Here is a 57,671-nt window from a genome sequence, read left to right on the forward strand (position 1 = left end):
GCTGCGACCGACTTGGTGAAATCGACTATTCGCCCGAGATCAGCCCCGAAGCCTTCCTGCAAAATCAGCCTTGGATGAACGTGCGTTTAGGAAATTTCAACTTCATTTGGAGTCAACCGAGTTCTAGTTTGATTGTCTTCTTTGTCGCCCTTTACACCATTTTCAGAGGCTACAAATTCCTTTCCAACACCCAAGACCAACGTTCCAAATTCTGGTGGGGCATCGGTCTGCTCCTTACGGGAATTGGGGCAGTCTTTGCAGGCATCAGTTACCAAGCGTTTGGATACGAAATCAAATGCCATGGCCGAGAATTCTGCACGTTCACAAGCGAATGGGAAGTTGCCTATATGTTGCTTTCCGCACTGGGAATGGGGGCATTTGTACTCGCGGCTGCTTACACCAATGCAAAAGGGAACTTCAGAAAGGCAATGATCGCCTCTGCGCTGCTTGGCATGATCACCTATTTGTGCTTCCTCTTCTATGGCATATCCGGAGCCATCCAGTGGCTTGTAGCATTTGAATTCATGGCAGCATTTTCTGCAGTTGCGGTTGTTTTCTTCATTGTCCTGCATGGCCTTGCATGGTTCCTAAAAAGGGATTCGATGAACCGCTCTCTTTTGATTGTCTGGCTGGTTTTTGTCGCTGTTTTCGTTGCATACAGCCTCTATCCAAGCTTGGGAATTACAAATGCATTGTGGTCCAAGGGAATTTGGTTCAACGAAAATGACCTCCTGCACGTGGGTATGATCCTCTGGATCTATGTTGTAGGCAAACATTTGCCTACACGGCTTGTCGACCAGCCAGGATAAATGACTTTTCCCGACAGTTCAATCCTCCCCCACCCTGCCAAAATGTCAGAAACATTCTCTACCTTTGCCGTCCCAATGCGTCTTTACAACGCGGCGGTTGAATTGTGAAAAAAGGAAAAGTTACACCAAGAGTTTTTGGGCCAAGCACGGCCACACTCGAAGCCCCGCATGATGAGGCACGCCAAGGCGAGGCCTTCAAGTTGTCCCTCGACAAGGAATTTACGAAACACGCCTTCATCGAAACCTACGGTTGCGCGATGAATTTCAGCGACACCGAGATCATCGCCTCCGTGCTCAACGAAATGGGCTACGGCTTTACCCAAGACGAACGCAAGGCTGACCTCGTACTGCTCAATACCTGCTCGATTCGCGACAACGCCGAGACGAGAGTCTGGAACCGCCTCGAAAGCCTGCGGTATGCCAAAAAGCTCCGCCCCGGCCTCATGGTCGGCGTCATGGGTTGCATGGCCGAACGCCTCAAAAAGACCCTGCTCGAACGCGAGCAGTTGGTGGACATCGTCGTCGGCCCCGATGCCTACCGCGACATTCCCCGCTTGATCGAAGAAGTTGAAACGGGCCAAAAAGCCGTCAACGTCCTGCTCAGCCGCGAGGAAACCTATGCCGACATCGCCCCTATTCGCCTGAACAGCAACGGAATTACGAGTTTCCTCAGCATCATGCGCGGCTGCGACAACATGTGCAGCTTCTGCGTGGTGCCATTCACACGCGGACGCGAGCGCAGCCGCGACCCCGAAAGCATTCTCTCCGAAGCCAAGGAACTCCTCGCGCAAGGCTACAAGGAGGTCACGCTCCTCGGCCAAAACGTGGACTCCTATAAATATGAGGACACCAACTTCGCGCAACTCCTTGAAAAGGTCGCCTTGCTGAGTCCCGACCTCCGTATTCGGTTCAGTACGAGCCACCCCAAGGACATCACGGACGACGTGCTCTACACGATCGCCAAGTACGAAAACATCTGCAACTACATCCACCTGCCGGCGCAGAGTGGCAACAGCGAGGTCCTCGACCGCATGAAACGGGGTTATACCCGCGAATGGTACATGAACAAGGTGCGCCGCATCCGCGAGATTTTGCCCGATTGTGCCATCAGCACCGACATCATCACCGGATTTTGTGGGGAAACCGAAGAGCAGCACCAGGATACCGTGAGCCTGATCGACTGGGGAAAATTCAACTTCGCCTACATGTTCTTCTACAGCGAGCGCCCCGGCACCCTCGCCGAACGGAAGTTTGAGGATGATGTTCCGGAGGAAGTCAAAAAACGGCGCCTTGCGGAGGTCATTGCCTTGCAGCAAAAAAATCAGCTCGAGATGTCGCCCAACCATGTCGGCAAACTGTACAAAGTGCTCGTGGAAGGCGACAGCAAGCGCAGCAAAAAGGACTTCTGCGGCAGAAACAGCGGCAACGATGTGGTGATTTTCCCGAAAGTCGAAGGCATCAAACCCGGAGACTATGTCCACGTGCGGATCAAGGAGGCGACTTCTGCGACGCTTATCGGGGAAATTGAGAGTGGAGAGTTGAGAGTTGAGAGTTGAGAGTTGAAAGTTGAGTTGATTATCAGTTCATTGCGAACGTTGAGATTCTGCGTTTTTAATTGGTATGAGTTCACTTTTTTTGGTTGAGGATGGCAAGTAACATCGACAGTATCAAGATGCGTTTTGGGATTGTAGGTCACAATCCCAAGTTAAAAACCGCCCTCGAAATCGCGATTCAGGTCGCGCCGACGGATGTATCTGTGCTGATTGTCGGCGAAAACGGTACGGGCAAGGATGTCTTCAGCCGCATCATTCACCAATTCAGCAAACGCAAGCACCAAAATTTCATTGCCATCAACACGGGCGCCATTCCGGAGGGGACGATGGACTCCGAATTGTTTGGCCACGAAAAAGGTTCGTTTACAGGTGCCATTGAAACGCGGAAAGGCTATTTCGAAGAAGTGGATGCCGGAACGATCTTCCTCGACGAAATCGGGGAAATGCCGATGGCCACACAAGCCCGCCTTCTGCGATTGCTGGAAAACCAGGAATACCTTCGCGTCGGTAGCTCCAAGATCAAAAAGGCAGACGTGCGCGTGATCACGGCCACCAACAAGAACCTGATCGAACAGATTCGCAAGGGCAAATTCCGTGAAGACCTTTACTTCCGCCTCAACACGATCACGATCAACGTACCCGCGTTGCGGGACCGCGGGAGCGATATCGAAATGCTGTTTCAGTACTTCGCCGACGAATTCGCCAACGAATACAAACGGATGCCGTTGTCGCTGACGCCCGATGCGATTGACTTGATCTATCAGTACCGATGGCCGGGCAATGTGCGGGAATTGAAAAATTTCGTGCATCGCTTGACCGTACTTGTGCGTGAAGATGAAATCACGGCCGACATCATCCGGCAGCACCTCAACATGCGGGAGAGCTATTTGCCGGTTTTCATGGGCAATGAGCCGGTTTTGTCAGAGGATGGCCAAGGAAACCAACGCCGCGAAATGGAAATCCTCTACAAACTCGTCGTGGACATGCGTCGGGACGTAGATGACCTCAAACGCGTCTTGTCCATGGGGATGCCGGGCGTGAATGAGTATGCCGAATCCCACGAACCGATTGAGGACGATGGCGAGACCTATATCATCGAGCCAAGCGGCCGTACCCATTCGGAGCCATTCCGGGGCAACCGGGAACAACCGGTCTCTGTAGAAGGCATTAAACCCGGAAATAACAGCAAACCAAGACTGCTGGAGCAACCGTTGAATTTGGAACACAACGAAAAGGACCTGATTGCCAGGTCATTGGGAAAACACAGCGACAACCGCAAAAAAGCGGCACAGGAATTGGGGATTTCCGAGCGCACCTTGTACCGGAAAATCAAACAGTATGGTTTGGGGTGATTTGTTCGCGCGAAAAGGCATTTGACAATGAAAAAACAATATTTCCTCGCTCTCACGCTGTTGCTCACACTGATTTCAAGTTGTGGGATTTATTCGTTTAAAAGCGGAAAAATCAAGGACGGAATCAAAACGGTCAGCGTCGAATTGTTTGAAAACCAAGCAGCCTTGGTCAATCCGATCTTGGCGGTGGACATGACCGAAAAGATCAAGGATAAGTTCATCTCGCAAAGCAGCCTTCGCTTGGCAAATTTTGACGGCGACATGGCCTTTGAAGGACAAATTGTCCAATATGATGTGCGCCCCGTGGCCATTCAGGGAAATGAAACTGCGGCAAGCAACCGTCTCACGATCGGCATCAAAGTCAAATATACCTGCGAAAAGTATCCCGAAGACAGTTGGGACAAGTCCTTTTCACAGTTCAGTGACTTTGGCAGCAGCCTCAGCCTCAACGACGTGGAAGGTGACCTCGTCAAAGACATCGTGGACCGTCTTTCGCAGGACGTTTTTAACAAAGCACTTTCCAATTGGTGATTTCGAGCATTTAGCAGTTTTGGAAGTCGCCTTCGGCGCCATTCCCACTGCTAACTGCTACTTTCTAACTGCTAACTACGATTGGGGAAATGTGGAAAAATTTCAACGGAATTGTCCATTCTTTCCGAATTGGCTGGAAAAGTCGTAATTTGCGTTCGTGATTCAGGATGTACTGACCCTTTACAAGAAGGCGCAAAACGGAGGTCTCAACGCGCAGGAGGTATTTTGGCTGGAGGGCCAAGCTGCCACGCATCCGTGTTTTGGGATGGCCTACATGATTCTGGCGCGGCACCATTTTCGCAATCAAAGTACGATTAAGAATAAATCGTTGCTCAAGGCAGCTGCCTATGCCAACAACCGCAGCCTTTTGCGGCATTATTTGGAAGACACCTTGATTCAACCCAAGGTCAGGCCGATTCCGGTGGCAGAAATGCGGCCGATTCTGGAGAAAAAGACTGCTGAAGTCATCTCTCCAACTGTCGCGGAGGCTTCATCAAAGCCTTCTGAACCGGTCGAAAACAAAGTACAAAACCCAGCCCAAACCGAGGATTCGATTGTTCCGGTGGCGGAAATCGAGGAATCGATCGTTCCAGTGGCGGAAATCGAGGAATCGATTGTTCCTGTGGCGGAAATCGAGGATTCGATTGTTCCTGTGGCGGAAATCGAGGAATCGATTGTTCCGGTTGCGGAAATCGAGGATTCGATTGTTCCGGTGGCGGAGGTCGAGGAATCGATTGTTCCGGTTGCGGAAATCGAGGATTCGATTGTTCCGGTTGCGGAGGTCGAGGATTCGATTGTTCCGGTGGCGGAAATCGAGGATTCGATTGTTCCGGTCGCGGAGGTCGAGAATTCGATTGTTCCGGTGGCGGAAGTCGAGGATTCGATTGTTCGGTTGCGGAAATCGAGGATTCGATTGTTCCGGTCGCGGAGGTCGAGGATTCGATTGTTTCTGTGGCGGTGGCGGCAACATTTGTCAACCCGACGCCTCCGCTTGTCAATTGGTTCCTTCACATGCGAATCAAACTGCGTGTGGACAAGTTCAAAAATCTTGGCAATCGCATCCGAAAGGGAGTCTCCAATTTTGCACAAACCCTCGAGGAAAAGGCATTGGAATCCCATCCGAATTCAATTCAATCGCAAGAATCAACTACTGACAGCAACCAAGAAGACATCGTACTAACGGAGCCGATCGTATCCACACTTTCTGCGGATGCATCCGGATCACCGACGACAATTCTGGACATAAATATTCAGCCATTAGCTGAAAAATCGTCTTCGGAAGCTCCTTCCCTTGAGCCGATTGAATCGATTTCTGCTATCGGTTTGAAGGACGCCCCTTCAGATGCCAACGAAATCGAAGTGGCGCATTCTGTGGTCAATTCAGAGCCAGAATTGACATCAGAAACGCCAGAAAAGAAACCCAAAACACCCGAAAAGGAATACGAAATCGGTGCATTTTCCAGCTTCACATTCCTATCGGACGGAGGCGCGACCGATGGCGAGGAGGAAATCGAGGCGGAGCTTGCAACCTTGGATGCCGTCGAATTCCAACGCTCCGATGCTCATGGTGGCAGCGGAGAAATCATCTTCGAAGAAAACGACCGCATCATTGAAATTACGGTAAGTCCGGAGGCCCTTGACAAGTACTTCAAGGGGCGCCTTCCGAGTGAGCAGCCGGTTGCATTTGGTGAGTTCACCATCGAATTTGACGTTTTTGAATTGCGCTCCAACGAGACGATTCTCGCGCAAGTGCCTGAATCCATCGAGGTCGCGACCAAACCCTCTGCGCTTGTTGCATCACCGTCGACAGAAGAGCAGCCCAAAAAGAAGGTGGATGAAATCTTGGAGAAATTCATTGAGAATGAACCGAGTATCACCCGTGGGAAGGCTGCAACGAGTCCGACGGGAGATCTTGCCAAAAATTCCTGCCATGTAGATGAGGAGTGGGTGACGGAAACTTTGGGCCGGATTTATGAAAAACAGGGCAATCGCAACAAGGCGATCAAAATTTATGAGAAGTTGCGCTTGCGATTTCCTGAGAAAAGCGATTACTTTGCCGACCTGATTGTAAAATTGAAGCAATAGCTGAATCCATGAATATCATTTTCGGAATCCTTGCCATTATCGCCGCGATCCTGTTGATCTTGATCGTTGTTGTGCAAAACAGCAAAGGCGGTGGCCTTTCCGGTGCCTTGGGCGCCAGCAATATCACCAACATGATTGGTACCCGTCGCGCAACGCAAGACATTGAAAAATATACTTGGTACTTGTTGGGAGGTTTGATCTTCTTGACATTCCTTGCCAACGTCACCAACTCCGCCAAGACGGTGCAGGCATCACAAAGCTTTGAGTCCTTGCTGAATGCCCCGAGCGCACCTGCTCCGCAAGCGCCTCCCGGCAATGCTGACAAGGGTGCTGCTGAAAATCCAGACGGTGCAGACCAATAATCATTGGTCTTGTAACATATAACGTGAAAGCCCTTTTGAAAAGGGCTTTTTTGTTTTCGATTCGCGGCGCATCAGGCTATCCATTGCTTGTTAAAATTCACAATATTCCCTACCTTGTTGACCATTCAGAATCGGCCTTCGTTCCCGAGTTTACGCATCCTTTCTCCCCTATTGACCTTCGGTACCTATGAAAATCCTCCTCAAAGTCGTCATCACCTTCCTTTTGTTCTTTTCCATGTTGTTTGGCATGCTGTTTAGCTATACCAACACAGAAAATGCAAAGGATTTGAAAAACAGTGAAGCAGCAATCGAGGCATTGGGCACTTTGGCCAATATGTTCGGTGCCGGAAGTCAAATGGACGGCATTCCAACTGCGGCCGACTATCAAACAGCCGTTTACATCGATGTGGTGTTCTTCCTGATGTGCATCGTGGGGATCGTATTTACCTTTCTCAAAGCCAAAAAGGCCGGTCTTATCGTCGCCGGAATCCTGGGCGTGATGGCGATTCTGTTTTTTGCCATGCAGCCGATGTTGAAAGGAGCAGCTTTTGAGGGCGAAAATGACGACAAAACACTGGCTTTGGTGTTTGCCATCACCGCATTCATTGGCGCTGCCTTGTTGGGATTGCTCAAGTATAAATTTTCCAGCACGGCAGCCGTCTCCGATGCCTCGAATACCTCAAACACAGAGGATTCATTTCGTCAAGCGTAAGTTTCGCTGAATAGGGCCCAGTCTTGGGAAAATACCGAAGAAGGCGCTTGAAACCCACAACGATTCGCCCCAAGCGGATACGGCGGTGGCTCATTTCGTGGACAAACTCCTTTTTGTCCGATTTGCCATTGCCGTTTATTCCATAACTTCGCGCCATATTTTGAAATATGGCAAAGACAGCGACTTCAATCGAAAAATTGCACAACATCAGCTACGACCGCAGCGGCTATTCCGACGCGCAATTGCTGGAACTTTACCGTGGAATCCTGCTTCCACGCATGATTGAAGACAAAATGTTGATCCTCTTGCGTCAAGGCAAGATCAGCAAATGGTTTTCCGGAATCGGTCAGGAAGCGATCTCCGTTGGCGGCACGATGGCCCTCAACAAAACGGACTACATCCTGCCGTTGCACCGGAATTTGGGCGTTTTCACCAACCGTGGCATGAAGTTGGGCCAATTGTTTGCCCAGTGGCAAGGCAGCCGCGAAGGCTTCACCAAGGGCCGCGACCGCTCGTTCCACTTTGGTTCGCCCGAGCACCGCGTCATCGGCATGATCAGCCACCTCGGCGCCATGCTGCCAGTCGCCAACGGCATCTCGCTTGCCAGCAACCTCGACAACGACGACGTCATTTCGATGGTGTTTTCCGGTGATGGCGGCGCAAGCGAAGGCGATTTCCACGAAGCCATCAACGTCGCCACCGTTTGGGATTTGCCGGTCATCTTCCTCATCGAAAACAATGGCTACGGCCTCAGCACCCCCAGCAACGAACAATTCCGCCACAAATACTTCATTGACAAGGCGATCGGCTATGGCATCGAAGGCATTCAGGTGGATGGCAACAACATCCTCGCAGTGCATCGCGCCGTGACCAAAATCGCTGCCGAAATGCGTGAAAACCGCCGTCCGGTTTTGTTGGAAGCCATGACCTTCCGCATGCGCGGCCACGAGGAGGCGAGCGGAACGAAATACGTGCCCCAAGAACTGTTTGACATGTGGGCGCAAAAGGATCCCGTAGCCAATTACGAGAGCTTTTTGCTGGATGCCGGCGTGTTGACCGAGGAATTGATTGCTGAAATCCGGGCCGAATTCAAAGCACAAATCCAGGAAGGACTCGACGAGGCTTGGGCCCTCCCGCCGGTCGTGGCCAATACGGCCTACGAATTGGCGGACGTTTTCGCACCCGACGAAGTCGCGCTTGTGCCGCCGCCCGCAGACGCAGGCACACGCGAACTGCGTGTCGTAGATGCCTTGAAAGAAGGCTTGGAACAGGCTTTGGAACGCGATCCGAAGCTGCTGCTCATGGGTCAGGATGTCGCTGAATATGGCGGCGTTTTCAAAGTGAGTGAAGGTTTTGTTGAAAAATTCGGGAAGGATCGCATCCGCAACACGCCGCTCTGCGAGTCGGCGATCATCGGTTCAGGCTTGGGCTTGGCCTTGCGCGGCCGTTCCTCCGTCGTCGAAATGCAATTTGCCGACTTCGTTTCCTGCGGGTTCAACCAAATCGTGAACAACCTCGCAAAAACGCATTACCGCTGGGATCTTCCCGTGCGTGTGACCGTGCGCATGCCTACGGGCGCGGGTTCGGCTGCGGGACCTTTCCATTCGCAGAGCAATGAAGCTTGGTTCGCCAAAACCGCCGGCCTCAAAGTTGTCTTTCCAAGCACGCCTTACGATGCCAAAGGCTTGCTCACCACCTCGTTGATCGATCCGAATCCGGTCATTTTCTTCGAACACAAATACCTCTACCGCAGCACCAACGGCATGGTGCCCGAGGCGTATTACAATCTTCCTTTTGGCAAGGCAAGGATCGTGCAACCTGGCACGGACTTGACGATTGTCGCCTATGGCTGGGCTGTGCAATGGGCGGAAGCCGCTGCGGCAGCCTATCCGGATGCGAGCATCGAGATCATCGACTTGCGTACCTTGATCCCTTGGGACAAGGAAGCGGTGCTCGAATCAGTCAAGAAAACGGGCAAATGTCTGATTGTCCACGAAGATACTTTGACCCTAGGATTTGGGGCAGAAGTGGCTTCCGTGGTGGCAGATGAGGCATTTCAGTGGCTGGACGGTCCGGTCAAACGCGTCGCTTCGTTGGATTCGCCGGTTCCGTTTCACAAAGCCCTGGAGGATGATTTCCTCGCGAGCAGCCGCCTCAATGCTGCGATTGGTGAATTGCTGAAGTGGTGAACGAATCGGAAAAAAGCCTATCTTGAAGGCTATGAAAATTTTCCGAAGAAGATTGCCATTTGAATCCAAGTTGGGCAGCGCGCGGAGCTTGATCTTCGCTTGTGGATTGCTTTTTCTGACGACATGGGGCTGTGTTGAACCGGAATGCCCACCAACCGAGACGATTACGGTCCATGATACCGTCACGGTATTCCCAAAACCCGCCCGTTACGAAGACATCGTGGGTTATTTTGACCCCGTGGATATGGTGGTGTATGCACGCCCGGGACATGAAAAGGCCGTCCTTGAGTTTTTTAACGCTCGAAATGTACGCGCGGATTCATACAAGATTGTCGCCACTGCTGCTGGTGGAGAGACGTTTTCGGCAATGGCGTTGCTCAAATTGGTGGACAATCCAGGAGATTTCAAGCGACCTCCACAAATCAAACCCAGTCGCGCCGTGGGAGGAACAATTTATTCTAATTCCCAATGTATCTCAGATCGGTCTCCGCATACAACACGATGCACATATAGTGTTCATGACAGCCTATATTTTCGTTCACAAGTTCTAAATACTGGCTTCTGTATGGCAGGAGAAGGTTATTGCTTCACGTTGGATTCGATGAAAACAGAGGTATGGCAATATTTTCAGGACAGCGAATGCAAGGTACTCGTCAAAGTACATGCTGTGGATAGTCGAGGCATAAGGTGTTTGCCAAAATGACACTTACCAATCCGCAATCCAGACCACCAATGGCAAAAGCTATCAACCCTGAATCAACCCGCGGAATTTGGGCTGTCATCTGGGCTTCCTCGGTGGGCACGCTCATCGAATGGTATGACTTCTACATTTTTGGAAGCCTAGCGCCTATCATTGCTACGCAGTTTTTTCCGAAAACCGATCCCACTGCGGCCCTGCTGAGCACGCTTGCCACGTTTGCAGCAGGGTTCATCGTGCGTCCGTTTGGGGCATTGGTTTTTGGGAGATTGGGCGACTTGGTGGGACGGAAATACACCTTTTTGCTCACGCTGCTCATCATGGGCGGATCGACCTTTTGCATCGGACTAATCCCGAGTTATGAAAAAATTGGATTCGCAGCGCCGATTATCGTCTTGGTTTTGAGGCTTTTGCAGGGGTTGGCTTTGGGTGGCGAATATGGCGGTGCTGCGACGTATGTAGCCGAACACGCACCTGCGCACCGCAGGGGATTTTTCACTTCGTGGATCCAAACGACAGCCACGTTGGGGCTGTTCCTTTCGCTGGGGATCATCCTGGCTACGCGCAACTTGCTGGACAGCGATTCGGCGACTTCCATTGCAAAATTCAACGACTGGGGCTGGCGGATTCCCTTTTTGGTGTCGATTCTGCTCGTTGCCGTTTCAATTGTCATTCGCCTGAAAATGAAGGAATCGCCTTTGTTTTCCAAGCTCAAAAGCGAAGGCAATGTTTCCAAAAATCCGCTAAAGGAGAGCTTTGGGCACAAGACGAATCTCAAAATGGTCCTGCTTGCCCTGTTTGGGGCGACGATGGGCCAAGGTGTGGTTTGGTACACCGGCCAATTTTATGCGCAATCCTATCTGGAAAACGTGCTGAAGGTCGATTTTGAGCAATCCCGCACGATTTTGATCTGGGCAATTGTCTTTGCGACGCCGTTTTTTGTGCTATTCGGGGCTTGGAGCGACAAGGTTGGACGGAAGTGGATCATGATGGCGGGAATGGCACTGGCGATTGTCTGCTATCGGCCATTGTTTGGAATGATGAAATTCTTTGTCGAAACCAACCACAAGATGTTGGTGGTGCTCGAAAATCCGACCGTCACATTTACTCCCATCGAAGGTTCCGAAAACCAGATTCGAAGAAGCGTCTACAAAAATGGAACTGCCGAATCCATTCTGATTACGACCTCGGTGACGGATACACTCTATGCCGACCCCGCCAAATCGACGGCAAAGCCGGAAACCAAAGTCTCCAAATTGCTAAACACCGCCGACTACTGGAAACTGGTTGGCATCGTTTTCCTGCTAATCCTCTTCGTCACGATGGTCTACGGCCCGATCGCCGCGTTCCTCGTCGAATTGTTCCCGACCAAGATTCGGTACACATCCATGTCCCTCCCCTATCACATCGGCAATGGCGTTTTTGGGGGATTGACGCCGTTTATTGCGACCATGTTTACCACGATTTATCCAGGCGATCCCCTCGTTGGTCTTTGGTACCCGATTGTGATTGCCGCTGTTTGCCTCGTGATTGGCACCGTTTACATTTCGAATCGCATTGACCCCAACGTCCAAGATTGACATGAATCAACTCAAAAAATACCTCGGTATCGTGTGGATGCTGCTCGGCCCGGCAGGAATCTACTTTCTGATTTCCACAGCCATGCAGGAGATTGCCAAAAAGCCAGTGATCGACACCAAAATCCAATGGGGTGTTTTTGTTGTCGTTTTCATCCCGATTGCGATTGGCATGATGATCTTCGGTTGGTTTGCGTTCAAGGGGGACTATGAAAATAGTTAGCAGTTGGCAGTTAGCAGTTAGCAGTTTTTTGGGGATGCCCAATTGGCATCATCACCACTGCTAACTGCTACTTTCTAACTGCTAACTAAAAAGATTATCTTCGCAACCGGATGTTCACCGAGTCGATTTTTATTCCGTTTGCTGAAGGCGAGTTGCTGCATGTGAAGCGGTTTTATGTGGATGCAAACGCTCCCGCGTTGTTGCTGATCCCCGGTTCCATTGAGAATGGGCATATTTTCTATTCGAAGTCAGGAAAGGGATTTGCGCCTTGGATGGCCGAGCGTGGGTTTGATGTATTTGTAGCCGACCTGCGCGGTCGCGGGCAAAGCACGCCCAAAATCAGCCGGGAATCCAAATTTGGGCAAGCGGAGGCATTGAGCGACGAATACCCCGCCTATTTCGCCAAAATCAAGGAGATCAAGGGGACCAATAAGGTTTTTGTGGCGACACATTCGTGGGCCGGAGTGAATGTACTTGCCTTTTTGGCGCGCCACGAAATGGATTTGGAAGTGCCCGCGGCCGTATTTTTCGGTGCGAAACGGCATATCTCCGTTCGGCCATTTCCACGTTACTGGCTGATGATCAGCTTGGCATGGAATCTTCTGGCAAAACGTTCGATCCGAAAACACGGCTTCCTACACGCGCTGCATTACCGCATGGGCAGTGACAGCATCAGCGCGCGCGACCACGCCGAGACGGATGCGTGGGTGCGTGCAGGGCAGGAATGGAAGCATTGGCATGACGGTTTTGATTACCGGGAGGCCTTTCGCAAAATGAAATTGCCGCCGATTCTCTACCTAGCCGGCAAAAAGGACCATGTTCTGGGGCATCCCAAGGATGTCGCCTTGCTCGCGGAAGAAACCGGCGCGCATCAAAACAAAAAGGTACTGGTACTGAGCAAAGCCAACGGATACCTTCACGATTACGGCCATATCGACATGCTCACCCATCCTGATGCGCCACGCGACCATTTTCCGGCTGTTCTCCAATGGTTCAAACAGCACGGAGCTCTCGAATAATTTCCGCATTTTTGTATGAAGTTAAGGTTAAGGCCAATTCCTCCGCTTTGAAGGAACGAACGGTCTGACCGATGAAAAATGCAGCGGATGGGATATCGACTTTTTTGTTTATTCGGCTTGCTGGCCCTTGGTTGCCTACCGGTGCAGGCGCAACAAATCACGCGCGGCCCCTATCTCCAAAACGCCACTGAAGACGCGATTTCGATACTTTGGCGAACCGATACGCTCTGTACAAGCCGCATTCGGTACGGTGCGAGTCCAGGCAATCTGAACCTAACCATCGTCGATACCACGCGCACCTACAACCATCGTGTGCGGATCACCGGACTCGATCCGTATTCCAGGTATTACTATGCGGCTGGCATCGACACTTTAGATTTGGAAGGCGATGACAGTTCGCACCATTTCCATACCAACCCCGTTCGCGGGACGGCGCAACCGATCAAAATTTGGGCTTTGGGCGACTTTGGCAGGGGAAATGCCCAAGAAAACTGGGTGCGAGATGGCTACGTTCGCCTCGCAAAGGCCGACCGTCCGGCAGACGTTTGGCTTTGGCTGGGTGACAATGCTTATGACACGGGTACCGATTCAGAATACACCCTCAAGGTTTTTGATGTATTCGACAGCCTGTTCGACAGTCAAATATTCTGGCCCACGCCCGGCAATCACGACTATGGTTCGGTGAATCAAAATGGCCTTCCTCCGACCCATACCGGCCCTTATTACAGCATTGTCGAGGTTCCGACCAATGGCGAGGCGGGCGGAATTGCCTCCGGCGGAGAGATGTATTATTCATTTGACTACGGCAACATTCATTTCGTTTCCCTCAACAGCGAATTGGGTCCTTGGATTCAAGGTGTGAATACGCCACTCACGCAATGGCTTGAGGCTGACTTGCAAGCGACAAATCAGCCGTGGAAAATCGTGTATTTCCATCAACCCCCGCATTCGAAAGGTTCACACAACTCCGACAATTTTTGGGAAACCACCATGTTTGGCATGCGCACCAACATCATGCCGATCGTCGAACGCCATGGGGTTGACCTCGTTCTGAGCGGCCATAGCCATGTGTATGAGCGCAGCAAGTTGATGAATGGATTTTACGACTGGTCATTTCTGTATGCGCCGATCTTTGAAGTTGATGGCGGAAGCGGCAACGAGACCTTGGGCGAGGAATACCACAAGGCACTCAGCGGTACAAACGCCAACAAAGGAACGGTCTATGTCGTTGCCGGCAATGGGGCAAGTTCGTATGCCTGGGGAGCTTTGAATCACCCGATGATGGTGGCCGGTTGGGGCTGCGACACCTGCGTCGGTTCGCTGATCATCGACGTCCACAACGATACCCTGCGTGGAAAATTCTACAGTTCGGCCGGAGTGGTCAAAGACCAATTCAGTATTTTCAAGGACTTGACCGTTGGATCCCTGCCTGCCGACGTACCTGAAAACGGACTCAAAATCTGGCCAAATCCATTTTCTGAACGCCTGGAGTTTGAAATTGAAACCAAACGCAGCGCACATCTCAGTGTGATGGTCAGCGATTTGGAGGGACGAGAAGTTTGGACGGACGAATTGGGCAAATTTGCGCCTGGCAGGCATTCCCTTGTATTGGCGAACCTGCCTGCGGACTTGCCATCCGGCAATTACATCCTGCAAATCAGCGACGGAATCGAGACTTGGTCCCATCGAATTGTGAAACAAAGCCATTAAATTCATGCAAAAACTGCGCATCAGCTGGCTATGGACCGCTTTGTTGCCTTTTCTGCTTTCCTGCGGCGGCGAACAGCGCCATGCACAGCAGGAATATGTTGCGGAAATGGCGAAAAGGAAACTCCCCATCCCGGCGGAAACCCTCAATAAGGAGGAAACCCTTCCTCAAAGGCTCATCGCAGCCTATCCTGACCATTTGGATCGCTTCGAAAACAACTTCATCGTTTGGAAAGACGGCACGAAAATGATCTGGGACGACGGAAAAGCAGGCAAGACCTTTCAGGAATTGGAGGAGAATGCAGATTTGGAGGACATGTTTGCCTTCGAATACCCCAAAGGAGCTGCCATTTTCAAGGAAAATTTCGATCCCGGCCGCATCCGAAACGAGGCGTTTTTCAGGAAAATGTATGGCGAGTCAGCCGCGATGGCCGGCAAGCAGCTGATCGGCGTCGATTGGTTTGGCTCGAAGATCAACGTCACGAAGGTCAACGGCGTCGACAAGGCTTTGGGGCGGGTTGCCGAGGAGCTGAAGGCTCTTCCCGACTTGCGGAAATACCTTGAAACGCCGGGTGGCGGGCATTATTGGCGGGTCATCGCGGGTACGACACGCCTGAGTGCGCATAGTTTTGGGATTGCCGTAGACATCAACACCGCCTACACGGACTATTGGCGATGGGGCAGCGAATTCAAAGCCGGCAAACCCTTGGTCTACCGCAACCGCATTCCGTTGCAGATCGTGGAAATTTTTGAAAGGGCGGGATTCATTTGGGGAGGCAAATGGTACCACTACGATACCATGCATTTCGAGTATCGGCCGGAGCTGCTATGACCTTTTTGCACCCGTCAGCAACCAATCTAGATGCCGAATTGCACGGAAACTTGCGTCCCGGCCGTCAAAAAATATCTCCTCTGTATTTCAACCGACGGATCGTCGACATTCCTTTGAGAAAACGTCCAATCTGAATGAAAATCTAGCTTCTTCATCTTACATTTACATTAGATCGCCTTATGGTAACAATTCGTTTACGCAATGAAGAAGATACTTTTTAGTCTGATTTTGCTGGCTTGCCTTGGTACGTTTGATGCCGCATTTGCGCAACAATGGCCGGGGTACATCCTCTACAGTGTGAGCAACAGCAACAGTGCCTATCTCTGCGACACCAACGGTACAACCTACCATACGTGGACCTTCACGAGCGCCGGCACAGGCTACGCGACGTACATGGAGCCCGGCGGCACGATCGTGCGTACGGTGAAAGTCAACAATTCGGCTTACCAAGGAGGTGGACTCACCGGTCGCTGCCAAAAGGTCGATTACAACGGGACGGTTACTTGGGACTGGACGCATTCGGCGAGTACCTACATGCTTCACCATGACCACCATGTGATGCCCAATGGCAATGTTTTGTTCATCGCCTATGAAAACAAAACCCCGCAAGAAGTCAGTGCCGCCGGTTGCAATTCAAGCATCACGGTCCAATCTGAGAAAATCATCGAGGTCCAACCCACCGGTGCCACCACCGGCACAATTGTCTGGGAATGGCATCTTTGGGATCACTTGGTACAAAATGTGGATCCCAACAAAGCCAATTACCAAACCTCGATCTCGGAGCATCCTGAGTTGATGAACATCAATTATAGCATCCAAAAGGACTGGATCCACATGAATGGCCTCGATTACAATGAGGCGACCGATCAGATTGTCTTCAGTTCCCACAACATGAGCGAGATTTACGTGATCGACCATAGCACGACGAGCGCCGAAGCGGCTACGCATGCAGGTGGCAATTCGGGTAAGGGCGGTGACTTCCTGTATCGCTGGGGAAATCCGCAAGTGTATCAAGCCGGCACGGCCAACGACAAAATCCTCAAAGTCTGCCACGACGCCCACTGGATTCCGGCCGGGACACCCAATGCTGGCAACCTCGTGGCATTCAACAACGACGGCATTTCGCAACAACAGAGCTGCATCGATCAAATCACCCCACCTGCCAACGGGTATCTGTTTGACCTCAATCCCGGGCCTGCCTACAGCCCGAGCACCTATACGGCGCGCCAAGCCTGCAATGGTCGCTCGAGCAACATGAGCAACTCCGTGCAATTCCCGAATGGGAACATGCAGATTTGCATGGCGACCTTGGGCACGATTTATGAAGTCAATTCGGCAGGGACGGTCCTTTGGACCAAACAAATCCAAGGCGGATTTGTGCCGCAGGCGCAGCGTTATTCGCTCTGTTACATCAACGGAAATGCCGAACCGACAGCAGTCGTGGCGGCTTCGCAAGACTCGGTTTGCCCCAATACCGCGGTGGATCTGCTCCTCACGCCTGGCGGGGGAAGCAATTATACTTACAACTGGGCGAGCAGTCCTGCAGGATTTAGCTCCACAAGCCAGAATCCGACGGTTACCCCAAGTGCCACGACCACCTATTTCGTAACCGTGACCAGCGGCGGATGTACGACGACGAATTCGATCCAAGTCGTCGTGACCTCGGCACCAACGCCGACCATCACCCAAAATGTCGACACGCTTTGCGCCTCTTCTGCAACTACCTACCAATGGTTTCTGAACGGAAGCCCAATTTCCGGAGCAACCGCACAATGTTATGTCCCCACCCAAAGTGGTGACTACACGGTCCAAACGACCGATGCCATCGGCTGTAGTTCAGCAGTTTCGGCCCTGGTCACCGTGAACCTGGTCGCGGTTTCCAATGCGTTTGCCCAAGGTTGGAGCTTCTACCCCAATCCAAGCAAAGGAACACTTTACATCGTCGCCCCGCAGGGAGCTGAATTTGTCGCCTCCGTGGCCGATGCCTGTGGCAAACGCGTGGCCTTCGCAGTCAATGCGCGGACGCTGGACCTCACGACCTTGAAGTCGGGCTTGTATTTCGTCTCGATTTACCAAGGTGAGCAGCTGCTTGTCACGCAAAAAATTGCATTAACCCATTGATTTTCACAATGTCATTCCCCAAGATGAAGCAACTTTCAAAATATACCGTACTTGTGCTGCTGAGCTTGTTGGTCACCGTGCCATCGATCCTGCAGGCCAAAAAGGTTAAATTCTCTGTGAACATGAAGGGTTGGATCATCAGCCCGATGGGGATGCATATTGTCGGTGATTTTCAGACGCTGGCAGGCTTTCCGGGAGGCGACTGGAATTCGGCGACAACCTCGATGTTTCAGGAACCAAGCGACACCAACATTTACAGCGTGGTCGTGGACATTCCGGCATTTGCCAAGTATGAATTCAAATTTGCCAATGGTGACCAGTTTTATGAGGTCGAATTTGTTCCCGTCGAATCCCGCGTGGGCTACAATTTCAACGACAGCCGTTGGATTTACATTGACTCCTTGGCAGCTGACACCCAGATGGTTGGGCCGATTCGCTTTTCAGGAAACGCGCCGATGGGACAATATTTGATGCGCTTTTTGGTGGATGTGCATGAGGAGCCGGTCGTGTCGCCTTTGGGCGTGCATGTCTCTGGCGACTACAATGCCTGGGGAACCCCACAGCATATGTACAGCTTCATTAGCGGCGTTTGGGAGCATATTGCCTACTTGGATTCCACGGATGGAGATGCTGCTTATATCTATTCCAATGGGAACAGCCTTGGCGACGAGGAATCTGTTCAAGGTTCCTGCACCGCCAATTCGAATCGTTTTTGGTCGTTCCGAAAGACACCGTTTTGCCTGTGGTATGTTTTGGAAGTTGCGCCGCTTGTGTGACCTCCGGCATCGCACAAGTTTGGGAACCTCGTTTGGAAGTTTATCCGAATCCAGCGGTGGAACGTGCTTTGGTACGTTTGGACAACCATTTTGGCGACTGGACCATGTTGGTACATGACAACCAAGGCCGATTGCTGAAGGTCCTCACGGGCAGCGGTGAGCAGGCGGTGGTGCTGGAGCAAGGCGAATGGGGAGCAGGGATGTATTTTGTGACGGTGACAGAGGCTACGGGCCAAAGTGCCACCCAGAAATTGATTTTCAGATGAGAAGACACATATTTTCGGAACGGCCATTGGGTCGGATTTTGGCTTGGGCCCTTTGGATTTTTCCAATGGGCCTTTTTGCCCAAACGACCTTTTACAATACAGGGCAGATCCAAAGGATTGAAATTCAGTTTAGTCAGCCCAATTGGGACTATCGGATGGACACCGCCAAGGCGGGCGCCGAAACCTATCTCATGGCTGACTGGGTCAAAATCAACGGCATCCGCTATGACAGCGCGGGCGTCAAGTACAAGGGCAACAGCTCCTACGACTCGACGCTGATCAAAAATCCGCTGAACATCGGCCTCGACGAATTCAAAAACCAAGCCCACGAGGGCTTTACGACGATCAAGTTGGGAAACTGCTATGCAGACCCCTCGATGATCCGCGAGGTGATGGCCTATGACATCCTCAGCAATTATATGCATGCCCCGCAGGCAAATTTTGCGCAGGTTTATGTCAATGGCAACTATTGGGGACTCTATTCGAATGCAGAAAACATCAACAAAGAGTTTTGCAGCACGCATTTCTATTCCTCATCGGGCACTTTTTTCAAATGCAATCCGATCGGGATTCCCGGTCCAACGACGAAAAGCAATTTGAAAACCATCGTCGGGGTCGACAGCACTGGCTATTTTCCCCGCTATGAACTCAAATCGACCACGGGCTGGAATGAACTCGTGGATTTGTGCAATGTCGTGACGAATACGCCCGCGGCATTGCCCGCCTCGATGGACATGGATCGCGTCATTTGGATGCTGGCATTCAACAACTTGCTCGTGAATCTGGACAGTTATTCAGGAGTATTTGCACAGAATTATTATCTCTACAAAGATCAGAATGACCGCTTTAATCCGATTGTCTGGGATTTGAACATGTCGTTTGGCGGATTCCCCTTTTTGGGTGGCGGCGCGACGGGAATGGGCAGCTTGACGGTTTCGGATATGGAGCAATTGGCGTTGGATGCCCATTCGACGGATCCGTATTGGCCGCTGATCAATGCTGTGATGAGCAATGCGCGTTCCAAAAGAAAGTACGTCGCGCACCTGCGCACCATCGCCGACGAAATGTTTACGAGCGGGCAATTCGCCGTGAATGCATCGAATTTTCAAACGCTGATCGACACGGCCGTTTCCAGCGATGCCAACAAGTTCTATTCCTACACCCAATTTCAGAATGGCCTGACAGCAAGCGCCCCCAACGGCGCCTACACCATCCCGGGAATCGGCAGCTTGATGACCGCGCGCCTGAGCTATTTGCAAGGCACACCCGAATTTGGCTATGTTCCGCCGGTAATCACTTCGCCCCTTGCGACGCCCGCATTTCCAGCATTCAATGACACGGTCATCATCACCGCCCAAGTCAGCGGCGCGGATTCCGTCTTTTTGGGCTACCGCAACGATCAAGCGTTGAAATTTGCGTCGATCACGATGCTGGACGACGGCCTTCATGGCGATGGCGCCGCCAACGACGGGGTCTTTGCAGCCGAAATCCTTCAAAACAGCGGCGTGACGCAATACTATATCTATGCTGAAAATGCCACTGCAGGCGCGTTTTCTCCGGCACGTGCCGAGCATGAATTCCATTCGGTACAGACGGCTTTGAACTTCCCCTCTCCCGGCGACTTGGTCATCAACGAATTTCTGGCTGTGAACCAAACCGGCCAAATGGATGAAACGGGGCAATTTGAGGACTGGATCGAGCTTTTCAACAATACACAAAGTGCTCTGTCCTTGACCGGCCTTTACCTGACCGACGATGTCCTGAATCCTACCAAATGCGCGCTTCCTTCGGGGACAACCATTGCACCGCAGGGCCTTTTGGTCATCTGGGCAGATCAGGACGCTTCATCACTTGGCGTCATCCACTGCAATTTCAAGTTGTCCAGTTTGGGCGAATCCATCAAACTCAGCAATGGCAGCAACATCACGTTTGACAGCCTGACTTTCGGCCCTCAAACCGCGGATGTCTCCCTAGGACGTTGTCCTGACGGGACCGGTGCATTTTCCGCACAACCTGCGCCGAGTTTCAACGCGTTGAATTGCGGCGTGCAAACCCAGGAATTTCAATACCTCAACCCCTATTTCGTCCTTTCTCCGAATCCAAGTAGCGAGCGGGTGCAAATCCTTTGTGAACAACGATTTGTAGGAAATCTCGAGGTCTTTGATCACCTGGGAAGGCCGATATTGACCTCAAAATGGACAGGAAACACTGAATTGAACATAAATTCATGGTCCACTGGAATATATTTTATTAGATTGGGCTTGAGTACGAAAAAGTTGGTCGTCGCTCACTAGATGCAAAAGCATGAGAAATAAAGATACCGATACTGGGAAGACGAGCTTCCGTAAACTTTTGCTGTTTGTTCCGCTTGTTTTCGCCTTGGTTTTTGTGGCCTGCGAAAAGGAGCCGGGCAAAGGCGGCCTCGCCACGATTCAGGGCAAGGTTTGGGGGCGTGACATCAATGCCTTGGGCGTGGTGCACGACAGCGGCTATGCCGGCGGATACAAGGTTTACCTCTCGTTTGGCGACAATACCTGGGTTGATGAAAGCGAAACCACCTCGCCCACAGGGGACTACGCTTTCCGAGGCCTCCAAAAGGGAACCTATCGCCTGTTTGTTTACTCCGAATGCGATTCCTGCTTGTTCAATGAAGAATATTCCGAGCAGGCCGTCGAAATCACGGAAACCAAACAAGTCGCCGTATTGCCGGACTTTGTGATCTACAAATAGAAATGCCCACAAGCCTTCATCAGCGTCCCAAATTTTTGCATGAACCTGCAAGTGTGGCGGCATTTGAGCCGGTGTCCCTTGCCGGGCTCGACAAGGTCAAGCTGATGAACCGCGTTGATTCCAAGTATGTATTTCACCGGAAACACCTCGACGAAATTCTGACCGAGGTCGCCCCGCATTATGCCGTTTTGGAAATTGCTGAAAAGCGGCTTTTTGACTACGCTTCGCTCTATTTTGATACGCCGGATTACGAACTCTACCGGCATCACCATATGGGCAAGCCCAATCGCGTGAAGTTGCGCTACCGGGAATACATCGACACCGGGGATGTCTTTTTTGAGGTCAAAAAGAAGATCAAAGGCATGCGCACCGACAAGTACCGCGTGCGCGAAGAGGCAATTATCAACGGCTTTACAGCGAAGGGCGAGGGTTTGATGGAACGCCTGAAGGTGAATGCGCTGGGGATGGAGGGCAAAGTTTGGATCTATTACCAACGCATTACATTGGCAGCGCACGCCTCCGAGGAGCGCGTGACGATCGACCTCAACATGCGTTTCAAAGATCAGAATGGCGAAATCGGGTTTGAGGATTTGGTCATTGCAGAGGTAAAACAAGCGCGGCTTTCCCGGCATAGCCCGATCGTCGTGGCGCTGCATGGGCGACGCATTCAGGACTTTAGGGTCAGCAAATACTCCTTGGCAGTAGCGATGCTCGTGCCCGGGATCAAAACACATGCTTTTAAAAGCAAGATTATTCGTCTGAACAAAATATTGAAATCGTAGATGGACATTGGAGAATTGACGGAACAGGCGGTGAATCCGCTGGCGAGCGTCGGCGGGTTATGGGAATTTCTGATCAGGTTTGGATTCAACTTGATCATGATCTTCGTGATTGTGATTTTCGTGTATTACCGGAATCACAAGAACAAGGACTTTGTCTTCACTTACTTTTTGTTCAACATCATCAACTTCCTGATTTGCTTTCTGTTAAGCACGGCGAAGTTGAAAATGGGCTTTGCCTTTGGCTTGTTTGCGATCTACTCGATTCTGAGGTACCGCACGGTCACGATCCCTGTGCGGGAAATGGGCTTTTTCTTTGTCGCGGTCACCTTGGGCATCATCAATGCCTTGGCTTCCCTCGACAATTTCTATGTGGAGCTCATTTCTGCGAACCTTGTGTTGGTCGCGTTGACCTTCATTTTGGATGGCCGATTCCTCCCACTCAAGCATGAAAATCACAAGGACATCATCTATGACCGTATCGACCTGATCCACCCGGACCGGCGACCGGAAATGATGAATGACCTCAAAGCAAGAACAGGTTTGAACATCCACCGCGTCGAATTCATCAAAATCGACTTCATGCGCGATGTGGCTCGGATTCACGCATTCTATTTTTCGGATAGGAACGAATCCCCCAACATGGAAATCAGCAGCGGCGACAGCGATGATTGAGCTTGACAAAATGGGAGCGAAAGGTAAAATGCCCGCAGGGAACAACACCCCTGCGGATCGATTTGCGATGATGCAACGAGCCTCAGCTAGCTTCAGTAGCTCCTTTTGCATCCTGATTTTGTTAATCTTTTTGCTGCCTTTTGCTTCGAATGCACAAACGAGCGACCTGCAAGGGCGTGCGGGCGTGCAAGTCAAACAGGATTTTCGGAAAGGTTTTGACCTGTCTTTGGGCTACCAAGCGCGGTTGGATCATGGATTGCAGTCCTTCCGTGGGAGCTATTTCACCGCCGACCTCGGCTACAAACTCAGCAAGCATCTTGGCGCCACCTTCGAATTTCGCTACGCGACCTCGCCCGACTGGGACAAATTCAGGTTTGGGCTTGCCTTGACGGGTAAAACCAAGGTCAAAAAAATCGACCTCAGTGCCAAGATTCGGTACCAATACGAGCATTTTCTACAAAATTGGCCCGAAATCGGACAGTTTCCCGACCGACAAAACATCCGGCTCAAATTGGAAGCCGAGCGCAAGGTGATCAAGCATGTGCGCGGACACATCAGCATCGAACCGCAAATTCGAATCGAAGCCCGGAATACCCGTTTTCAACGTGTGCGCAACATCGTGGGATTCGATTGGGAGATCGTCAAAAACCATCATTTAGACGTCTCCTACTACTTTCAGCCGCAGTTCAAATCGGCTGAGGTCAAATATGTGAACATCCTTGCTGCCACTTTCTCGCTCGACTTGGAAAAGTGGAAAAAGAAGAATAAGGATTCGGAGAAAAAAGCTGCGGATTGATCTATCTGATCCACCTCTGCTTTACCTTCACCAAGGATGCCGGTCGGTAAATTCGGAGCCGTCAATTTTTGTTTCGCCCAATCGGAAACCCTTGTCATACAGCAGCAAGAGCACTTCTTGCTTGCGATCCGGAACAAGTTTTTGCAACACAATTGAAAACTGCGTGCGGATTTCCTGCCGTGGCATCCAGCCATATTGACCACCACGGTTATAGGCTTCTATCAGGCAAGTCACAGCTTCCTCGTAACGCTCCAATGTGATCAGGAGCTTTGCGAGAATGGCGATCGCCTCGTCGGCATCCTCACCTTCATAATCGAGAATATGCGTCATGATCCCTTCAGAAAGCCATTCGATGGCCGAATCGTAATCGCCGTCCAACATATAACCCTTGCCCAGCGCTACTTGGCAGCGGGCTTTCGTTACGAGATCATCCGCTTCCAAGGCAATTTGAAAAACCTCTGAAATCCGCCTTCTTGCTTGCAATTCCTTCCCCGCCAACGCCAACTGATAGGCCTCCCAAAGCTTGGCATAGGTCAAATCCAGATTCGAAAAGGAGCCGAGGTTTCCCCAAGTAAAATGACAGATCCACACATCGATCTGCTTGGGAACAAAGGGATTGGTTTCAAAAAGATAACAGCCGACAAGTCCCTTGTAGAAGGTTGGCATCCTTTCGTGCATGTGCGCCAGACAATCCGGGCCACTCCAGAAAACCAATGAAAACGGGAGATTTGCCGCAATTGCCGCCCATTCTACCTCAAGCGTGCGCCGAAACTGACCAGTAGGAAATTCGCCGAATCGATTCCGTGCCAAGTAGCTTTCGATGGCAGTCAAATGCAAAATGGCAGGTTTTCCGTTGAATTCACCGCCGTTCAATTCGAAATGCAACCTCAAAAAGGCCTCCAAAGTCAATTTCTGACTCGTCCATTCTGAGGGTTCAAAGTGATTTTCTTCGAATCCCCAGGCCGTCGTACAGATGTGCTGGCAATTCGGAAACCGTTCGGCAAACTCCCTTATGAGGCTTTGCCGCTTCTCATAGCGGTCACAGACAATCCAATGCATTCCGGAAAGCGGCATCGCCAAGGCGATTCGCTCCCATTCCGCTTGGTTTTGCTGTTGGAATTTGTTCATTGCGATCGTTCATCTTGATCGATCTAGAATCCTCCTCTGGTCATCGAATAACCAACCCAAAAGCTGGAAACCCAACAGGACTTTTCACTTTTATCTTATCACTTTTCACTTTTCACTCTCTCCGGTTCGTAATTCAGATTCGGTCCCAACCACCTTTCGGCATCGGCCTTGGTGAGGCCTTTGCGTTGGGCGTAATTGGCGACCTGGTCCTCCCCGATTTTGCCCAGTCCGAAGTAACGCGACTGCGGATGCGCAAAATAAAATCCTGATACAGAAGAGGCAGGCCACATGGCCATGCTTTCAGTGAGAGTGATGCCGGTGTTTTCTTCGACATTCAGCAAGTCAAACAGCAGGCGCTTTTCCGTATGGTCGGGGCAGGCTGGATAACCTGGCGCCGGACGGATGCCACGGTAGCTTTCGCGGATCAGATCCTCGTTGCCGAGCGTCTCGTCCGCGGCGTAGCCCCAAATCTCCTTGCGCACTTTTTGGTGGAGACATTCTGCGAATGCCTCGGCCAAACGGTCAGCCAAGGCCTTGGCCATGATGCTGTTGTAGTCGTCCAAGTCCGCATCAAACTGCGCGACCAATTGATCCAATCCGATGCCTGCGGTCACGGCAAAGCCGCCGATATAGTCCATTTTTCCGTTCTCCTCGGGCGCGATGTAATCGGCCAAGGACAAGTTGTAGGTGCCGGCAGCTTTTTCATTCTGCTGACGGAGGAAATGGAATTGGGTCAGCAATTCGTCGGATCCGGGCGCGTAAACATTGACGTCGTCGCTGCCGACGCGCTGTGCGGGAAAGATGCCGACAACAGCGTTGGCTTTCAACGTATTGTCTTTGACCATGTCGATCAACAAAGCCACCGCGTCGTTGTAGAGCTTGTTGGCCTCGGAGCCGACCACCGGATCGGTCAGGATGGCGGGGAACTTGCCATGCAATTCCCAAGTCTGGAAAAACGGCGTCCAATCGATATAATCGACCAAAGTCGCCATCGGGAAGTCCTTGATCACGGTCACGCCCGGCTGATTCGGAGCCGGAATTTCGTACTGCGCCCAGTCGATCGCTTCACCGTTGATCGCTGCGAGATCGTAGGGAAGGTAGCGCTTGTCGTTGCGGCGTTTGGCGTGTTCTTCGCGCAAAAATTCGTACTCCTGCGCAAATTGCGCCAATGCATTCGGCCTATTTTCGTCGGAAACGAGGTTTTGCACCACTGGAACCGCCCTTGAGGCATCCAATACGTGGATCACACCACCCGAATATTGTGGGGCAATCCGCACCGCAGTATGGATGCGGCTTGTCGTGGCACCGCCAATCAACAATGGCTGCTTCATTCCCCGACGCTCCATTTCGCTTGCCACAAAAACCATTTCGTCCAAACTTGGCGTGATCAATCCACTCAGACCAATCACATCCGCGCCGATTTCAATGGCCTTGTCCAGAATCAAATTGCAGGGCACCATCACGCCCATGTCAATGACTTCGAAGTTGTTACAGCCCAACACGACGCCCACAATGTTCTTGCCGATGTCGTGCACGTCGCCCTTGACCGTGGCCATCAAAACCCGACCCTTCGGACCTTGATTTCCTGAACGCAGTTTCTCCGCCTCGATATACGGGATCAAGTGTGCGACGGCCTTTTTCATCACCCGCGCACTTTTGACCACTTGCGGCAGGAACATCTTGCCGGCGCCAAACAGGTCACCGACCACGTTCATGCCATCCATCAGCGGCCCTTCGATGACCTCCAAAGGAACTCGAATTTCTGCCTTGCCTCTTCCGTATCGTCGACGACAAATTCCACGATGCCTTTCACGAGCGCATGGCGCAGCCTTTCCTCGACCGATCCTTTGCGCCATTCCTGCTCTTCTTCGGGCTTTTTCACACCGCCCTTTACGGCATCAGCATACTGAATCAAACGTTCCGTGGAATCTTCACGGCGGTTGAAGATCAGGTCCTCCACCAATTCCAGCAGGGTTTTGTCGATTTCTGCATAAACCTCGATCATGCCCGCGTTCACGATGCCCATGTCCATGCCTTTGGCGATGGCGTGGAACAAAAACGCGGAATGGATCGCCTCACGGACGTGATCATTGCCCCGGAAAGAGAACGACAAGTTGCTCACGCCGCCGCTGACTTTGGCATAAGGCAGATTTGCCTTGATCCATTCGGTGGCTTTCATGAAATCGATGGCATAATTGTTATGCTCTTCGATGCCCGTGCCAATGGTCAGAATATTCGGGTCAAAAATGATGTCTTGCGGGGCGAATCCGACCTTGTCCACCAAAATACGGTAGGCACGCTCACAAATCGCAATGCGGCGCTCGTAGGAATCGGCTTGGCCAGTTTCGTCGAATGCCATCACGATCACAGCCGCACCGTAACGCAAGACTTCCTTCGCCTGCCGGATGAAGCTCTCCTCCCCTTCTTTCAAGCTGATCGAATTCACAACTCCCTTACCCTGAAGGCATTTCAGGCCCTGCTCGATGACCGACCATTTGGACGAGTCGATCATGAAAGGCAGTTTGGCGATGTCGGGTTCGGCAGAGATCAGGTTCACGAATTTCTTCATGGACGCCTCCGAATCGAGCATGCCTTCGTCGAAGTTGATGTCAATGATCTGTGCGCCACCTTCGACTTGATCAGCGGCAATGCTGACAGCCTCTTCGTAGTTTTCCTCCTTGATGAGCTTGGCAAACTTCCGCGAACCGGTCACGTTGGTACGTTCACCGACGTTGAGGAAATTGGTATCCGGCCTGACAATCAAGGGTTCCAAACCGCTCAGGCGCATAAAAGGCTCTTGCGTTGGAATTTCTCTTGGCTTGAAATTGGCGGCGACTTTGGCGATCTCACGGATGTGGTCGGGCGTCGTGCCGCAGCAGCCGCCGACGATGTTGAGGAAGCCGCTTCGAAGGAAATCCCAGATGATTTTGCCCATGGTTTCGGGCGACTCGTCATATTCGCCGAAGGCATTGGGCAAGCCTGCGTTGGGGTGCGCACTTACAGGTACGTTGGCGATACGGGCCATTTCCTGGATAAATGGGCGCATTTGCGAAGCACCCAAGGCACAATTCAAGCCGATGCTCAGGATGTTCTTGCAGTGTGCAACGGAAATCCAAAAGGCTTCGGTCGTCTGACCGCTGAGCGTACGTCCGCTTTGGTCGGTGATCGTGCCGGAAATCATGACCGGCATGGCCAAACCCTTCTCTTCCATGTACTTGTCGATCGCGTAGATCGCAGCTTTGGCATTGAGGGTGTCAAAAATGGTCTCGACCAGCAAGAGATCGCAGCCGCCGACAACGAGGCCGTCAATTTGCTCCAAATAGGCTTCGACAAGTTCGTCAAAGCTCACCGCACGGAATCCGGGGTCGTTGACGTCAGGCGAAAGAGAGGCTGTGCGGTTGGTGGGGCCGATCGAACCTGCGACAAAACGGGGTTTGGACGGATCCTTGGCGGTATATTCGTCCGCAGCTTGCTTGGCGAGGCGGGCTGCAGCGACGTTCATCTCGTGCACCAAATGTTCCATCTTGTAATCGGCCTGCGCGATGGAGGTGCTGGTGAAGGTATTGGTTTCCAGGATATCCGCGCCAGCCTCGAGGTAAAGCCGGTGAATATCGAGGATGATTTGAGGCTGCGTGAGTGCGAGCAAATCACTGTTGCCTTGCACAAAATGCGGAAAATCCTTGAAGCGGTCGCCGCGGTAGGCGACTTCATCCAATTTATGACGCTGAATCATCGTACCCATGGCGCCATCAAGGACCAAAATACGTTCATTCAACAGCGATTTCAGGGTGTCTAGCATCATTTGCTTCGCTGAACTGATAATTCTCAACTACTTTGAAAAAGAGGGACAAAGGTAGGTAAAACAATGCAAAATGGAGAATGGAAAATGACAGGGGTTTTGCATAGAAAAGTGGACATATTTGGCACTTCATCGGGAATGCAGGAGAAGCAGGGCTCATCTGATGCGAATACAGAAGAATCATTGGCAATAAGCCCGCATGACACCGATAATTATTTCAAAATTTTCTCATAATCCTTCCCATGACAAAATAATCTATGGATTGGCATACAACTCCCATCTCCACAAATCGCCAAATAACTTGGGAATTTGCCTGCTTGCCGGATTGATTCAGTTGAAAGGCTTCAAACAAACAGCAAGTCCCAATCGAAAAATCGCCATATGCCCATTTAACTGTTCGTACGAGTTGTTCATTTCCATAACATTTCGCAATTTCACGCTAGTCTAAAGCCAGAAGTTTGTCATGAAAGAGCCCATTCAAAAGTCGCAGCAACCCGCGCAGGAGTCCCAGCAGGAAAAAGGCGGTCTATCGATGTCTCCGCCGGAGTTTTCCCTAAGCGCAGGCCCTGTCCAAGCGAAGATGTCGGGCAATCAGCCTGTGCAAATGAAAAATGACCGCACGCCTGAACAGGAAAAGTTGCGGCAGGATTTTGAGGCCTACCGAGACCTCAAAGGGGCTCAAATCACGGATATGGGAGTAAAATCCACCTTCGTGGCCAAGGCCAATTCCTTTATCGAATGGGCTGACAAACGCTCAGGTTGGTTCAATGGCGACCAACGATGGGGTAACGACGATTACAAAAAGAAGCTCAAGAGTGACTTCACCGACTATGTGTCGGTCTTGCAGGGGAAAATCGCCGAACTCAAGGGCGTTGCGCTTGCGGATGCAGAAGCCGCCCTATTGACTGCCAAGGGTTCGCTGGCTGCCGCCCAAATCGCTGTGGAACAAGCATCTACCAACACTGCTGCAGCAGAAAAGGCCGCTGCGGAAGCTGAGTCCGAGGCAATCAAAGCGGAAACTGCGGCCACCAATGCAGAGGCCAATGCCAAGCTCCCCGATGCCGGCGAGCCGGAAAAAGCTGCCGCTGTGAAGGCACGCGAAGCTGCCACTGCAGCCCGTGCTGCTGCGGATGCCGCAAAAAAAGCTGTTGAGGCCGCCAAAGCTTCACAAGAGTTGGCCTCGGAGCAGAAATCGTTTGCTGCTGCCCAAATCTCACAAGCAGAGGCCGTGATTAGCAGCACAAAAGGCATCACTGACCTCCAATCGGCCTACCGTCAGCAAAAAGGCAACGCTAGCCTCAAAAAAGGAACAGAAACGGCTGCGGCTGGGATCAAAAGCAATTCAGAGGCAAGTTTGGCTGCCAAAAACAATGCCGAAGGCAGCGCATCAACCGCCAAAACGGAGGCTACGAAAGCCAAGACCGAGGAAATGAATTCGAAGCCGATACCCGGATTGACCGACAAAATCAAGGAATTGGATGGGTTGACCGATAAAAAAGCGCGCAAGGCTAAAGCAAAGGAACTGATCACGCTTGCAAGGGCGGAAATTGCCAAGTATCCACCCAAAATCGCCACCTACAAAGACCAACCCACTCCGGATTCGTCAGAAAAAGTGCGCGTCATCGGCCAATTGGCGGCAACAGCTGCGCGTGTCGAATGGCTCATTGGCAGTATCTACCTCGAAGGAAGCGGCGACAAGAATAAATGGAAGGGCAATGGCCTCACCAAGGACGAGGAAAAGTTGCTCGGAAACTATTACGAGTCAAGCGTCGGGGCAGAATCGAGCGGTGTATGGTGTACAGCTTTCTTGGGAACGGTATACAAAACCGTCGCGGGCCTCAAAAACAACAAAGGAAAGGATCCAAATGGCGAGCTTTGGTCAGGCTACAAGGTTGGGAGGCATGGAAAAGAGGCATCCTTTGACTACAGTGCTGACCAAGGAGGGCAACATGTGGGTCGCTCCGAAGGCAAGAAAGACGAGTCATTTGTAACCTTGCATAAGGAAATCGTCAAGAACAAGGACGACAAAGCAAAACGCGAGGAACTCGTGGACCAGTTTTTTACGGATCACTTCAAGCCGCAAGCTGGCGATGTCATGATCGTGAAACGTTCCACCAACAAGACTGCCAACAGCTTCACAGACAAGGGTTACAGCCACACGACTATGGTTGAGCGGCTAGATGGCCACAAGATTTATACGATCGAAGGCAATGCAGGCAACCGCGTTCAAGGCCGTGTGTATGACTTAACGGATCCAGATGACTCTGGCAAAATTGTCTACATCTCTCGCCTCTCACTCAATAATTTCGGTGAAAAGCCCGATCCCAAGAAACCTGCACTGCCGTTTGCTGGACCTGAGGTCAGCGAGGCTGAGCTCCTAGGCCCAATTAACAAATTGGCAACGGCATTGACTGCGTTTGCGCAAACGAAGGGGTATATCAACTCGCTCGCGGAAGGTCAGCTGGATGTCGTCAACAATCTTAAGCAAGGAGGCGGTGCCACTGGACCGGGTGAATAGATTGAAATCGCGCGCTTTACCTTTGGTATTCGGTGCATGGCTGATTGCGCTGGGTGGCCTGTTTGGCTGTTCGCGGCCAATTGATTCAGTCCAGATGGTCCAATGCCGTCGATTCAACTGCGAATTCAAAGCAACGCCTGCCAATCCCAATTTGAGGGACACCTGGGAAATGCTTCCATTCCTCGCTGAAAAGTTCCCCAAACTGCCCAAATCGAAGGAAAGATCACAGATGGTGCAAAATGGGATGATCGGAATGGGGAAAATTGGCTCGTGATTTCGGAAAAACAACATGGCATGGTCGCTGACAAGGACTTCACTGTCAACATTTATGCTCGAAGTTTTCAGGTGCGGCATGACAGTATCTTTCCCAACTGGGAAATCAAGGAATTCAACAAGGATGTCTTCAGCGGGCCAGAATATGTACCAGGCTCCTTGGAAATCACTGATCTCGATAGGGACGGACTTGCAGAAAGCTCCTTTATTTACGTCATCGAAACCGACGGAGCAGGACCTGCAGGGGTTAAACTCCTCATGCATGTTCACGGAAAAAAATACGCTATCCGAGGACAATTGGCCGGCATGGACTATGACCGCGGCAAGGTGGAAGAACAACATATTGATCCAGCCTTCAAAGAAATCGCGCCCTTGTTTCGAAATTTTGCCATCCAAAAATGGGATGCCTTCGTGGCTAAATACTACGAAGGTTGGCCAACAGTCGAAGAATAACACTGATTGTGGCCTTCTACACTCCCTTGTTGAATGGAATTTTAGCGAAGGTTCTGCATCGTTTTTGAAGAAAAGCCAACATCGCCCTTAACCAAGTAGAACGAAAAAACGGAATCGGGTCACCCTGCCGCTTCTTCCCATTCCTCTCCTATCTTTGTGCCATGAAATTTGAAGATGCCAAGCTCGCGGAACAAATCAAGGCCAACCTGATCGAGGCCGGCTTCAAGCGCCCGACCGATATCCAATACAAGGCGATTCCGCCGATCATGAAGGGGGAAGACGTGCTTGCTATTGCGCAGACAGGCACGGGCAAAACGGCAGCATTCGTGATTCCAGTGCTTGACCTGCTATTCCGGAAGGTGCCACGCAACCGCCGCGAAGGCAGCACGCGTTGCCTCGTGATGTGCCCAACCCACGAATTGGCCATCCAAATCCGGCAGGTCTTTGACCAAATAGGGAAAGGAATGGGCCTTCGTTCGCTGGCGATTTTTGGCGGCACCGAACAGGAAATGCAGATTGGAACGCTCAAACGTGGTGTGGATGTGCTCGTAGCCACGCCCGGAAGGCTCTTTGACTTGCGCCACCAAGGTGCGCTCTACCTTGGCGACGTCGAAATCCTCGTCCTCGACGAAGCCGACCACATGCTCGACTTGGGGTTCATCGACGACATCCGCGACCTCATTCGCTACATCCCAAGAACGCGGCAAACGCTGTTTTTCTCCGCAACGATCAGCGAGGAAATCAAGAAATTGGCCTATTCCTTGGTGCATAGCACCGCCATTCGTATTCAGATTTCCCCGAAGGATCCCGTTTCGAAGAACGTCAGCCATGCCGTCGCCTTCGTGGAAATGGACGACAAGCGCTTTTTCCTCGAACGCATGGTCCGCGACCATCCCGAGAGTAAAATTCTCGTGTTTGTGCGCACCAAGGTGCGTTCGGAGCGGGTTGTCGCAGCATTGAAGCGCGTCGAAATCGACAGTGAGGCCATTCACAGCGGCAAGGATCAGAAAACGCGCTCGGAAATTCTCGACGCATTCCGCAAAGGAACCAACAAAATCCTCGTTGCGACCGACGTCAGCGCACGTGGCATCGACATTCCCAACGTGGATTACGTCATCAACTACGACCTCCCGGAAGTTGCGGAAAACTATGTGCACCGCGTAGGCCGAACAGGTCGTGGCGTCGCAAAAGGAATCGCCATTTCGTTTTGCAGCTCCGATGAAAAAGCAGTCCTGAAGGAAATCGAAGCCTATCTGGACAAGCCTGTCGAGGTATTGGACCTTGACCGCGAGACCTACGAAGACACGATCGCCGAAAGCAAGGAAAATCCCCATGATTGGCGGGCTTTGATGACGGAAATCGAGGCCGTAGAGGCCAAAAAGAAGGAGAAAAAGCGGAAGAAATAGTCGTTTCAGTGCAAAGGAATGAGACGGCTTGGCAGCTTCAATAAAATTTCGGTTTGGTAGAAAAGGAACCAATCATTTCACCGTTTTTTGCATTCAAAATTCGCAATGACCTCACTTCCAGAAAATAGCAGGGGCGGCCAAAAAGCCTCCAAACACCGTCCGCAGACGGCGCAAGAAGAGCTGTTGAACAGCATTTCTCACGGATTTGGGCTACTCTTGAGCCTGATTGGCTTGGTGAATCTTGTTTTGATCGCCTATTTGAAAGGTTCCGCCATCCACCTGGTGGTCGTCAATGTTTTTTGTGGCAGCACGATCGTACTCTATTCATCCTCGACGGTCTACCATGCCGTGGTCGAGCCCAAACTCAAGCATATTTGCAGAATTTTGGACCATGCATCCATTTATATTCTGATTGCAGGGACCTATACGCCCGTATCCTTGCTGATGCTTCCGCCCGTTTGGGGCTGGACTTTGTTTGGCGTGATTTGGGGCTTGGCCTTGTTTGGCGTGACGTTCAAACTGTTTTTTACCGGCAAATTTGACAAGGTTTCCACGATCGTCTACCTGCTGATGGGCTGGATGGCGATTGTGGCGATCAAACCGCTGCTCGACCATATGCCCATCGGGGGATTGCTGCTGATGTTGGCCGGCGGAGCCTCTTACAGCATCGGGGTGATCTTCTACCGGATGGAAAAAATGCTCTACGCCCATGCGATTTGGCACCTGTTTGTGTTGGGTGGCACGATCTTTCATTACCTGATGATCGCCCTGTATTGCATGCCCATCTGATCGGGGTTTTTCGTCCGAATCACCATTCGAAGGAAGAAGATCAAAGGGCGACACCCTGGTTTTTAGCCTTTTCTCGCCAGATTTGGGCATTTTCGGGTTGGTTGGACTCCGTGTACCGTTGGATGATTTTCCGGTACAACAAGGGAGATTGGAGCGAGGAAATTCCTGATTTCAGCACTTCGAATCCAGACTCAACTTCTCCACTTCCGAAGTAAAAATCACTCAAAGCATCGCGGAATTGATCATTCTGGGGAAATTTCGAAATCGAATTCAAGGCCGATCCAATGGCTTCCTGTTGTTTTCCTTCGAAGTAAAGTGCCCAAGCCAGAAAATAGGGAGCATCCTGCCGAAGGGGGGCCATTTCGACGGATTTCTGAAGATTTTTGGCTGCCTCGGCATATTTTCCGCTGAAATATTGACCGTAACCCAAGAAATAGTAGGCCCTTGGCGCTTCGGGAAACTGTTGCAAACAGGCCTTCATCACTTCGACGCCATCGGCGTAACGCTTCTGATTGTAAAGGAATTGCGCCAATTCGATGCGGCCATTGTAAACCTTTGGGGTGATCGCGATGGCTTTCCGGTAATGCGCCTCGATCTTGGGTGAATTGGCTACTTTTCCCTTTTCGAATTCCTGCAGGAGCGCGCCCGCATAATACACATGACAGCGTGCGCAACGCTCCAAATTGGGCATATCTGCCTCAAAAAGGGACAAGTTGTCGCGCCAAACCGGAATGCGGTCCCAACTGCGCCAGGCGAAAACCAGGACGAACAAGGAAATGGTCAGAAAAAACCCCTTTCCATTGATCCACACCGACTTTGCCAGCGACTTCAGCGTACTTTCCTTGGCATCAACGGCATCAAAACGGGTTAATTTGGCAATCAACCAACCCAGCATCAAGCAAAGGCCGAGGGAAGGCGCAAGCATAAAACGATCCGCCATCAAATCTGAAAGGACGCGAATAAAATGTCCGTAGATCGCCATGTAAGCAACAAAAGCCACCAAGGCGAAGGCAGGCACCTTGTCCGCTTCCAAAATCCAATCGCCACTCCAAGCCAGAGACCAAAAACGGCCAATGACCCCAAAACCCAAGGGCTCGTCCAGCCCACCAGAGGAATTTGGTCGTAACCCGAATAATAAACCAGGGGCCAAGGAAAAATAAATTGCTTCACATACCTGAGCATCAATGCAATGCCAGTCGGAATAAACTGCGTGGTGTTTGCAGCGGCAAACATCGCATTGCCCAGACTTTTGTCTTCGGCAAAAATGCCGGTCGATGGATCAACGGTCACATTCGGTCGCCCACCGACGACCCAACTGATGATCCAATAAGCCGCGATCAGCAGGACGGGCAATGGCAAAACGGCGACAAGTTTCCTGCGCATCGTCCCTTGCTGCATCAGAATCGCCATTCCCATCACCGCCAAAAATGCCAATGCACTTTCCTTGGATAGGAAGGCCAATGCAAATGCCAGCACCGAACCCAGCATAGCGAGTGGCTTTCGAAAGTCGTAAAACCGCAGCAGCAACAGCAGACTCAACAGCGAGAATCCCATGGAAAAGATCTCATCACGGCTTTTGATATTGGCCACGGCCTCGACATGCAGGGGATGCATGGCAAACAGCAACGCGACCAAGCAATGGAATCCAGATCCTTTTCCGGGGAACAAACGCGCCAGAACCAGGAATACCAACGCGCACAGCAGCCCGTAAAAACAGGCATTCAGCAAATGGGAAATCCCGGGATTGGCGCCAAAAAGGGCAAATTCGACAGCAAACGACGTCATGACCACCGGTCGGTACCCATTTTGATCCGCCAGAATTCCCGAATTGTGCAATTCCCAGTGGCTTCCAAGATTGGAAAAACCTTGCTGCACGCGTGGATTTTCCGTGATCACGATTGCATCGTCCCAAGCATAGCCGAAACTGCCGGTTTTGGCATACAGCAAAAAGGCCAATGCAAAAACGATCAGCCCCAATTGGAATGACAAACGGCGGAAAATCGGAACCGGCCTTGCAGTGTCGATCAAATATTGCATTTGACTGGCAAGGTAGCGAAAAACAGAACTTGTTGCCTTGAAATGGCCCCTCAGATGACCCCGAATTTCTTCTTGAAATAGCGACCGCTGACAATTAGCAGGGCCGTTCCAAGCACCGTTGGCAAGATCCAATTCGCCAATCCCCAAGGGAAGACCTCTTGGATAACCGTAAACGCAGTCATGGCAGCAATATAAGAAATGTACATCCGGCCGTAATGCAGAAAAATCCAGTGAAGCTTATGACCAGCCATCTTTCCTCCGCCTTTGCCAAGGAAAAAAAGCCGGATATCCTGAAAAGTTGCGAGACTGAAGATCAGGCCAAAAAAGCAGCCGACAATTCCGAAATTCACCTTATTCGCCAACAGGAATACCCCCCAAGCCAAAGTTGCCAATCCGCAGAGGAAACCCGCAACAACCACCACCTTGTCAAAAATTGCAAGCGTTGCTTGACGTCGAACACCAATTCGGTAGCCGGTAAAAGCCATGTAGAGCCCGAGCGCTCCAAACAAGGTGATCAGGAAACTCCCTAGCATCGCACCGGTTGGTACGATCAACAGCCACGCCCAGAAGTAAATTTGTCCAACGACACGGTGCCTTGCACCTCGCTTGGGCAGAATGATTTGCAGCAATCCAGCGACTGCCACAACAATCCCTGCGACTGAATGAAGAAGACGAATACTTTCCATCCCTGTATTGATGTTAGGCGAAAACTGAGGGTATTCACTCAATTTTGCAAAAACATTTGGTTTCGCCAAGGCGAGAATCAACCGGAACCGAAGCCCGACGTTCCAAAAAATTCCTATATTGCTAAAGTCTGCCTGAAATGGCCGCTTTTCGCTTAGCGCAGCGCCAAAACAGGACTTTTAGTTGAAAATCGTCTCGAAAATGAGTTTCCTTACAGAATACCCCGAAGTCAAAAATTACATTGGTGGTCAATTTGTCTCCAATGGTCAAGAACGCCGCGATGTGGTAAGTCCGTTGAATGGACGCAAGCTCAGCAGTGCCCCCATGAGCAGCCGCAAAGATTTGGATGAGGCTGTCGTGGCAGCCACGGCGGCTTACAAGCTTTGGTCGCAAGTGCCTATCAAGGAACGCGTACAGGTTTTCTTTCGGTACAAAACGCTGATGGAAACCCATATCATGGAGCTCGCCCAGCTCGTGCACGACGAAAACGGAAAAACACTCGATGAGGCCCGCGCCGAAATCGAAAAAAGCATTGAACTCACCGAATTTGCCTGTTCGATGCCGCAACTGATTGCAGGCGAGGTCATGGAAGTGAGCCGCGGCGTCGAATGCCGGACGGAAAAGAAGCCCTTGGGCGTCGTCGCCAGCATTGCGCCCTTCAATTTCCCGCACATGGTGCCCCACTGGACCGTGCCGAATGCGATTGTGCTCGGCAATACCATGATTCTCAAGCCCTCCGAAATTGTGCCCATCAGCGCGATCAAGATGGCGAACATGCTCAAGGAGGCCGGTTTGCCTGACGGTGTTTTCAATATCGTCAATGGCGGACAGGAAATCGTCGAGGCGATCTGCGACCATCCCGGAATTCAGGCCGTCAGTTTTGTGGGTTCGACCAAGGTCGCCCAAATCGTTTATCGCCGCTCCACGCAAGCACTCAAGCGCTGCTGCGCATTGGGCGGGGCAAAAAATCACTTGTTCGTCTTCCCGGATGCCCATGTGGACATGACTGCGAGCAATGTTTTGGCATCCATGAGCGGTTGCGCTGGACAACGTTGCATGGCCGCAGCCTCAATGGTCGGCGTCGGTCCGGTCGATCATATCATCGCAAAAATGGTCGAAGAGGTGCGCAAAATCGTTCCCGGTGAAAACCTGGGCGCCGTCATTTCGCCTGCTGCAAAGGCAAGAATCGAAGGATTTATCACCGAAGCCGAAAAACAAGGTGCAAAAATTCTGGTCGATGGCCGGAATACGGTCGTCAAAGGCATGGAAGGTGGCAATTATGTCGGCCCAACCATCATCGACTTTGTCACGCCTGACATGCGGATCGCGCAGGAGGAGGTTTTTGGACCGGTGATTTCGATCATTCGCGCCAAAAACATGGACGAGGCGATCAGCATCGAGAATGCCAATCCCTACGGAAACGCGGCGGCTGTCTTCACGCAAAGCGGCGGCATCGCCCGCGAAGTGATGGAGCGTGCAAGCGCCGGCATGATCGGCGTGAACATCGGCGTACCGGTCCCCCGCGAGCCCTTCAGCTTCGGCGGATGGAACGATAGCCGATTCGGAGCCAATGACATCACCGGAAAAAGTTCGATCGACTTCTGGACCCAAATCAAAAAGACCACCATCAAGTGGAATCCCGAGGCCAAGACGAATTGGATGAGCTAGGAAAGAATGAGGAATCAAAAATTAGAAATTAAGAATGAACATTGGGTCGTTCCTTTTTCGCCGAAAATAGTTTGATCCGCCTTCGGAACCCCATTTCTACTTTCTCATTTCTCATTGAAAGAATTCAACGAGCGACGGCAATGCGACGATGGCTGTGATGACCTTCACTGTCGCTCACCCGCAGAAGGTAAATTCCAGAGGGCATTTGTGTTACATCAATGGATGCCGTGTTGCCTTCCGTTTTACCTTCTGCAACGAGGCGGCCGTTGGCATCGACCAAAAATGCCGACTCCATCACGGTGCCCGGCGTCAAGGAAACGTAGAAGGCATCCTTTGCTGGTACGGGAAATACGCTGCATTCCAAGGCATTGATTGGGTCCGTATTGCCGAGTGCATGCAAGTCCAGACAGGTTCCCCAAGCGTCAGCTCCCAAGACATAACAGGTCAACTCCATGCGATCAAAATCGCCTCCATCCCAGTTGTGTCCATAAATTTCGCCCATGATTCCAGTGATCCTAGACTTGATATCATAGAAAACCATTGCATTTGCGCAAGTGTCAATGGTCCCTATGGAAATTATGTTTTCGACGAATCTCCGATGGTAGCTAATTGAACTTGAGCTGATTCCGCTGATCAAACCCGCTCCAAGTTTCCATTCGCCAGGCAATTGAGCATAGGCATCGTAGCCGACGGAATCAAAGGTTAAGGTGTCAATTGTGGGCCCGATCAACGGTCCAACTTGCCCAAAGGGAGACCATGATAGTTGTTGATGTTCGCGCTCGTAACGATAGGGCGAGCCCGGCAAAACTCCCACAATCGCATTCTGAAAGTAATGCCCGCTATTGTAAGTCTGCGCCCCAAGGTTTCCTTCAGTATAAGTATGCTGCCATACATCCCCGACCTGATGGAAATAGCGTTCCTCAAACGTGGGAAAATGCCCTCCCATGGCGAGCCCGGGTATGCCCCATAGATACCAAGAGGTTGTGTCCGGCATCCCGGAATAATTCAATATTGGCTGAAATGGCAAGCATTGAACAATTCCAAATTGCTTGCTCAACAAAATCTTGCCTCCACTTGAAATGAGAATCACTTTGACCGAATCGGGTTGCCCAAGAACGGTTTGCTGCAGAATGGTATCAACAATGGCTGTGGAACTGTCGCCCCAAGGCCAACTTTCACCGATGCGCGCTTGCGATTTAAGAAGCAAGGTATCACCGCTGCTGAACACAAATGCACAAACGCTATCAGACCTGAGCAGCATTTTCTTACCCATTCGATGGTCCAAATCGACGAAAATCGCGCTGATCAGCGGCTGATTGAGCGGAATTCCTTGGCAATCAAAAACCGTGTCCGTGGACATCACCTGCCTGAAACTTCGGAAGAAGTAGTAGGCGCTGTCCGCTCCCTCAAGCCGCATAGAGTCCACACGCAAGGCTTGATAACTTCCATCATAGGAACTACTACCCTGATTAAAGAGCGTGAGCTGTCCCCCTGGAAAGGGATGCCAAGGCATACTTTGTGCATGTGCTACCGGCGTATTAACTCCCCAAAAAAGCAAGCAAAGCAAGAATGATAAGGTAAAGGTTAATTTCATGAAAGCAATTTAACGAATGGTTGTCGGGTTTCCAAAACCGAAACCTACCTGCGGAAATGCAAGCAAACATATTTCAATTTTGTCACAAATATTTACATTTCGCTAACTTTGGCACCGTAATGCTTTCATTTTAAGAAATGTCGTATTATCTTTGCTCCATCATCGAAGAAAAGTAGCGTCCGAATAGTGAGAAGATGAGCAATAGCAAGAATATATCTGTACAAGCGACCTCGGTGGCGATATTGGCGCACAATGGGGAAGATTATATCTGCATCACGGATATGGCAAAGGCGAAGGCGGAAGCGAGTCGTGCAGCAGATGTGATCAAAAACTGGATGAGGAATCGCACGACGCTGGAATTCCTCGGCACTTGGGAGAAGATCTACAATCCAGCATTTAAAGTGGTCGAATTCGACCACTTTAAAAGTGAGGCGGGGTTGGACTCGTTCGTATTGAGCCCGAGTTTATGATTTGAGTAGCCCGCCTGCCTCTTCCGCTGCAGGTACTAAAGTGGGGCTCACCAGACAGAAACCGAACCCAATAATGCAATTCCATCCCAAATTCCCTATATTCGAAGGGCCCATGCGGGTGATCTCTTTATCAATTTGAAAATTCTGAATGCAAGATGGCAGTCATCGTCAAAGATCAAGCACAAATCATCAAGGAAAGCCTTGATTATACACTGTTTAGCTGGAGCAAGCAGGGCGGATTAAACCCGATGAGCATCGAGCGGGCCAAGGGCGTGTACCTGTACGCGCACGATGGCAAGCGGTACATCGATTTTTCGTCGCAGCTGATGAACATGAACATCGGGCATGGGCATCCGCGGGTGGCGCAGGCAGTTGCAAGGCAGATGGAGTCATTGAGCTTTGTACATCCAGGAATGGTTTCCGAAGTCCGCGGAAAGGTTGGCAAAAAGCTTGCTGAGATTTCGCCGGAAGGGCTTCAGAAGACATTTTTCACGCTTGGCGGTGCCGAGGCCGTGGAAAATGCGATCAAATTGGCGCGGATTTATACCGGACGGCATAAAATCGTGACACTTTACCAAAGCTATCATGGCGCGACCTATGCGACGATGTCTGCCGGCGGCGACCCGAGGAAATTTGCCATTGACGGCCAACAGGCACCCAATTTCGTGCATGTCGAAAATCCATATTTCTACCGTTGCCCATGGGGAACCAAAACACCCGAGGAATGTGGCCAAATGGCGTTTGCCCACTTGGAACGCGTCGTGAAAATGGAAAATCCGGCGAGCATCGCAGCGATCATGCTCGAGGGAGAAAGTGGCTCCTCGGGTTGCATCAAGTATCCGGCCGGGTATTGGAAGGCAGTACGGCAACTCTGCGATCAACACGGCATTCTGCTGATTGATGACGAAGTCATGAGCGGATTTGGGCGGACAGGGAAGATGTTTGCGATTGAGCATCATGGGGTTGCACCCGACTTACTCTGCATGGCCAAGGGCCTGACCTGTGGCTACGTCCCGCTCGGCGGGGTTCTGGTCTCGGAGAAAATTGCGGCTGCATTCGACGAAAAAATGTTGCCCTTGGGATTGACTTACAGTGCGCACCCGGTTTCGTTGGCTGCCGCCTTGGAGGTTTTGCAGATCTACGAAGACGAAAACCTCGTTGAAAATGCTGCGAACATGGGTCGTTACATCGACGGCAAAGTCGCACAACTCCGCGAAAAACACCCTAGCATTGGCGATTGGCGCAATACCGGCCTGTTAGGCTGCCTGGAATTGGTCAAAAATCGCGAAACCAAGGAACCCATTACGCCTTGGAACGCCGCACCCAACCAAATGGAAGCCACCAACAGGATGGCTGCGAAAATGCGCGAATTGGGCATGTTCACCTTCATTCGCTGGAATTGGTTGTTCATCGCGCCACCACTTTGTATCACAGAAGCCGAAGCCGACGAAGGTTTGGACATCATTGACCAAATTTTGAACATCGCGGACGAATACTGTGTTTAACGGAGAATTGAGAATTGAGAATTAATAATGGAAAATGGAGAGATCTTGGTTAGCGTTGTTGAATGCGGCCGCGACTTTTCACTTTTCACTCATCACTTTTAACTTAGTATATGGTTAAGAAAGAAATGGAAACGCTGCTGAACGAACAATTCCACAGGGAAATGTTCTCGGCAATGCAATATTTGGCTGTTTGTTCTTATTTCGAGGACAAGAATTTGGATGGTTTTGCCAATTTTTTCCGTGTTCAGGCGCAGGAGGAAATGATTCACGCCATGAAGCAATTCGATTATTTGCATCGAATTGATGGCAAGATCACCATGCAGGCCTTGGCCAAGCCGCAAACAGAATTTGGCACGTTGGTGGAAGTCTTCGAATTTACGTTGAAGGCAGAGCAAAATGTGACGGAAAACATCAATATGCTTCTCAAGAAGGCTGTTGAGCTTGGAGACTTTGCCACGCAGTCATTCCTGCAATGGTTTGTGAATGAGCAAGTTGAGGAAGAGGAATTGGTGAGGCATATTCTGCAGAAGTTGCGGATGATCGGCGAAAGTGGCACGGCTTTGTACATGCTCAACGAAGAGCTGAAAAACCGTAAACCCGAGCCGGCTGCTGGCACCGCGGGGTGACCCCGAGCGAAGGCGGCGCTACCCAAAACACGTTGTGAGCGCCGCCTTCGCTAAGACTGCAACCCACAATGAAAGAAGAATTCATCACCCTCACTGAAGACGTCTCAGCCTCACCGCTGTACAGCGCTGACCTCGCTCCTGTACCGGCCGACAAGCGGACGTGGAATACTTGGCATTTGGCCTTCGTATGGGTCGGAATGGCGGTTTGTATTCCCACGTACATGCTCGCAAGCGCGATGATCAAAATGGGAATGAGCTGGATCGGTGCACTTTGCGTCATCGGACTCGCCAACCTCGTCATTACGATTCCGATGGTGCTCAATGGCCATGCAGGTGTGAAGTACGGCATTCCTTTTCCAGTTTTGGGAAGGTCGGCCTTTGGAATTTATGGAATCCACGTGCCAGCGTTATTGCGTGGCATCGTCGCTTGCGGCTGGTTTGGCATTCAAACCTGGGTTGGCGGATTGGCCTGCTACGCGATATGGAACGCCGCTACCGGCGGCATCGATCCTCCCGGATTAAACCTTGGCGAATTCGTCTCATTTGGCGTTTTCTGGGTGGTCAACATGTATTTTATCTGGAAAGGCACTGAAAGCATCAAATGGCTCGAGGAATTCAGCGCGCCGATTTTGATCTTGATGGGAATCGCCTTGATCGTTTGGGGAGCCACCACAGCTGGCGGATTTGGAATTGTGTTGGATCAAAGCAAACAACTGGAAACGCAATCCATCGAATGGATCAATGAATCGACGGTTGCCATTCATCCGATCAAAAACCTTGATGGAACCAATCGGGCAACCGCCTATCAAATGAACTACGGCGGCAATCTGGTCTCCCCGTGGACCGCGATTGCACCCAATGAAGCTGCGATTACCGTTCAGAATGACATGCTGCTGAAAGCGGAAAATGTCAACGGAACCAAAGCAACAGTCACCCTGCAGGCCACCGGGCCCGATGGAAAAAACTTCCAATCGGTTCCCGTGACGATCGACCCTTCCAATTTGAAAACCTCCCAATTTGGCGGCACACTTTGGCTCTATATCCTCTCCTTCACAGGCATGGTGGGATTCTGGGCAACAATGTCGCTGAGCATTGCCGACATCACCCGCTTCACCAAAACCCAAAAGGCGCAAGTTCGTGGCCAATTCATCGGCTTGCCGGGAACGATGATGCTCTACAGTTTCGTCGGAATCTTTGTGACTTGCGCCGCCGTGGTCAATTTCAAGGATGTTTTGCTGGCGGATGATGCACCTTGGGACCCCGTTTCGCTGCTTTCCCGCTTTGAAAGCCCGATCGTCGTGATTTTGGCGCAAATCATGATGCTCATCGCCACCCTCAGCACCAACATTGCCGCCAACGTGATCGCGCCGGCCAATGCCTTCAGCAACTTGAGTCCCAAACACATCAGCTTCAAAACCGGCGGCACCCTCACGGGCATCATCGGCATCTTGATTTGTCCTTGGTGGTTGATGAACGACATCTCCCCTGCTCTCGTTTTTGTCAGTGGGTTGCTGGGACCCGTGCTGGGGATCATGATCGCCGATTATTTTGTGGTACGAAAGAAGGAACTGCAACTCGCGGAATTGTTCAAGGTCAAAGGTGCCTACACCTATTCGGCGGGGTTCAACCTCGTGGCGGTCGCAGCAATGGTCTTGGGTGTCGGCGCGGCTTTGATCGGCTTTTTTGTACCGAGTTTGGAGTTCCTGTACAAACTGAGCTGGTTCACCGGATTTGGGGTTGCCTTTTTGGTCTATGTCATCGGAATGCGGAAACATTGAGGGTTTACGCTAAAGGCTTCGGGACAACGTGTTACCAAATTTGAGTCACACAGATCGCCGGGACATCAAGGCACAAAAATCAAGCCATCCGACCCATGAGATCGGATGGCTGTATCTTTGAAAGACGGCTAACCTACCTTTCGGTGATCAGACAATCTCCTTGATGGTGAATTCGCGGCCGTTGACCTTGAACCCCTCACCTACCTTTTTTCCGCTCATTTCCTTGGCGATCGGCGAGAATGGACTGATGGCAAAGTAATCCTTGCCGTCCAACTTCACCTTACCGGTTGCCGCAGCGATGAAAAAGTCGCCATGATTGGTGGAAACCAAAGCCCCTACCTGTGCGGAGTCATAGACCTTGTCGATCCTGACGCGCACAAGCGAATCTTTCAGCTTCATCGTCTCGGCAAGTTGGCTTGCGCCCTTTTCCTTCTCGATTTCCGCCATGGCGCGGCTTGCGTCCATTTCGTCTGCACCCGAACTCGCGCCTTCTTCGGCAGCTTCCTGTGCGTCCCGCATCGCCGTTTCCACAGCCTCAATCAAATCATTGACGTAGGCCAGACACTGTTGATGTATTGCTCTTTTCAGCTCAATTGAAATCATTACGATCCTCCTGAATTGGATGTAAGCCGCGAAAATACGAAACCTTGGGATTCTAGCAGTAAAAAAACATTTTTCGAGCCGTAAATTCTCCTTTCCCTCCTCCTAGGCTGCCAATCGCGGATTCCCTTGCAGGAATTCTGGATGAAAGCGTCCTCCGAATGGCAAAAACCGGCATTTTTTGTAATTTGGGAAAATGTCGGGTAGGCGTTGCAAATTCACATCCGTCCCACGAGTTCAGCGGAAGAAATGGTTGATTTTCGGTCATTGGCTGCTCCTTTGCCTTGTTGGACCGGTTTTACTCAAAGCTCAAATCCCCGATTTTCCGCTTTCCACGACCTCCGATGCCGGTTGCAAAACCTGCTATGACACGGTGCGCGTGCTCATGTTCAAGAAGATCTACGACTTGAGTCCGCTGTTGCCGGAATGGAAGCCGGTCGTGGATTGGGAGCATGTGGAGGCGGTCGAAGGCATCGTTGAAAAGTCGAGCGACACCTATTATGGGAACCATGTGTCCCAGGAAGACTTCAGTGCATTCCATTATACCCACGATTTTGGGTTCAACATCAAGCCCGACAGCGCCTACCGCCGTGTTTTGGCCCGCCGCGTGTACACCGGCCATGAAATCGGGCACGCTTCCGACCATCCCGACACGGTCATCAACCGCAACATCCACGTCGAATGGGAGTCGGGCTTGGCCGCAAGCAACGAGGGTAATCCCTGCGCCGAGGCCAACCGCCGTGGCGAAAGCTGCGGATTTTTCAGCGCCGGCCATCAACGCGGCGAAATCATCTGGAATTGGCCCACGATCGGCGATTGGGTGCACTGCGAAGGCGTATGGATCTGGGACCGCGGCCACCCGCCGGCCTACACGGAGTTGCATCCCTTGCGGATGTGCGCCACGCGCCGTGCGATGGGCGCTTACATTCCGCGCTACCCGGGAGCGCCCGACAGCATCTTTGCCACCGAAATCGACATTTTTGTGAGTGGCGACGGGGGCGCCCTGCTCAACAACCGCGAGGGGCAACCTGAATTCATCAGACGGACCAAAATGCGCGGACGGGACTATACTTTTAAGGCTTTTCCGATTTCGCCGCGCCCCTCCCCCACCGCTGAATTGCGTTGGCGGATCGAAAACCGACCTGGAGATTCGTTCAAAGGCCATTTGGGAATCCAATCCGACGGTGTTTCGCTCAGTTTTACCATCCCTTGGTGGACGGAAGCGGATACCGCGGTTTTTGCCAAAACGGTTTATTGCTGGTGGGAAGACGAAAACAGATTGTTGCAGCCTGATTTTCAATGCTATGAGATTCGGTTTGAATCGCTCTATTTCAATCAGCGGAAGGATGTCACGAGCCGCCCGGAAAAGGTGATTTGGATTGAAGCCGGTGGGCAGTATTTCTGCGTCAACGAAATGATTGAAGGCCAGGACATTTTCAAGGATGGGGAAGCAAAGACCTTTCGAAGGGAATGGAACATCGGCAAAGCCTTGCGAATTTATGCGCAGGCGGGGCAAACCTTTCGCGTACACGTCGGCGGCTGGGAATCAGACGGCATCAGCCGCGTTTTCGGGCACTTGCTCGATCCCGACATGGCCTGCACGCGCTCCGAATTGAAGAAGATCCACCAGCATCTTTGGCCGGCGACGCCGTTTGGCTTGCATGGCTGTCTCGATGATTTGATCGGCGAGGTACATGACATCAAAGCCGTCGACGACCTTGTTGATTTCCAGGAATTTGAAGCCATGTCTTTTGGCGGGGAAAGCGAATTGGAGCCTTGCCCGGGAGCGAATACCATTCAGAATGATGTATTTCGCTTGCGGTATTCCATTCGCAGGGTGAAATAGGCGGATAACTCAGGGCTTTTCGGTCAAATCCTGCTTGTTGCCCACGATTTCCAAACCTGCAGCCTTGCCCGTGCCTTCGAAAATCAATTCCCCTTTTTTGCCCAGCACCTTCAGGTGAATTTCTGCATTGACGCTTTCCGAGATTCTGCGCTCCATTTGTCCGGCTTGGGGTGCCTTCAATTCGCCGCTGGATTCCCGATGTGCCTCGACTTCAATGGTAAAGCTATTTTCCCGAATCCGAAAGCTGACTTCGTTTTCGGCAAGGGTCAAATCCTGCAATTTGGCATGCGTATATGTGGCAAACCGGTACAATTCGCCATCCATCCAAAAGAAACCGAGAAAGCCTCTGAAAAACTTGCCCATGTAGGGAATCGTCGCAATCGAGCACATGAAAGAGACCGAATCACGCTCAAAACTGTTGCTTTGCATCCATACATAACTCCTTGGAAACGAACTTCCCCAGTCCTTTTCAATGTATCCATGCCCGTCGTGGAGCGTGATGGTTTTGCCTTGATGACTCAAAAAGCCATCGACGGCATGGTGCAAACTCACCAAACCATGGCAAGTTTCCATTCCCGGCACAAAACGATACCAACCCATGATGCCCGGGGAAAATGCCTTCACCGGCCATCCATTCAGTTTCCGAAAGCGCAAATCAGCCTGCAAACGGTCATTTCCCTCGCCAACATCGACATGAAGACTGTCTTGCGAAAAGTAGTTGCCTCCAATGCGCACTTCAAACTCGCGCTGCGAATAGGAAAATGCGCTCACAGGAAATTCAAACCAATGCGTTTCGGCCGTTTGACCATCAATGTATTGAATGAAAGCATGCGCATCTTTCCCATCCTGCCCCAAAGCAATTCCCGGAATCAAGGCAAAACTCTGCAAGCCATCGGCCGAGACAGACTTGAAATACCAACCTTCGTAATAACCTTCCTTGCGGTGCCCACCCTGAAACATCGCTGGTTTCCAAGTCTTTGCAAGGCGATATCCCGAACGACGGCCACCTTCAGTCACCTTCGGTTTTTCCGATTGCGCTTCCGCTTCCACACCGAAAAGGATGCAGAACAGGAAAAGAAACCACGAAGCGTTCCTTCGGAAAAACCGTTGGATCATGTGCATCAAATTGAGTTTAACGTTGCAACGTATCATGGACAACTTCATTCCATGGCGAATGTTCATCCAACCTGCATTCACCAACAATTGCATGAAAGCCGTAACTTGCAGCATGAGGAATTCGCTTGCGCTTGCCATCGCGGGATTCGTTGTGCTGCTTTGTCTTGCTGCTCCGGCGGCAAAGGCCCAATTGTCTCCCTTTTCCTTGGGTCTGCAGGCTGGCGTGAGCTATTCGGGATGGAATCTCGCCTTGGTCGGACAATGCCATTTGCGGGATTTTTCGGCGTATTTGGGACCTTCGATGTCCTTGAACCGCGGCCTGCCCGGAAAGGGACCGATCGGCATCAACACGGGGCTGAACTATCACCTCCCTTCGAAATTGGATTGGTTGAATTCGCTGGTGAATCTGGACTATCAGCTGCATTTTTTCAACGCTGCCGGTCAAAAATCCACTGTCATCCACGAATTTCACCTCGCCTACGGCCTCGAATTCCATGTCACCGAATCGTTCAGCATCGTGCAGACCTTGGGTTACGGCGGATATATTGAGTCCAATCCTGCGACGACCTTGGGCGGTGAACGACGCAATTTCAGCGGCTACGGCGGATTGGTTCGGTTAAAAGCAGGATACCATTTTTAGCCATGCAACTGCGAATCACATATTTCCTCCTGATGGCGACGGTAGTTTTGCTTCAAAGCTGCAAGCCGACCGAGATCGTCTCCGCGCACAACTTGCTGGATGGCAAGATTTTGGCTGTGGGGCATGGCTGCTACGGATTTTCCACCTACCGGAATACGATTCCTCCCAATACGACGGCTGCCGCTGAGCGGGCGTTGGCAATGGGAGCCGATGGGCTGGAGTTGGATGTACAGATGACCGCCGACGGTCAATTGGCAGTGTTTCACGATGGCTTGTTGGACCGCGCGACCGGCTGTGCCGGTTGCATAGGCGACCTGACATGGGCCGAAGTAAAAGATTGCGCCTACCAAACGCGCAATGGCGCGTTGGATGGCAATTTCCCCGTGATTTTGCTGGATACGATGCTCGCCGTGATCGCCCGTTCGGGGCAGCAACCTTACGTCTTCCTCAATACGAAACACGATTCTCCCTGCGATCCGGGCGACAATGGGACCGCCTACGAGGCATTTGCAGAGCGCATTGTGGGGGCTATGCGGCGACACGACGCTGGACCCAATGTGATCGTCGAGTCCATGAACGAACATTTCCTGCAATTGGTGGGCGCAGCGGACCCATCCGTGAAGCTGCTGTTTGACGACGAGGATTTTACGCGAGGAATGAACGTCGTTCGCACCAATCATTTTCTGGGTCTCTGCATCAGCAATGGTATCGTTTCCGCCGAACAGGTAGAAGCTGCCCACGCGGAAGGTTACTGGCTGGGAATCTGGGGTGTACGCGTACATGGAGATACGCGCAAGGCCGTCGAAAAAGGGCCGGAACTGATCATGACCGATGACCTCCTGATGTTACGCGCAGCATTGAAACGTTGATATGGGAAGATTCGCAGCATACCTCGCGTTGGCCATTGGAGGCATCGCCTTTTGGGTGATCGAGCTCATTCTTAACTATAAGGATTACGCCAACAACAATCCTTTTGGCTTGGAAGAGGAATACCAACGCGCCTACATTATCGACAAAACCGAGCTTGTTTTCGCGGAATTGCTGTTTCCCTTCGGCATGGCATTGGCATTTTTGCTGATATTGATTTTTAAACTCACCGTGCGCCCGGTGCGCGTGGCAATCGGCTTCATGCTGTTTCTGGGGATGGAATTTTGGATGTGGCGGACCTATGTTTTCAAGGGCAGGGTGGCCTTGCTGTATCTCCGCAGCCAAGAAAATGACCCGACCATCGTATTGCCCGATAATTTTAAGGAATATATGATCGGTTTTGCCGTGGCTTTTGCCATCGTCTTGCTGCTCAAGGAATTTGCGACCGGTACCGACCCGGATATTTTGGACGAGAAGTTAAAACGTTCCTTGCGGAAGAATGAGAAATTGAGGGAGCGGAATGAGAAACCCGCAGGGTTCAGCGAAGCTAAACTGGAAATGAGGAATGAGGAATGAGCCTGCGGATCCACTAGAAACAAACATTCAAACTACTGACGTTCAATATTATCAATTTTGAAATCTTGGAATTGTTTCCAATTGGAGGCTGGATTCCTTCTGGCAGTATTCGCCTTCATTTTTAAATTGTTTGTTCGGTTGGCTGAGATTTTTCACTCCATCCCTATTCGGTTTTGCTTGTTGTTTTTCCGAATGTAGCTACAAACCTGATAGATCGCCTTCAAGGAATTGTGCAAATTCTGACCCTCAGGATTGGTTTTCAGTGTTTCGTCAGGCTCCCATTTCCCATTCTGGAAGGAATAACAATTGAGCAGGTTTTCCAATGATGAACTGACGTAACGGTTCTTTTGACTCAGGGCAAGGATTCCCATCATATTTGTTAGGCCAAAGGGCTCATTTTGCTTTGAAAACAACGAAACGCCAACGCCGGCATAATGGGTTTTGAGTTGCAGCAATTCGATCAGGGTGGGGAGAATCGAAATGTGGCTTCCGACGCGGTCATCGACACCCGGTTCCACGCCCGGCCCAATCAGGATCAGCGGCACGTGAAAATTTTGCACATCCCCGCGGTCGGGGTCGTCTTCGAAATAGAAACAATGATCGCCGGTGATTGCAAAAATCGTGTTAGCGGCCCATTCGGATTTGCGCACACGGCTAAAGTACTGACCGAGCGCCCAGTCGGTGTACATCACAGTCTTGTTCATGGGGCTTTGATTGCCATGCGCGATTTCCATGGGACAATCCGCCGGGAGGTCAAAGGGATGGTGGTTGGTGATCGAAAACCAAGTATTGAGAAAAGGCTTCTGAAAGCCGTCTTGCAGTTGACTCAACCATTGCAAGACGCCATTGTCATGTAGCCCCCAATTGCTCGCAATGGTTGGATCTCCAGGATAATCATCACGACCGAAATAATGTTCAAATCCACAAACCTTTGAAAATGAATCGAATCCCATCGTCCCGTTGGGGCCGCCGCAAACAAAACTCGTATGATAGCCCCGTTGCAAAAGCATGTTGCCGATGCCCCAATGTTGATTGGTTTCAAAGCTTGAGCCGATCATCGGGCGCTCAAACAAGTCCGGGGTCGAATTGAAAATGGCAGGAAGGCTCTGCACGCTGCGGGCGCCATTGGAATAGAAATTGGTGTACAATCGGCCGTGCTTGGCCAATGTGTCGAGATTCGGCGTCAGGCTTTCGGTCAGCGGCAAGCCTTTGATACAACCCAATTTCGCCGAATTCAAGCTTTCCACGATCAGCAACACGACGTTGTATTTGCGCTCAGGTCCCGGAAAATTCGTCCAACGCTGCAAGGGATATTCCTCCGACTCGAAGGGCCCATCAAAGTCGTTGCGGATCAATTGACGGCTCAAGGCAACCGCCTCTGCCATCGGCATGAGTTCGACATCGGGTTCGTTGCCGATTTCCAAGCTTTGCGCGACGGTATAGGCGCTGTTGAGCGAAACATTGCCGAGGAAAAGGCTCCCGGTGACAAAGGCGTTTGCAGGCCGCATCGGCCGGGTCTGGAATCCGCCACGGAAGGCCAAAAAGAGCAGTCCGGCCATGACAATCGGCACCGACCACGCCGCGAATTTGCCTCCCAACGTGCCCATCTGCGGCATTTTTTGCGATTGGATTCCGCGGTTGAGCCACCAAAACTGAAGGCCCACCAACGAAATCACGATCAACATCAGCCACCAATAAGGCAGCAATTCTACCAAACCGAAGTTGGTCAGATCCTTGCCGCCGGTAAACAATTCATGGCTCAGGCGCTTGCCGGCAAATCCGAAGTAAACCACGTCGATTCCATTCAGCAAAAGCACCGGAAGATTCATCAACACAAAGAGGAAATTCAGCAGTTTGCGCCCGCGCAAAATTCCCCGCCAAGGCAGGAGCATCAAGAGCAATAGAATCCCATTAAAAATCGAAAAGGTGGCCAAATCAAACCGAATGCCTACGAATATGGCCTTTGGGACATCAGAAATTTCATACGACCATCCACTGCCGGCATTGTAGAAAAAAAACACCATTCGCAGGAGCAAATTGCACAGCAGCACCATGCCCAACACCCGCAAAATGATGCGCAGCTGATACCTCAGCATTGCCCATTTTCCAGCAGATTGAACATTTTCCGCTTCAGTCGCCATGTTTTTCAACCATCATCGTGTGTAAAGTTAGCAGTTTGAAAGTAGCAGTCGGCAGATTCCGGGTTCAATTAAACTTACAAATTGCTTGCTCGCATTTCTCTTCCTTAAAGTGCTTCCACGTTCACGATTGAATTCGAAATTCCAGGCTTTTGAGCGCACGTCGCAGGAGCACTGACGTGATATACGAGGTGTTGTCGATTTTCAAGGGTCTTCGTGATGTAGTTCGCAGTTCTCCAATAGCTTCGCCATCAGCCTTGGCCGGATCTTCATGATACAATCCTCATCCTCAGACCAATTCCGTTCGGTTTGGGACCAACAATTTCATGCTTTTTTCGCGGACGAGTGCCTCGATATGCTTTCCCAATTTGACTGCTTCGCCATCGACATGGGCGTTGCCTGCAAGCCGGCGCGTAATTTCAAACTTCTTGCCACGCACCATTTTGATGTTGGGATGCCGGTACAGTTTCCCGAGAAACAGCAATTTGATCAACCTCGGAACCTTGATCAGGGAGGCCCTTTCGAAGACGATCGCTTCCAAATAACCGTCAGAAATCGTCGAAAGCGGGGCAATTTTCGCGCCGGCACCCCATTGCGAACCATTGGTGATATCGATAAACATCAAATCATCAAAGATGTATTCGCGTTTGTCGTCCACCACAAGCTTGGCGCTGAAACTCTTAAACGTGAAAAAAGCCCGGCTCGCCAGGCGAACATAGTTATGAATGCCGCGGGTTTTGCTCGCTTTGAATTGGCGGGCGACCTCTGCATCGATGCCGATCCCGGCATTGTTTAAAAAGGGAATACCTCCAAAATCACCGGTGTCGATGTCCACTGCGTTGGCAGTCAACAGTTGTGCGAGCGCCGTACGAACGCGTGTACTGTAGCCAAGGTGCCGCGCAAATCCGTTGCCGGAGCCGAGCGGAATCACGCCCAATGCGATGCCGGTACCGACAAGTCGGTGGCCGATTTCATTGACCGTGCCGTCTCCGCCGGCAGCAACCACCACATCAAACTTCTCACTGACTGCCGCTGCAATCAATTCATCGATGCGGTCCAGCCGATCCCAAAGTCGAATTTCAAAATTCGCCCCCGCCTTGGAATAGGTTTCCTGTATTTTATCGATCGTTTTCTGTGGCTTTCGCCGCTTACCCTTTCCGGAGATCGGGTTGATAATGAACATCGTCTTCATTCAAGAATCCATTTCTTCCAACCAACTACAAAGGCAACGTTCCACAGTTGCCTTTTCCCAAAACACTAAAATACCTGCGAAATCGGGTTCCAAGGCCGATAATGCAACTTGTTTTTGATGCGCGTGTTATGATAAACTTGAAACAGGCACCTTAGTCTATATTCCAACTCCAATTTTTTTCGTTCAGAAACCTCGCCTTCGTACACTTTGAGCCATCGCCGGCCTTCATTTTGGCAAACGGCATTCACCCGTTCAAAACTGCTGCTCAACGCCAAATCTCCCATTACCAAGCTTGCCACATCCATTAAATTATTGATCGCGAAGCCTTCAGGCGCATCACCCAGCAAAGATACTCCCGTACTGGCGTGCATGGTGCGCAGGCGCATGTGGGAGATCAGGGTAGGCATTACACTGATATGCTGACCAATACGGTCATCCATTCCCGGTTCAATCTCCGGACCGATCAAAAACAGCGGAACCTGAAAATTCTCTACAAATGTTCGCCCCGGATCACTTTGTTCATGGAAGCAATGATCACCTGTGATGATAAAAATCGTGTTTTTACTCCAAGCTTGTTTCCGCACCTCCTTGAAATATGCCCCCAACGCCTGATCGGTATAACGCACCGTGCGCTGCATTTTGCTCACCGGCATCCGCGCGATCTTGGGATCGGCATCCTTGGGCAGGTTAAATGGATGGTGGTTGCTGATGGTGAACAGCACCGACATAAACGGCTCCTTCATTTCTTGCTGTTTTCCGGCCATCCATTGCATAAACGGTCCATCTGCACAACCCCAATACCCGTCAAAGTCGCGTTCTGAATACGGGTATTCGTTCATTCCGTAATAATTTTTGATTCCCGAGGCCGCTGCGTATTTGTCAAAACCCATGGTGCCGTTGTGGGAACCGCAAAAGAAACTGGTTTCATAGCCTCTTTCACCCAATATCACGGGTAAACCGTAGTGGGTGTTGTTGATAAAATGGGAGCCGATGGTGGGGCGTCCAAAGATATCCGGAATGCTATTGAGCAAGGCAGGAAGGGACTCGACACTGCGTGTACCATTGGCAAAATAACGGCTGTAAACCCTGGCATGCCGCGCAAGGGTATCGAGATTGGGGGTCAGGCTTTTGCCCTCCTCCGCTCCATTCAGAATCCCGATATCACGGGCATTGAGGCTCTCGATAATGAGAAACACGACGTTGTAATGCCGCTCGGGCTCAGAAAAATGCGTTTGACGCAGCAAAGGGTAATCCTCGCGAAGGTAGTTACCGTCCCAAGGATGCCGCAACATCTCCCGAGAAACTGCAACAGCCTCTGATTCAGGAATATTCCGCATTGCTTCCTGCTTTTGCCAATCCACCGCCGTCAAAATCGTAAATGCCGAATTCAGGCCCATGCTCCCGCTGAAAAAGCTGTCACCGACATAGGCATTGGAAATGGCCAAAGGATTGGTCTGCCATCCGCCATGCATGCCAAAATACATGCAAGTCACAAAGGTTCCTGCCCAAAGCCAACGCCGGGAAAGTGGTTTGGCTTCTTGCTGAATCGCATAACGCAAGGCGAAGAAATTCAGCACCTTGTACATCACGACGGTCATCGTGAGAAACATCAAAAATAGCCACCAATACTCGGCAAGCATCGCAGGTTTGAAACTGCCGAAGTCGCTTTGGGTCGTAAACAATTCGTGCGTCATCCGCTTCTCTGCGAAGCTGTAATACACGACGTCAATCGCATTCACAACCAAAATCGGCATATTGGCCAATACAAGCAGAATGTTGCAGATTTTATAGGTGGACCGTCGTCGATGAATGGCGAGTGGCAACGACAGAAATAACAGAATGATCCCGTTGAAAATCAGAATTGTAGCCAAGTCAAACCGGAATCCTACTGAATAACCGAGCATGATGTCGGTCCAAGTCATCGCGCGCGCTTGATCGGTATTGTAGAGCAAAAATACCGTGCGCAAAATTGTGTTCATAAACAGCAACAAGATCACGACAGTCAACGCATAGCGCACGTTTCCAGGAATTTGGAGCCGAAAACGATAGCTCGGAGTCTTTGTTTCAATGTCTTGACCCGTCATGGACACAACTTAATCACGTGTCAAATTAAGTTTTTTTTCCCATTCGAATGCGCTTTTCTGATTGCCTTGATCTCCAGGCCTGTGGATAAAATATCCCGTTGGTCAAGAAAACCAGCTGCCTTGTCCAAAAGCCACGTTGCGCATTACTCGGGAAAGCCCGTCACGACCACAGTCACAGATTTATCATAAGGCGGCTTCGCCGGATTTTCTTGTCGCCTTCGTTTTGGATGTTGAAAAACAACGAACTATAATCCGAGCTCCAGCACGCGCCCGTCGATTCGCACCCTGCTGGAATGACAGCAAAACGTTTCAAATTGTCCAGAATGGGCTTGGGATTTTTGAGATCCAAAAAATAAATTTCGCAGATTTTGACAGCACCCGGCTTGGCAGGCACCCGGCCTCCCGAAGTACCGTTCAAATCCTCCTGAATCACGAGCATATTCCGAGTTTTGTTGTAGGCAAGATTGTCAGGATTACTCAAAACAATGCTGCGATCCTCCAACGCTTGTCCACCTTCCAAAAACACCGTCATGGTCTCAGTTTTGGGATCATAGCGCAAAATGCGGCCATGCCGATCATCGTAGATTTGCTTCCCGACATGGTACTTTTCCAAGTGCGGCATCACTTTTCCCCCTTGGGCAATGGCAGTGGCCAAACTCACACTGTCCTTGCCGGTTTCGGTGATGAGGAAACTGCCGTCAGGCAATTGCTCAATGTCTTCCATTCGAATGAAAATCGAGGCCCCGCGCTGAAAGGCGTGCCTACGCGCATGCAACAGCGTATCGCGCCCTCGCGGAATCGAAATCCAATGTTTCCCATTGCTGTCAGCTTGCATGCACCATGCATACAGTTGACCACTGTTCAGGTTACGTGCGGTATCGGCGACAAACTTAAAAAACGCTCCCGGAGCCTCGTCATCGCACATATAAAAGGTTTTTTCGTCGGCCATGGCCGCATTGCCTTCGTGCATGAATCGGCCCATCGCATGGCGTTTTCCCAAGACTTCACGCTTGAGTGGATCCACCTCTACCATCCAACCATAGTTCATCCACCTGGGTCTTCCATTGAAATCACTGCTGTCGGGAAGGAGTTTTTTGGTGCTATCGTTGGGATTGCGCACGAAATTGTTGGCAGGCTCTATTTCTTCGGAGGTCAAAATCGTACCCCAAGGCGTCAAAACGCCCAAACAATTGTGCAGCGTTCCCCCCACTGATCCGAAATTGATCGCGTGCGGAAATCCCACAGACTTCCATCCCAGCAAGGAATCGCGAAATACCTCCAACACAGAAGCTCCCCCCCCGTGGCCCATCACGGTATCGGGCAAAATGCTTTCATGGTTCACCCAAAGGATGCCATGTGTTGCCGAACCATTGATGGGAAGGAAAACGATAAAATCATGTTTGCCTTTGGCAGGTGCCATGACGCCTTTCCATTCGACCTTTTCCAAATCCCCTTCGGTATAGAGACGCTCTACCTTGTAATTTCCGCCAGGCAACAGGAATTCTTTTCCTGTAAAGGAGGTATCCACAGGATTGAAAATGAATGAATTGCCGGAAACTTCCTTCTTTTTTCTTCCGCAACCCGTGAGGATGAGCAACAAGGAAAAAAGGAAGAAAACCGCAAAATTTTTGAGATGCATGAAGCTTCCATTCGAGAAAATCGACCTTGGAAACTTCCGGGATGTGGGCGAAAATCCTGTCATACCAAAATCGGGGAATAACGGAAATTTTTCACGGTGTCGACCATGGCAATCACATTTTCGCGTGGTAGATCCGGATAGATGCCGTGGCCAAGGTTGACGATGTGGCGGCCTTGTGGAAAGGCAGCAATCATCTCCAGCGTAGCCTTTTCCACGGATTTGGGGGTTCCGTAGAGTGCAGCAGGATCAAGATTTCCTTGCAAGGTCTTGCCGGGCGCAGCGACGGCAGCCTTTGCGGGGTCGGCCGTCCAATCCAGTCCAATCACTTGACAAGGCATGGCCGCAATCAAATCAATGGAATGAAAGGCATCTTTGGCAAATACGATCACGGGGACTTCGGGAATTGCCCGAACGATCCGATCGATATAGGGCGCGGCAAATTCGGCGTACTGGG

General features: G+C 51.2%; 49 protein-coding genes and 1 pseudogene (1 of these 50 running past the window's edge). 37 read left to right on the forward strand and 13 right to left on the reverse strand.

From position 1 onward, the window contains the following. The 23 genes from IPN95_16730 to IPN95_16840 form a co-directional block, all read left to right on the forward strand. On the forward strand, nucleotides 1-809 hold an 809-nt coding region (locus IPN95_16730), incomplete at its 5' end, for a hypothetical protein (protein ID MBK9451015.1). Nucleotides 810-913: 104 nt separating this feature from the next. After that, a complete protein-coding gene (miaB, locus tag IPN95_16735) occupies nucleotides 914-2,365 on the forward strand; it encodes a tRNA (N6-isopentenyl adenosine(37)-C2)-methylthiotransferase MiaB (protein ID MBK9451016.1) in 1,452 nt (483 codons plus the stop codon). 89 nt (nucleotides 2,366-2,454) lie between these two features. After that, a complete protein-coding gene (locus tag IPN95_16740) occupies nucleotides 2,455-3,714 on the forward strand; it encodes a sigma-54-dependent Fis family transcriptional regulator (GenBank protein MBK9451017.1) in 1,260 nt (419 codons plus the stop codon). Between the two features lie 27 nt (nucleotides 3,715-3,741). After that, nucleotides 3,742-4,245, forward strand: a complete 504-nt coding sequence (locus IPN95_16745; GenBank protein MBK9451018.1) for an LptE family protein — start codon at nucleotides 3,742-3,744, stop codon at nucleotides 4,243-4,245. A 157-nt stretch (nucleotides 4,246-4,402) separates the two neighbouring features. Beyond that, entirely contained in the window at nucleotides 4,403-5,425 is a 1,023-nt protein-coding gene (locus tag IPN95_16750) for a hypothetical protein (GenBank protein ID MBK9451019.1), read from the forward strand. Nucleotides 5,426-5,568: 143 nt separating this feature from the next. After that, nucleotides 5,569-6,330 (forward strand): hypothetical protein, encoded by a 762-nt coding sequence (locus IPN95_16755; protein ID MBK9451020.1) that lies wholly within the window; start codon nucleotides 5,569-5,571, stop codon nucleotides 6,328-6,330. 8 nt (nucleotides 6,331-6,338) lie between these two features. Further along, nucleotides 6,339-6,692, forward strand: a complete 354-nt coding sequence (secG, locus tag IPN95_16760; GenBank protein ID MBK9451021.1) for a preprotein translocase subunit SecG — start codon at nucleotides 6,339-6,341, stop codon at nucleotides 6,690-6,692. A 187-nt stretch (nucleotides 6,693-6,879) separates the two neighbouring features. Next, nucleotides 6,880-7,404 (forward strand): hypothetical protein, encoded by a 525-nt coding sequence (locus IPN95_16765; protein ID MBK9451022.1) that lies wholly within the window; start codon nucleotides 6,880-6,882, stop codon nucleotides 7,402-7,404. A 206-nt stretch (nucleotides 7,405-7,610) separates the two neighbouring features. Beyond that, nucleotides 7,611-9,593 (forward strand): dehydrogenase E1 component subunit alpha/beta, encoded by a 1,983-nt coding sequence (locus IPN95_16770; protein ID MBK9451023.1) that lies wholly within the window; start codon nucleotides 7,611-7,613, stop codon nucleotides 9,591-9,593. A gap of 31 nt (nucleotides 9,594-9,624) precedes the next feature. Continuing rightward, the gene (locus tag IPN95_16775) at nucleotides 9,625-10,296 is read left to right on the forward strand and encodes a hypothetical protein (protein MBK9451024.1); all 672 of its coding nucleotides are present in this window, start codon (nucleotides 9,625-9,627) and stop codon (nucleotides 10,294-10,296) included. A gap of 29 nt (nucleotides 10,297-10,325) precedes the next feature. Further along, complete coding sequence (locus IPN95_16780) at nucleotides 10,326-11,870, forward strand: MHS family MFS transporter (protein MBK9451025.1); 1,545 nt, start codon at nucleotides 10,326-10,328, stop codon at nucleotides 11,868-11,870. A 1-nt stretch (nucleotide 11,871) separates the two neighbouring features. Further along, nucleotides 11,872-12,090, forward strand: coding sequence for a hypothetical protein (locus IPN95_16785; protein ID MBK9451026.1), 219 nt, complete (start codon nucleotides 11,872-11,874; stop codon nucleotides 12,088-12,090). A 110-nt stretch (nucleotides 12,091-12,200) separates the two neighbouring features. Next, complete coding sequence (locus IPN95_16790; protein ID MBK9451027.1) at nucleotides 12,201-13,109, forward strand: alpha/beta fold hydrolase; 909 nt, start codon at nucleotides 12,201-12,203, stop codon at nucleotides 13,107-13,109. Nucleotides 13,110-13,196: 87 nt separating this feature from the next. Beyond that, nucleotides 13,197-14,819, forward strand: coding sequence for a metallophosphoesterase (locus tag IPN95_16795; protein ID MBK9451028.1), 1,623 nt, complete (start codon nucleotides 13,197-13,199; stop codon nucleotides 14,817-14,819). A 106-nt stretch (nucleotides 14,820-14,925) separates the two neighbouring features. Beyond that, nucleotides 14,926-15,648, forward strand: coding sequence for a M15 family metallopeptidase (locus IPN95_16800; GenBank protein ID MBK9451029.1), 723 nt, complete (start codon nucleotides 14,926-14,928; stop codon nucleotides 15,646-15,648). A 201-nt stretch (nucleotides 15,649-15,849) separates the two neighbouring features. Beyond that, a complete protein-coding gene (locus IPN95_16805) occupies nucleotides 15,850-17,769 on the forward strand; it encodes an aryl-sulfate sulfotransferase (protein MBK9451030.1) in 1,920 nt (639 codons plus the stop codon). A 23-nt stretch (nucleotides 17,770-17,792) separates the two neighbouring features. Then, nucleotides 17,793-18,545 carry a hypothetical protein gene (locus tag IPN95_16810; protein ID MBK9451031.1) on the forward strand — a complete coding sequence of 251 codons (753 nt, stop codon included), beginning with the start codon at nucleotides 17,793-17,795 and terminating at the stop codon, nucleotides 18,543-18,545. Further along, entirely contained in the window at nucleotides 18,542-18,811 is a 270-nt protein-coding gene (locus IPN95_16815) for a T9SS type A sorting domain-containing protein (GenBank protein ID MBK9451032.1), read from the forward strand. Before IPN95_16810 ends, IPN95_16815 begins: the two co-directional genes overlap by 4 nt. Then, nucleotides 18,808-21,105, forward strand: coding sequence for a CotH kinase family protein (locus tag IPN95_16820; protein ID MBK9451033.1), 2,298 nt, complete (start codon nucleotides 18,808-18,810; stop codon nucleotides 21,103-21,105). The genes IPN95_16815 and IPN95_16820 overlap by 4 nt, the downstream gene beginning before the upstream one ends. Before the next feature lie 10 nt (nucleotides 21,106-21,115). After that, nucleotides 21,116-21,541 carry a hypothetical protein gene (locus IPN95_16825; protein MBK9451034.1) on the forward strand — a complete coding sequence of 142 codons (426 nt, stop codon included), beginning with the start codon at nucleotides 21,116-21,118 and terminating at the stop codon, nucleotides 21,539-21,541. A gap of 2 nt (nucleotides 21,542-21,543) precedes the next feature. After that, complete coding sequence (locus tag IPN95_16830) at nucleotides 21,544-22,323, forward strand: polyphosphate polymerase domain-containing protein (protein MBK9451035.1); 780 nt, start codon at nucleotides 21,544-21,546, stop codon at nucleotides 22,321-22,323. Further along, entirely contained in the window at nucleotides 22,324-22,995 is a 672-nt protein-coding gene (locus IPN95_16835; protein MBK9451036.1) for a DUF4956 domain-containing protein, read from the forward strand. It begins immediately after the preceding gene. A 10-nt stretch (nucleotides 22,996-23,005) separates the two neighbouring features. Beyond that, a complete protein-coding gene (locus IPN95_16840) occupies nucleotides 23,006-23,791 on the forward strand; it encodes a DUF2490 domain-containing protein (protein MBK9451037.1) in 786 nt (261 codons plus the stop codon). A gap of 27 nt (nucleotides 23,792-23,818) precedes the next feature. Here IPN95_16840 and IPN95_16845 read toward each other — a convergent pair whose 3' ends face one another. Together IPN95_16845 and metH are read right to left on the reverse strand one after the other, a co-directional pair. After that, the gene (locus tag IPN95_16845) at nucleotides 23,819-24,919 is read right to left on the reverse strand and encodes a hypothetical protein (GenBank protein ID MBK9451038.1); all 1,101 of its coding nucleotides are present in this window, start codon (nucleotides 24,917-24,919) and stop codon (nucleotides 23,819-23,821) included. A gap of 98 nt (nucleotides 24,920-25,017) precedes the next feature. Beyond that, nucleotides 25,018-28,718, reverse strand: a pseudogene (gene metH / locus IPN95_16850) (methionine synthase). A 66-nt stretch (nucleotides 28,719-28,784) separates the two neighbouring features. Here metH and IPN95_16855 point away from each other — a divergent pair. From IPN95_16855 to IPN95_16875, 5 genes are all read left to right on the forward strand, one after another. Then, nucleotides 28,785-28,952: a hypothetical protein gene (locus tag IPN95_16855; protein MBK9451039.1), complete on the forward strand. Its 168-nt coding sequence runs from the start codon at nucleotides 28,785-28,787 to the stop codon at nucleotides 28,950-28,952. 229 nt (nucleotides 28,953-29,181) lie between these two features. Beyond that, a complete protein-coding gene (locus IPN95_16860) occupies nucleotides 29,182-31,236 on the forward strand; it encodes a CHAP domain-containing protein (protein MBK9451040.1) in 2,055 nt (684 codons plus the stop codon). A 270-nt stretch (nucleotides 31,237-31,506) separates the two neighbouring features. Beyond that, a complete protein-coding gene (locus tag IPN95_16865) occupies nucleotides 31,507-31,962 on the forward strand; it encodes a hypothetical protein (GenBank protein ID MBK9451041.1) in 456 nt (151 codons plus the stop codon). Between the two features lie 161 nt (nucleotides 31,963-32,123). Next, nucleotides 32,124-33,368 carry a DEAD/DEAH box helicase gene (locus IPN95_16870; GenBank protein MBK9451042.1) on the forward strand — a complete coding sequence of 415 codons (1,245 nt, stop codon included), beginning with the start codon at nucleotides 32,124-32,126 and terminating at the stop codon, nucleotides 33,366-33,368. A 105-nt stretch (nucleotides 33,369-33,473) separates the two neighbouring features. Further along, on the forward strand, nucleotides 33,474-34,157 hold the full coding sequence (locus IPN95_16875; GenBank protein MBK9451043.1) for a hemolysin III family protein: 684 nt from the start codon (nucleotides 33,474-33,476) through the stop codon (nucleotides 34,155-34,157). A gap of 40 nt (nucleotides 34,158-34,197) precedes the next feature. On the opposite strand, the gene IPN95_16880 is transcribed toward IPN95_16875, so the two are convergent. Genes IPN95_16880 through IPN95_16890 form a run of 3 tightly spaced genes read right to left on the reverse strand, consistent with a single transcriptional unit; the run spans nucleotide 34,198 to nucleotide 36,880 of the window. After that, nucleotides 34,198-35,097 (reverse strand): tetratricopeptide repeat protein, encoded by a 900-nt coding sequence (locus IPN95_16880; GenBank protein MBK9451044.1) that lies wholly within the window; start codon nucleotides 35,095-35,097, stop codon nucleotides 34,198-34,200. After that, a complete protein-coding gene (locus IPN95_16885) occupies nucleotides 35,097-36,194 on the reverse strand; it encodes a hypothetical protein (GenBank protein MBK9451045.1) in 1,098 nt (365 codons plus the stop codon). The genes IPN95_16880 and IPN95_16885 overlap by 1 nt, the downstream gene beginning before the upstream one ends. A 50-nt stretch (nucleotides 36,195-36,244) precedes the next feature. Next, nucleotides 36,245-36,880: a hypothetical protein gene (locus tag IPN95_16890; protein ID MBK9451046.1), complete on the reverse strand. Its 636-nt coding sequence runs from the start codon at nucleotides 36,878-36,880 to the stop codon at nucleotides 36,245-36,247. Nucleotides 36,881-37,079: 199 nt separating this feature from the next. Between IPN95_16890 and IPN95_16895 the strand changes: the two genes are divergently transcribed. Next, nucleotides 37,080-38,546 carry a CoA-acylating methylmalonate-semialdehyde dehydrogenase gene (locus IPN95_16895; protein MBK9451047.1) on the forward strand — a complete coding sequence of 489 codons (1,467 nt, stop codon included), beginning with the start codon at nucleotides 37,080-37,082 and terminating at the stop codon, nucleotides 38,544-38,546. 124 nt (nucleotides 38,547-38,670) lie between these two features. On the opposite strand, the gene IPN95_16900 is transcribed toward IPN95_16895, so the two are convergent. Continuing rightward, nucleotides 38,671-39,963 carry a T9SS type A sorting domain-containing protein gene (locus tag IPN95_16900; protein ID MBK9451048.1) on the reverse strand — a complete coding sequence of 431 codons (1,293 nt, stop codon included), beginning with the start codon at nucleotides 39,961-39,963 and terminating at the stop codon, nucleotides 38,671-38,673. 371 nt (nucleotides 39,964-40,334) lie between these two features. Here IPN95_16900 and IPN95_16905 point away from each other — a divergent pair, with 371 nt between their 5' ends. The 4 genes from IPN95_16905 (at nucleotide 40,335) to IPN95_16920 (ending at nucleotide 44,519) form a co-directional block, all read left to right on the forward strand. Beyond that, nucleotides 40,335-40,610, forward strand: a complete 276-nt coding sequence (locus IPN95_16905) for a KilA-N domain-containing protein (protein MBK9451049.1) — start codon at nucleotides 40,335-40,337, stop codon at nucleotides 40,608-40,610. A gap of 155 nt (nucleotides 40,611-40,765) precedes the next feature. Then, the gene (locus IPN95_16910) at nucleotides 40,766-42,115 is read left to right on the forward strand and encodes an aminotransferase class III-fold pyridoxal phosphate-dependent enzyme (protein ID MBK9451050.1); all 1,350 of its coding nucleotides are present in this window, start codon (nucleotides 40,766-40,768) and stop codon (nucleotides 42,113-42,115) included. A 110-nt stretch (nucleotides 42,116-42,225) separates the two neighbouring features. Beyond that, nucleotides 42,226-42,741 (forward strand): ferritin, encoded by a 516-nt coding sequence (locus IPN95_16915; protein MBK9451051.1) that lies wholly within the window; start codon nucleotides 42,226-42,228, stop codon nucleotides 42,739-42,741. Between the two features lie 68 nt (nucleotides 42,742-42,809). Beyond that, the gene (locus IPN95_16920) at nucleotides 42,810-44,519 is read left to right on the forward strand and encodes an NCS1 family nucleobase:cation symporter-1 (protein MBK9451052.1); all 1,710 of its coding nucleotides are present in this window, start codon (nucleotides 42,810-42,812) and stop codon (nucleotides 44,517-44,519) included. Nucleotides 44,520-44,666: 147 nt separating this feature from the next. Here the strand turns inward: IPN95_16920 and IPN95_16925 are convergent, their stop codons facing one another. Further along, nucleotides 44,667-45,122 carry a 3-oxoacyl-ACP synthase gene (locus IPN95_16925; protein ID MBK9451053.1) on the reverse strand — a complete coding sequence of 152 codons (456 nt, stop codon included), beginning with the start codon at nucleotides 45,120-45,122 and terminating at the stop codon, nucleotides 44,667-44,669. 193 nt (nucleotides 45,123-45,315) lie between these two features. On the opposite strand from IPN95_16925, the gene IPN95_16930 reads away from it, so the two are divergent. Further along, on the forward strand, nucleotides 45,316-46,965 hold the full coding sequence (locus IPN95_16930) for a hypothetical protein (protein ID MBK9451054.1): 1,650 nt from the start codon (nucleotides 45,316-45,318) through the stop codon (nucleotides 46,963-46,965). A 9-nt stretch (nucleotides 46,966-46,974) separates the two neighbouring features. On the opposite strand, the gene IPN95_16935 is transcribed toward IPN95_16930, so the two are convergent. After that, nucleotides 46,975-48,195 carry a hypothetical protein gene (locus IPN95_16935; GenBank protein MBK9451055.1) on the reverse strand — a complete coding sequence of 407 codons (1,221 nt, stop codon included), beginning with the start codon at nucleotides 48,193-48,195 and terminating at the stop codon, nucleotides 46,975-46,977. Between IPN95_16935 and IPN95_16940 the strand changes: the two genes are divergently transcribed. The 3 genes from IPN95_16940 to IPN95_16950 are packed head-to-tail and all read left to right on the forward strand — an operon-like array spanning nucleotide 48,194 to nucleotide 50,164. Then, on the forward strand, nucleotides 48,194-48,721 hold the full coding sequence (locus tag IPN95_16940; GenBank protein MBK9451056.1) for a hypothetical protein: 528 nt from the start codon (nucleotides 48,194-48,196) through the stop codon (nucleotides 48,719-48,721). The genes IPN95_16935 and IPN95_16940 overlap by 2 nt on opposite strands. 2 nt (nucleotides 48,722-48,723) lie before the next feature. Further along, nucleotides 48,724-49,590 carry a hypothetical protein gene (locus IPN95_16945; protein MBK9451057.1) on the forward strand — a complete coding sequence of 289 codons (867 nt, stop codon included), beginning with the start codon at nucleotides 48,724-48,726 and terminating at the stop codon, nucleotides 49,588-49,590. Nucleotide 49,591: 1 nt separating this feature from the next. Next, nucleotides 49,592-50,164 (forward strand): hypothetical protein, encoded by a 573-nt coding sequence (locus IPN95_16950; protein ID MBK9451058.1) that lies wholly within the window; start codon nucleotides 49,592-49,594, stop codon nucleotides 50,162-50,164. 152 nt (nucleotides 50,165-50,316) lie between these two features. Here the strand turns inward: IPN95_16950 and IPN95_16955 are convergent, their stop codons facing one another. From IPN95_16955 to hemE, 5 genes are all read right to left on the reverse strand, one after another. Next, nucleotides 50,317-52,260, reverse strand: coding sequence for a sulfatase-like hydrolase/transferase (locus IPN95_16955; GenBank protein ID MBK9451059.1), 1,944 nt, complete (start codon nucleotides 52,258-52,260; stop codon nucleotides 50,317-50,319). Between the two features lie 331 nt (nucleotides 52,261-52,591). Next, the gene (locus IPN95_16960) at nucleotides 52,592-53,485 is read right to left on the reverse strand and encodes a YegS/Rv2252/BmrU family lipid kinase (GenBank protein MBK9451060.1); all 894 of its coding nucleotides are present in this window, start codon (nucleotides 53,483-53,485) and stop codon (nucleotides 52,592-52,594) included. A gap of 74 nt (nucleotides 53,486-53,559) precedes the next feature. Further along, nucleotides 53,560-55,578: a sulfatase-like hydrolase/transferase gene (locus tag IPN95_16965; GenBank protein MBK9451061.1), complete on the reverse strand. Its 2,019-nt coding sequence runs from the start codon at nucleotides 55,576-55,578 to the stop codon at nucleotides 53,560-53,562. A gap of 172 nt (nucleotides 55,579-55,750) precedes the next feature. Beyond that, nucleotides 55,751-57,217 (reverse strand): DUF839 domain-containing protein, encoded by a 1,467-nt coding sequence (locus IPN95_16970; GenBank protein MBK9451062.1) that lies wholly within the window; start codon nucleotides 57,215-57,217, stop codon nucleotides 55,751-55,753. A gap of 59 nt (nucleotides 57,218-57,276) precedes the next feature. Then, nucleotides 57,277-57,671 carry the final stretch of a uroporphyrinogen decarboxylase gene (gene hemE / locus IPN95_16975; GenBank protein MBK9451063.1) on the reverse strand. The gene runs 646 nt beyond the window's last position, so 395 of the gene's 1,041 nt are visible here — the last part of the coding sequence; its start codon lies beyond the right edge, outside the window — the gene reads right to left on this strand; the stop codon is at nucleotides 57,277-57,279.

It is taken from the genome of Bacteroidota bacterium, from assembly GCA_016718825.1.
In the GTDB taxonomy this organism is placed as follows: Bacteria; Bacteroidota; Bacteroidia; order J057; family JADKCL01; genus JADKCL01.

Excerpts from the sequence above, each read along its gene's own strand:
- IPN95_16790 (MBK9451027.1), top strand. The coding sequence starts at position 12,201 with ATGTTCACCGAGTCGATTTTTATTCCGTTTGCTGAAGGCGAGTTGCTG.
- IPN95_16920 (MBK9451052.1), top strand. The coding sequence starts at position 42,810 with ATGAAAGAAGAATTCATCACCCTCACTGAAGACGTCTCAGCCTCACCG.
- IPN95_16895 (MBK9451047.1), top strand. The coding sequence starts at position 37,080 with ATGAGTTTCCTTACAGAATACCCCGAAGTCAAAAATTACATTGGTGGT.
- IPN95_16860 (MBK9451040.1), top strand. The coding sequence starts at position 29,182 with ATGAAAGAGCCCATTCAAAAGTCGCAGCAACCCGCGCAGGAGTCCCAG.
- IPN95_16930 (MBK9451054.1), top strand. The coding sequence starts at position 45,316 with ATGTCGGGTAGGCGTTGCAAATTCACATCCGTCCCACGAGTTCAGCGG.
- IPN95_16970 (MBK9451062.1), bottom strand. The coding sequence starts at position 57,217 with ATGCATCTCAAAAATTTTGCGGTTTTCTTCCTTTTTTCCTTGTTGCTC.
- IPN95_16915 (MBK9451051.1), top strand. The coding sequence starts at position 42,226 with ATGGTTAAGAAAGAAATGGAAACGCTGCTGAACGAACAATTCCACAGG.
- IPN95_16965 (MBK9451061.1), bottom strand. The coding sequence starts at position 55,578 with ATGACGGGTCAAGACATTGAAACAAAGACTCCGAGCTATCGTTTTCGG.
- IPN95_16905 (MBK9451049.1), top strand. The coding sequence starts at position 40,335 with ATGAGCAATAGCAAGAATATATCTGTACAAGCGACCTCGGTGGCGATA.
- IPN95_16820 (MBK9451033.1), top strand. The coding sequence starts at position 18,808 with ATGAGAAGACACATATTTTCGGAACGGCCATTGGGTCGGATTTTGGCT.
- IPN95_16875 (MBK9451043.1), top strand. The coding sequence starts at position 33,474 with ATGACCTCACTTCCAGAAAATAGCAGGGGCGGCCAAAAAGCCTCCAAA.
- IPN95_16780 (MBK9451025.1), top strand. The coding sequence starts at position 10,326 with ATGGCAAAAGCTATCAACCCTGAATCAACCCGCGGAATTTGGGCTGTC.
- IPN95_16855 (MBK9451039.1), top strand. The coding sequence starts at position 28,785 with ATGCAAAATGGAGAATGGAAAATGACAGGGGTTTTGCATAGAAAAGTG.
- IPN95_16835 (MBK9451036.1), top strand. The coding sequence starts at position 22,324 with ATGGACATTGGAGAATTGACGGAACAGGCGGTGAATCCGCTGGCGAGC.
- IPN95_16935 (MBK9451055.1), bottom strand. The coding sequence starts at position 48,195 with ATGCTGCAAGTTACGGCTTTCATGCAATTGTTGGTGAATGCAGGTTGG.
- IPN95_16810 (MBK9451031.1), top strand. The coding sequence starts at position 17,793 with ATGAAGCAACTTTCAAAATATACCGTACTTGTGCTGCTGAGCTTGTTG.
- IPN95_16805 (MBK9451030.1), top strand. The coding sequence starts at position 15,850 with ATGAAGAAGATACTTTTTAGTCTGATTTTGCTGGCTTGCCTTGGTACG.
- IPN95_16825 (MBK9451034.1), top strand. The coding sequence starts at position 21,116 with ATGAGAAATAAAGATACCGATACTGGGAAGACGAGCTTCCGTAAACTT.
- IPN95_16800 (MBK9451029.1), top strand. The coding sequence starts at position 14,926 with ATGGCGAAAAGGAAACTCCCCATCCCGGCGGAAACCCTCAATAAGGAG.
- IPN95_16955 (MBK9451059.1), bottom strand. The coding sequence starts at position 52,260 with ATGCTGAGGTATCAGCTGCGCATCATTTTGCGGGTGTTGGGCATGGTG.
- IPN95_16940 (MBK9451056.1), top strand. The coding sequence starts at position 48,194 with ATGAGGAATTCGCTTGCGCTTGCCATCGCGGGATTCGTTGTGCTGCTT.
- IPN95_16775 (MBK9451024.1), top strand. The coding sequence starts at position 9,625 with ATGAAAATTTTCCGAAGAAGATTGCCATTTGAATCCAAGTTGGGCAGC.
- IPN95_16845 (MBK9451038.1), bottom strand. The coding sequence starts at position 24,919 with ATGAACAAATTCCAACAGCAAAACCAAGCGGAATGGGAGCGAATCGCC.
- IPN95_16925 (MBK9451053.1), bottom strand. The coding sequence starts at position 45,122 with ATGATTTCAATTGAGCTGAAAAGAGCAATACATCAACAGTGTCTGGCC.
- IPN95_16960 (MBK9451060.1), bottom strand. The coding sequence starts at position 53,485 with ATGTTCATTATCAACCCGATCTCCGGAAAGGGTAAGCGGCGAAAGCCA.
- IPN95_16745 (MBK9451018.1), top strand. The coding sequence starts at position 3,742 with ATGAAAAAACAATATTTCCTCGCTCTCACGCTGTTGCTCACACTGATT.
- IPN95_16785 (MBK9451026.1), top strand. The coding sequence starts at position 11,872 with ATGAATCAACTCAAAAAATACCTCGGTATCGTGTGGATGCTGCTCGGC.
- IPN95_16945 (MBK9451057.1), top strand. The coding sequence starts at position 48,724 with ATGCAACTGCGAATCACATATTTCCTCCTGATGGCGACGGTAGTTTTG.
- IPN95_16765 (MBK9451022.1), top strand. The coding sequence starts at position 6,880 with ATGAAAATCCTCCTCAAAGTCGTCATCACCTTCCTTTTGTTCTTTTCC.
- IPN95_16840 (MBK9451037.1), top strand. The coding sequence starts at position 23,006 with ATGGGAGCGAAAGGTAAAATGCCCGCAGGGAACAACACCCCTGCGGAT.
- secG (MBK9451021.1), top strand. The coding sequence starts at position 6,339 with ATGAATATCATTTTCGGAATCCTTGCCATTATCGCCGCGATCCTGTTG.
- IPN95_16830 (MBK9451035.1), top strand. The coding sequence starts at position 21,544 with ATGCCCACAAGCCTTCATCAGCGTCCCAAATTTTTGCATGAACCTGCA.
- IPN95_16885 (MBK9451045.1), bottom strand. The coding sequence starts at position 36,194 with ATGCAATATTTGATCGACACTGCAAGGCCGGTTCCGATTTTCCGCCGT.
- IPN95_16795 (MBK9451028.1), top strand. The coding sequence starts at position 13,197 with ATGGGATATCGACTTTTTTGTTTATTCGGCTTGCTGGCCCTTGGTTGC.
- IPN95_16880 (MBK9451044.1), bottom strand. The coding sequence starts at position 35,097 with ATGGCGGATCGTTTTATGCTTGCGCCTTCCCTCGGCCTTTGCTTGATG.
- IPN95_16910 (MBK9451050.1), top strand. The coding sequence starts at position 40,766 with ATGGCAGTCATCGTCAAAGATCAAGCACAAATCATCAAGGAAAGCCTT.
- IPN95_16900 (MBK9451048.1), bottom strand. The coding sequence starts at position 39,963 with ATGCGGCTTGAGGGAGCGGACAGCGCCTACTACTTCTTCCGAAGTTTC.
- IPN95_16950 (MBK9451058.1), top strand. The coding sequence starts at position 49,592 with ATGGGAAGATTCGCAGCATACCTCGCGTTGGCCATTGGAGGCATCGCC.
- IPN95_16870 (MBK9451042.1), top strand. The coding sequence starts at position 32,124 with ATGAAATTTGAAGATGCCAAGCTCGCGGAACAAATCAAGGCCAACCTG.
- IPN95_16740 (MBK9451017.1), top strand. The coding sequence starts at position 2,455 with ATGGCAAGTAACATCGACAGTATCAAGATGCGTTTTGGGATTGTAGGT.
- IPN95_16890 (MBK9451046.1), bottom strand. The coding sequence starts at position 36,880 with ATGGAAAGTATTCGTCTTCTTCATTCAGTCGCAGGGATTGTTGTGGCA.